Origin of the sequence: Exiguobacterium sp. s138 (genome assembly GCF_018618775.1) — a bacterium.
GTDB lineage: Bacteria > Bacillota > Bacilli > Exiguobacteriales > Exiguobacteriaceae > Exiguobacterium_A > Exiguobacterium_A artemiae.
The window spans coordinates 408,648-464,691 of sequence record NZ_JACSMW010000002.1 but is presented as its reverse complement, the minus strand read 5'-3'; the positions used below and the strand labels follow the sequence as shown (position 1 = coordinate 464,691).

General features: G+C 48.6%; 63 protein-coding genes and 1 pseudogene. 24 read left to right on the top strand and 40 right to left on the bottom strand.

Annotation, left to right across the window (positions count from 1 at the left end; genetic code table 11):
* Positions 1–65: 65 nt before the first annotated feature.
* Positions 66–215 carry a hypothetical protein gene (locus tag KNP91_RS06250; RefSeq protein ID WP_012370495.1) on the top strand — a complete coding sequence of 50 codons (150 nt, stop codon included), beginning with the start codon at positions 66–68 and terminating at the stop codon, positions 213–215.
* A gap of 51 nt (positions 216–266) precedes the next feature.
* Here the strand turns inward: KNP91_RS06250 and KNP91_RS06245 are convergent, their stop codons facing one another.
* The 4 genes from KNP91_RS06245 to KNP91_RS06230 all read right to left on the bottom strand — a co-directional run bounded on the left by KNP91_RS06245 (position 267) and on the right by KNP91_RS06230 (position 4,037).
* Complete coding sequence (locus KNP91_RS06245; RefSeq protein ID WP_214849189.1) at positions 267–1,052, bottom strand: PP2C family serine/threonine-protein phosphatase; 786 nt, start codon at positions 1,050–1,052, stop codon at positions 267–269.
* Between the two features lie 66 nt (positions 1,053–1,118).
* Complete coding sequence (locus tag KNP91_RS06240; protein ID WP_353048713.1) at positions 1,119–2,045, bottom strand: alpha/beta hydrolase; 927 nt, start codon at positions 2,043–2,045, stop codon at positions 1,119–1,121.
* Between the two features lie 37 nt (positions 2,046–2,082).
* On the bottom strand, positions 2,083–3,537 hold the full coding sequence (locus KNP91_RS06235) for a PH domain-containing protein (RefSeq protein WP_214849184.1): 1,455 nt from the start codon (positions 3,535–3,537) through the stop codon (positions 2,083–2,085).
* Positions 3,534–4,037 (bottom strand): PH domain-containing protein, encoded by a 504-nt coding sequence (locus KNP91_RS06230; protein WP_251135912.1) that lies wholly within the window; start codon positions 4,035–4,037, stop codon positions 3,534–3,536. The genes KNP91_RS06235 and KNP91_RS06230 overlap by 4 nt, the downstream gene beginning before the upstream one ends.
* 133 nt (positions 4,038–4,170) lie before the next feature.
* Here KNP91_RS06230 and KNP91_RS06225 point away from each other — a divergent pair, with 133 nt between their 5' ends.
* Positions 4,171–4,626, top strand: a complete 456-nt coding sequence (locus tag KNP91_RS06225; RefSeq protein WP_114595703.1) for a hypothetical protein — start codon at positions 4,171–4,173, stop codon at positions 4,624–4,626.
* A 22-nt stretch (positions 4,627–4,648) separates the two neighbouring features.
* Here KNP91_RS06225 and KNP91_RS06220 read toward each other — a convergent pair whose 3' ends face one another.
* Positions 4,649–5,083 carry a MarR family winged helix-turn-helix transcriptional regulator gene (locus KNP91_RS06220; RefSeq protein ID WP_214849180.1) on the bottom strand — a complete coding sequence of 145 codons (435 nt, stop codon included), beginning with the start codon at positions 5,081–5,083 and terminating at the stop codon, positions 4,649–4,651.
* A 106-nt stretch (positions 5,084–5,189) separates the two neighbouring features.
* On the opposite strand from KNP91_RS06220, the gene KNP91_RS06215 reads away from it, so the two are divergent.
* Positions 5,190–5,612, top strand: a complete 423-nt coding sequence (locus KNP91_RS06215) for an organic hydroperoxide resistance protein (protein WP_012370502.1) — start codon at positions 5,190–5,192, stop codon at positions 5,610–5,612.
* A 203-nt stretch (positions 5,613–5,815) separates the two neighbouring features.
* Here the strand turns inward: KNP91_RS06215 and KNP91_RS06210 are convergent, their stop codons facing one another.
* A complete protein-coding gene (locus KNP91_RS06210; RefSeq protein WP_214849178.1) occupies positions 5,816–6,955 on the bottom strand; it encodes a Six-bladed beta-propeller, TolB-like protein in 1,140 nt (379 codons plus the stop codon).
* A 136-nt stretch (positions 6,956–7,091) separates the two neighbouring features.
* On the opposite strand from KNP91_RS06210, the gene KNP91_RS06205 reads away from it, so the two are divergent.
* From KNP91_RS06205 to KNP91_RS06195, 3 genes are all read left to right on the top strand, one after another.
* On the top strand, positions 7,092–8,171 hold the full coding sequence (locus KNP91_RS06205; protein ID WP_353048712.1) for a GTP pyrophosphokinase: 1,080 nt from the start codon (positions 7,092–7,094) through the stop codon (positions 8,169–8,171).
* A gap of 63 nt (positions 8,172–8,234) precedes the next feature.
* Entirely contained in the window at positions 8,235–8,678 is a 444-nt protein-coding gene (locus tag KNP91_RS06200) for a MarR family winged helix-turn-helix transcriptional regulator (protein ID WP_012370505.1), read from the top strand.
* A gap of 68 nt (positions 8,679–8,746) precedes the next feature.
* Entirely contained in the window at positions 8,747–9,670 is a 924-nt protein-coding gene (locus KNP91_RS06195; RefSeq protein ID WP_214849176.1) for a tetratricopeptide repeat protein, read from the top strand.
* Positions 9,671–9,749: 79 nt separating this feature from the next.
* Here the strand turns inward: KNP91_RS06195 and KNP91_RS06190 are convergent, their stop codons facing one another.
* Genes KNP91_RS06190 through KNP91_RS06170 form a run of 5 tightly spaced genes read right to left on the bottom strand, consistent with a single transcriptional unit; the run spans position 9,750 to position 13,974 of the window.
* Positions 9,750–10,664 (bottom strand): phosphotransferase family protein, encoded by a 915-nt coding sequence (locus KNP91_RS06190; RefSeq protein WP_214849173.1) that lies wholly within the window; start codon positions 10,662–10,664, stop codon positions 9,750–9,752.
* A 55-nt stretch (positions 10,665–10,719) separates the two neighbouring features.
* Positions 10,720–11,289, bottom strand: a complete 570-nt coding sequence (locus KNP91_RS06185; protein WP_214849170.1) for a guanylate kinase — start codon at positions 11,287–11,289, stop codon at positions 10,720–10,722.
* Positions 11,279–11,755: a hypothetical protein gene (locus KNP91_RS06180; protein WP_114595697.1), complete on the bottom strand. Its 477-nt coding sequence runs from the start codon at positions 11,753–11,755 to the stop codon at positions 11,279–11,281. The genes KNP91_RS06185 and KNP91_RS06180 overlap by 11 nt, the downstream gene beginning before the upstream one ends.
* 12 nt (positions 11,756–11,767) lie before the next feature.
* Positions 11,768–12,499 carry a glycerophosphodiester phosphodiesterase gene (locus tag KNP91_RS06175; protein ID WP_214849167.1) on the bottom strand — a complete coding sequence of 244 codons (732 nt, stop codon included), beginning with the start codon at positions 12,497–12,499 and terminating at the stop codon, positions 11,768–11,770.
* Positions 12,496–13,974 (bottom strand): carboxypeptidase M32, encoded by a 1,479-nt coding sequence (locus tag KNP91_RS06170; RefSeq protein ID WP_214849165.1) that lies wholly within the window; start codon positions 13,972–13,974, stop codon positions 12,496–12,498. The genes KNP91_RS06175 and KNP91_RS06170 overlap by 4 nt, the downstream gene beginning before the upstream one ends.
* A gap of 144 nt (positions 13,975–14,118) precedes the next feature.
* Here KNP91_RS06170 and KNP91_RS06165 point away from each other — a divergent pair, with 144 nt between their 5' ends.
* Together KNP91_RS06165 and KNP91_RS06160 are read left to right on the top strand one after the other, a co-directional pair.
* The gene (locus KNP91_RS06165; protein WP_214849163.1) at positions 14,119–14,739 is read left to right on the top strand and encodes a protein kinase family protein; all 621 of its coding nucleotides are present in this window, start codon (positions 14,119–14,121) and stop codon (positions 14,737–14,739) included.
* Between the two features lie 85 nt (positions 14,740–14,824).
* Positions 14,825–15,142, top strand: a complete 318-nt coding sequence (locus tag KNP91_RS06160; protein WP_214849160.1) for a hypothetical protein — start codon at positions 14,825–14,827, stop codon at positions 15,140–15,142.
* Between the two features lie 226 nt (positions 15,143–15,368).
* Here KNP91_RS06160 and KNP91_RS06155 read toward each other — a convergent pair whose 3' ends face one another.
* Both KNP91_RS06155 and KNP91_RS06150 read right to left on the bottom strand, forming a co-directional pair.
* The gene (locus KNP91_RS06155; protein ID WP_214849157.1) at positions 15,369–15,737 is read right to left on the bottom strand and encodes a PH domain-containing protein; all 369 of its coding nucleotides are present in this window, start codon (positions 15,735–15,737) and stop codon (positions 15,369–15,371) included.
* Between the two features lie 92 nt (positions 15,738–15,829).
* On the bottom strand, positions 15,830–16,531 hold the full coding sequence (locus tag KNP91_RS06150) for a tubby C-terminal domain-like protein (RefSeq protein ID WP_214849153.1): 702 nt from the start codon (positions 16,529–16,531) through the stop codon (positions 15,830–15,832).
* 221 nt (positions 16,532–16,752) lie between these two features.
* Between KNP91_RS06150 and KNP91_RS06145 the strand changes: the two genes are divergently transcribed.
* From KNP91_RS06145 to KNP91_RS06135, 4 genes are read left to right on the top strand one after another with little or no spacing between them, the layout of a single operon-like run.
* The gene (locus KNP91_RS06145) at positions 16,753–17,106 is read left to right on the top strand and encodes a YciI family protein (RefSeq protein WP_214849151.1); all 354 of its coding nucleotides are present in this window, start codon (positions 16,753–16,755) and stop codon (positions 17,104–17,106) included.
* A gap of 14 nt (positions 17,107–17,120) precedes the next feature.
* Complete coding sequence (locus KNP91_RS06140; RefSeq protein WP_251135911.1) at positions 17,121–17,612, top strand: creatininase family protein; 492 nt, start codon at positions 17,121–17,123, stop codon at positions 17,610–17,612.
* Between the two features lie 10 nt (positions 17,613–17,622).
* The gene (locus KNP91_RS15690; protein WP_251135910.1) at positions 17,623–17,859 is read left to right on the top strand and encodes a hypothetical protein; all 237 of its coding nucleotides are present in this window, start codon (positions 17,623–17,625) and stop codon (positions 17,857–17,859) included.
* A gap of 2 nt (positions 17,860–17,861) precedes the next feature.
* Entirely contained in the window at positions 17,862–18,566 is a 705-nt protein-coding gene (locus KNP91_RS06135; protein WP_214849149.1) for a class I SAM-dependent methyltransferase, read from the top strand.
* 65 nt (positions 18,567–18,631) lie between these two features.
* Here the strand turns inward: KNP91_RS06135 and KNP91_RS06130 are convergent, their stop codons facing one another.
* The 3 genes from KNP91_RS06130 to KNP91_RS06125 all read right to left on the bottom strand — a co-directional run bounded on the left by KNP91_RS06130 (position 18,632) and on the right by KNP91_RS06125 (position 20,149).
* Complete coding sequence (locus KNP91_RS06130) at positions 18,632–19,294, bottom strand: HAD hydrolase-like protein (protein WP_214849147.1); 663 nt, start codon at positions 19,292–19,294, stop codon at positions 18,632–18,634.
* A gap of 322 nt (positions 19,295–19,616) precedes the next feature.
* Positions 19,617–19,829, bottom strand: coding sequence for a DUF402 domain-containing protein (locus KNP91_RS15685; protein ID WP_251135909.1), 213 nt, complete (start codon positions 19,827–19,829; stop codon positions 19,617–19,619).
* Positions 19,793–20,149, bottom strand: a complete 357-nt coding sequence (locus KNP91_RS06125) for a hypothetical protein (RefSeq protein WP_251135908.1) — start codon at positions 20,147–20,149, stop codon at positions 19,793–19,795. Before KNP91_RS06125 ends, KNP91_RS15685 begins: the two co-directional genes overlap by 37 nt.
* Positions 20,150–20,296: 147 nt before the next feature.
* Here KNP91_RS06125 and KNP91_RS06120 point away from each other — a divergent pair, with 147 nt between their 5' ends.
* Positions 20,297–21,046, top strand: coding sequence for an SDR family oxidoreductase (locus KNP91_RS06120; protein WP_214849145.1), 750 nt, complete (start codon positions 20,297–20,299; stop codon positions 21,044–21,046).
* 40 nt (positions 21,047–21,086) lie between these two features.
* Positions 21,087–21,557: an NUDIX hydrolase gene (locus tag KNP91_RS06115; RefSeq protein WP_214849143.1), complete on the top strand. Its 471-nt coding sequence runs from the start codon at positions 21,087–21,089 to the stop codon at positions 21,555–21,557.
* A gap of 75 nt (positions 21,558–21,632) precedes the next feature.
* Here KNP91_RS06115 and KNP91_RS06110 read toward each other — a convergent pair whose 3' ends face one another.
* The 4 genes from KNP91_RS06110 to KNP91_RS06095 form a co-directional block, all read right to left on the bottom strand.
* Positions 21,633–22,043 carry a cupin domain-containing protein gene (locus KNP91_RS06110; protein ID WP_214849141.1) on the bottom strand — a complete coding sequence of 137 codons (411 nt, stop codon included), beginning with the start codon at positions 22,041–22,043 and terminating at the stop codon, positions 21,633–21,635.
* Positions 22,043–22,396: a cyclophilin-like fold protein gene (locus tag KNP91_RS06105; RefSeq protein WP_251135907.1), complete on the bottom strand. Its 354-nt coding sequence runs from the start codon at positions 22,394–22,396 to the stop codon at positions 22,043–22,045. The genes KNP91_RS06110 and KNP91_RS06105 overlap by 1 nt, the downstream gene beginning before the upstream one ends.
* A 115-nt stretch (positions 22,397–22,511) precedes the next feature.
* Complete coding sequence (locus tag KNP91_RS06100) at positions 22,512–23,096, bottom strand: DapH/DapD/GlmU-related protein (protein WP_449403433.1); 585 nt, start codon at positions 23,094–23,096, stop codon at positions 22,512–22,514.
* A complete protein-coding gene (locus tag KNP91_RS06095) occupies positions 23,093–23,830 on the bottom strand; it encodes an SDR family oxidoreductase (protein ID WP_214849134.1) in 738 nt (245 codons plus the stop codon). The genes KNP91_RS06100 and KNP91_RS06095 overlap by 4 nt, the downstream gene beginning before the upstream one ends.
* A gap of 112 nt (positions 23,831–23,942) precedes the next feature.
* On the opposite strand from KNP91_RS06095, the gene KNP91_RS06090 reads away from it, so the two are divergent.
* A complete protein-coding gene (locus KNP91_RS06090; protein ID WP_214849132.1) occupies positions 23,943–24,827 on the top strand; it encodes a LysR family transcriptional regulator in 885 nt (294 codons plus the stop codon).
* Between the two features lie 69 nt (positions 24,828–24,896).
* Here the strand turns inward: KNP91_RS06090 and KNP91_RS06085 are convergent, their stop codons facing one another.
* The 5 genes from KNP91_RS06085 to KNP91_RS06065 form a co-directional block, all read right to left on the bottom strand.
* Positions 24,897–26,948, bottom strand: a complete 2,052-nt coding sequence (locus KNP91_RS06085) for a beta-galactosidase (RefSeq protein WP_214849130.1) — start codon at positions 26,946–26,948, stop codon at positions 24,897–24,899.
* Between the two features lie 46 nt (positions 26,949–26,994).
* Entirely contained in the window at positions 26,995–27,843 is an 849-nt protein-coding gene (gene ganQ, locus KNP91_RS06080) for a galactooligosaccharide ABC transporter permease GanQ (RefSeq protein ID WP_012370531.1), read from the bottom strand.
* A 5-nt stretch (positions 27,844–27,848) separates the two neighbouring features.
* A complete protein-coding gene (gene ganP / locus KNP91_RS06075) occupies positions 27,849–29,105 on the bottom strand; it encodes a carbohydrate ABC transporter permease (RefSeq protein WP_214849128.1) in 1,257 nt (418 codons plus the stop codon).
* A 57-nt stretch (positions 29,106–29,162) separates the two neighbouring features.
* Positions 29,163–30,437 carry a galactooligosaccharide ABC transporter substrate-binding protein GanS gene (gene ganS / locus KNP91_RS06070; RefSeq protein ID WP_214849126.1) on the bottom strand — a complete coding sequence of 425 codons (1,275 nt, stop codon included), beginning with the start codon at positions 30,435–30,437 and terminating at the stop codon, positions 29,163–29,165.
* A gap of 130 nt (positions 30,438–30,567) precedes the next feature.
* On the bottom strand, positions 30,568–31,560 hold the full coding sequence (locus tag KNP91_RS06065; RefSeq protein WP_214849416.1) for a LacI family DNA-binding transcriptional regulator: 993 nt from the start codon (positions 31,558–31,560) through the stop codon (positions 30,568–30,570).
* A gap of 181 nt (positions 31,561–31,741) precedes the next feature.
* Here KNP91_RS06065 and KNP91_RS06060 point away from each other — a divergent pair, with 181 nt between their 5' ends.
* Positions 31,742–32,629 (top strand): aldose epimerase family protein, encoded by an 888-nt coding sequence (locus tag KNP91_RS06060; RefSeq protein WP_214849124.1) that lies wholly within the window; start codon positions 31,742–31,744, stop codon positions 32,627–32,629.
* Between the two features lie 81 nt (positions 32,630–32,710).
* Here KNP91_RS06060 and KNP91_RS06055 read toward each other — a convergent pair whose 3' ends face one another.
* From KNP91_RS06055 to KNP91_RS06045, 3 genes are all read right to left on the bottom strand, one after another.
* Positions 32,711–33,106, bottom strand: a complete 396-nt coding sequence (locus KNP91_RS06055) for an RDD family protein (RefSeq protein WP_214849122.1) — start codon at positions 33,104–33,106, stop codon at positions 32,711–32,713.
* A 116-nt stretch (positions 33,107–33,222) separates the two neighbouring features.
* On the bottom strand, positions 33,223–33,420 hold the full coding sequence (locus KNP91_RS06050; protein ID WP_214849120.1) for a hypothetical protein: 198 nt from the start codon (positions 33,418–33,420) through the stop codon (positions 33,223–33,225).
* 318 nt (positions 33,421–33,738) lie between these two features.
* Positions 33,739–34,314 (bottom strand): hypothetical protein, encoded by a 576-nt coding sequence (locus KNP91_RS06045; protein ID WP_251135906.1) that lies wholly within the window; start codon positions 34,312–34,314, stop codon positions 33,739–33,741.
* Positions 34,315–34,874: 560 nt separating this feature from the next.
* Between KNP91_RS06045 and KNP91_RS06040 the strand changes: the two genes are divergently transcribed.
* The gene (locus KNP91_RS06040) at positions 34,875–35,468 is read left to right on the top strand and encodes an MDR/zinc-dependent alcohol dehydrogenase-like family protein (protein WP_214849118.1); all 594 of its coding nucleotides are present in this window, start codon (positions 34,875–34,877) and stop codon (positions 35,466–35,468) included.
* Here the strand turns inward: KNP91_RS06040 and KNP91_RS06035 are convergent.
* From KNP91_RS06035 to KNP91_RS06015, 5 genes are all read right to left on the bottom strand, one after another.
* The gene (locus KNP91_RS06035) at positions 35,433–36,077 is read right to left on the bottom strand and encodes a VOC family protein (RefSeq protein ID WP_214849117.1); all 645 of its coding nucleotides are present in this window, start codon (positions 36,075–36,077) and stop codon (positions 35,433–35,435) included. The genes KNP91_RS06040 and KNP91_RS06035 overlap by 36 nt on opposite strands.
* Before the next feature lie 16 nt (positions 36,078–36,093).
* Positions 36,094–36,822 carry a DUF5694 domain-containing protein gene (locus tag KNP91_RS06030; RefSeq protein ID WP_214849114.1) on the bottom strand — a complete coding sequence of 243 codons (729 nt, stop codon included), beginning with the start codon at positions 36,820–36,822 and terminating at the stop codon, positions 36,094–36,096.
* Between the two features lie 96 nt (positions 36,823–36,918).
* Entirely contained in the window at positions 36,919–38,265 is a 1,347-nt protein-coding gene (locus tag KNP91_RS06025; RefSeq protein ID WP_214766940.1) for a phenylacetate--CoA ligase family protein, read from the bottom strand.
* A gap of 230 nt (positions 38,266–38,495) precedes the next feature.
* A complete protein-coding gene (locus KNP91_RS06020) occupies positions 38,496–39,854 on the bottom strand; it encodes a phenylacetate--CoA ligase family protein (RefSeq protein ID WP_214766938.1) in 1,359 nt (452 codons plus the stop codon).
* Positions 39,855–40,122: 268 nt separating this feature from the next.
* On the bottom strand, positions 40,123–40,515 hold the full coding sequence (locus KNP91_RS06015; RefSeq protein ID WP_214766937.1) for a hypothetical protein: 393 nt from the start codon (positions 40,513–40,515) through the stop codon (positions 40,123–40,125).
* Between the two features lie 199 nt (positions 40,516–40,714).
* Between KNP91_RS06015 and KNP91_RS06010 the strand changes: the two genes are divergently transcribed.
* Positions 40,715–42,169 carry an NAD(P)H-binding protein gene (locus KNP91_RS06010; protein WP_012370544.1) on the top strand — a complete coding sequence of 485 codons (1,455 nt, stop codon included), beginning with the start codon at positions 40,715–40,717 and terminating at the stop codon, positions 42,167–42,169.
* Positions 42,170–42,430: 261 nt separating this feature from the next.
* Positions 42,431–46,018, top strand: coding sequence for a dynamin family protein (locus tag KNP91_RS06005; RefSeq protein WP_214849112.1), 3,588 nt, complete (start codon positions 42,431–42,433; stop codon positions 46,016–46,018).
* 45 nt (positions 46,019–46,063) lie between these two features.
* Here KNP91_RS06005 and KNP91_RS06000 read toward each other — a convergent pair whose 3' ends face one another.
* From KNP91_RS06000 to KNP91_RS05990, 3 genes are all read right to left on the bottom strand, one after another.
* Complete coding sequence (locus KNP91_RS06000) at positions 46,064–47,017, bottom strand: LysR family transcriptional regulator (protein WP_214766932.1); 954 nt, start codon at positions 47,015–47,017, stop codon at positions 46,064–46,066.
* A gap of 14 nt (positions 47,018–47,031) precedes the next feature.
* A complete protein-coding gene (gene corA, locus KNP91_RS05995) occupies positions 47,032–47,988 on the bottom strand; it encodes a magnesium/cobalt transporter CorA (RefSeq protein ID WP_214766930.1) in 957 nt (318 codons plus the stop codon).
* Positions 47,989–48,099: 111 nt separating this feature from the next.
* Positions 48,100–48,648 carry a hypothetical protein gene (locus tag KNP91_RS05990; RefSeq protein WP_012370548.1) on the bottom strand — a complete coding sequence of 183 codons (549 nt, stop codon included), beginning with the start codon at positions 48,646–48,648 and terminating at the stop codon, positions 48,100–48,102.
* Between the two features lie 271 nt (positions 48,649–48,919).
* Here KNP91_RS05990 and KNP91_RS05985 point away from each other — a divergent pair, with 271 nt between their 5' ends.
* Positions 48,920–50,020: an NAD(P)/FAD-dependent oxidoreductase gene (locus tag KNP91_RS05985; protein WP_214849109.1), complete on the top strand. Its 1,101-nt coding sequence runs from the start codon at positions 48,920–48,922 to the stop codon at positions 50,018–50,020.
* A 100-nt stretch (positions 50,021–50,120) separates the two neighbouring features.
* Positions 50,121–50,459 carry a hypothetical protein gene (locus KNP91_RS05980; RefSeq protein WP_214849108.1) on the top strand — a complete coding sequence of 113 codons (339 nt, stop codon included), beginning with the start codon at positions 50,121–50,123 and terminating at the stop codon, positions 50,457–50,459.
* Positions 50,460–50,555: 96 nt separating this feature from the next.
* On the opposite strand, the gene egtD is transcribed toward KNP91_RS05980, so the two are convergent.
* The 4 genes from egtD to KNP91_RS05960 all read right to left on the bottom strand — a co-directional run bounded on the left by egtD (position 50,556) and on the right by KNP91_RS05960 (position 54,706).
* Positions 50,556–51,518, bottom strand: a complete 963-nt coding sequence (gene egtD / locus KNP91_RS05975) for an L-histidine N(alpha)-methyltransferase (RefSeq protein WP_214849105.1) — start codon at positions 51,516–51,518, stop codon at positions 50,556–50,558.
* A complete protein-coding gene (gene egtB, locus KNP91_RS05970; protein WP_214764722.1) occupies positions 51,519–52,790 on the bottom strand; it encodes an ergothioneine biosynthesis protein EgtB in 1,272 nt (423 codons plus the stop codon).
* Between the two features lie 135 nt (positions 52,791–52,925).
* Positions 52,926–53,909, bottom strand: a complete 984-nt coding sequence (guaC, locus tag KNP91_RS05965) for a GMP reductase (RefSeq protein WP_285801089.1) — start codon at positions 53,907–53,909, stop codon at positions 52,926–52,928.
* A gap of 254 nt (positions 53,910–54,163) precedes the next feature.
* Positions 54,164–54,706, bottom strand: coding sequence for a GNAT family N-acetyltransferase (locus KNP91_RS05960; protein WP_012370555.1), 543 nt, complete (start codon positions 54,704–54,706; stop codon positions 54,164–54,166).
* Between the two features lie 157 nt (positions 54,707–54,863).
* On the opposite strand from KNP91_RS05960, the gene KNP91_RS05955 reads away from it, so the two are divergent.
* From KNP91_RS05955 to cspC, 3 genes and pseudogenes are all read left to right on the top strand, one after another.
* Complete coding sequence (locus KNP91_RS05955) at positions 54,864–55,118, top strand: RNA polymerase sigma factor (protein ID WP_214849103.1); 255 nt, start codon at positions 54,864–54,866, stop codon at positions 55,116–55,118.
* A 284-nt stretch (positions 55,119–55,402) separates the two neighbouring features.
* Positions 55,403–55,603 carry a cold-shock protein gene (locus KNP91_RS05950; protein ID WP_012370557.1) on the top strand — a complete coding sequence of 67 codons (201 nt, stop codon included), beginning with the start codon at positions 55,403–55,405 and terminating at the stop codon, positions 55,601–55,603.
* 376 nt (positions 55,604–55,979) lie between these two features.
* Positions 55,980–56,044, top strand: a pseudogene (cspC, locus tag KNP91_RS05945) (cold shock protein CspC); the annotation flags it as partial.

The following is a 56,044-nucleotide window of genomic DNA, read 5'->3' as shown; positions in this document are numbered from 1 at the left end:
AATCGCGAATAAATATTCAGAATAGTTAAAAAGGTGACACAATTTCAGAAAAAGGAGAGAGACCGATGTACCAAACCTTAACGAACACGGCGCTGATCGCTTTACTGACGAGCGTCGGGATTGCCCTGCCGTTGGCGCATACCGAAAAAGAGGCACAGGAACCGATTCCGTTACAAACGAACCAGACGGATGCCGAATCGGCAACAACCGAATAAAAGCATGACCCCTTTCCCTGATCAACGGAAAAGACGGGTCATGCTTTTTTATTATGCATTTCCGGGCATCGTGACGCTTTCCTCGACCTCGACCGTCCAGGCCAAGATGGTCGTGCTGTCCCGGACACCAAGCTGCTCGATTGTCGTCAGTAATGTCTTAACCCCAACCGTTGAAGTGTTCAGAATCGTTTCGATCTGTTTTCCGTCCTGAAACGGGGCTCCCGGGCATTCAATCAATCCGTCCGTCGTCAACAACAGCTGATTGGTTCCCTGACGTAATTCACGAATTCCCCGGCTGTAGCACGGAACCGGTAAATCGAATGTATTGACCCGTCCGATCCATTCAAAAAATTGTCGCTCGTTTAATTTGTACTGTAGATGTTTACTTAACTCCGGATGGAATAGATAAGCGACGACATCGCCGACCGATAACCACCAGACATATTTTCCTTTTCGGACAAGAAACAGACAGGCGGTCTCGCCCTGTACGTCTTGACAGGCAGTCCGGAAGGCTTCGTTTTGCAACAAGGATACGACCTGCCGTTCCAGCTCGGAGAATAGTGTTTCCGGAGGTTCGTTCAGAATCCGTTCGATTTTTGCACGATGCACGGTAAAGTAGTTGGTTAGTAAAACGGCACTTTCCGCCGTATCATGCGCGTCGAGGAGCATCGTCCATTCCCAGTCCTCCCCGATCCAGACGACACAACCGTCCTCATTTTTAGTCTGTCCGGAACGGCTGCATCCTCCGAATCGTCCGACCGTGATCGGTCCGACCGATTCAATGGAGATGACATCGACGAACGGTGTTTCATTGCCTACCCAAACCAAATCCGTCATTTCTGTTGTGACCCCTTTCAATCTGTCTGTTCACCCCGCGTTCCTCCACCCTCATGACACGACCGGTTAAGGGGTCGTGACAAAAGGTTGAACGAACAAACGCAGACGTTTTTCGTAATTCCCGGCATTTTCGGAATAGGTCATGCCGTGACCCGCTCCGCGGACCGGATACAATTGTTTGATCCCGGGTTTTGCCTGATACAGCTCATAGACCATCCGTGCTGGAACAATCTTGTCCTCCGTTCCCTGGATGAACAACGTCGGCACCATGATCCGGCTCATCTGCCGCGTGACGGAAACATCCCCGTAAAAGAAGTCCTGTTCGACTTTATTCAAGATACTTGCCACAGCAAGCGACGGACCGGCCGGATACGACAGATTTGCTTTGGCAAGGGACTGGAGCCAATCATCCAGACGGGCATATGCGCCTTCGGCAATGACGACCTTGACTTGTTTGGGAACGGTCGGCTCTCCTGCTGCGAGCAGTGCCGTCGCCCCTCCGACACCCAGTCCGTGATAGATGATGTGACGGGTTCCGGTCTCCTCAATCAATTGATTGGTCCACTCGATCAAATCCAGCCGGTCAAGCCAACCATAGTTCAATGGTCCTTTACTGCCTCCCTGACCGCGGCGGTCCGGAACAAATACGTTGTATCCGAGCTGTTCCTGATAAAAGCGGATGAGTGGTTCCGTCTCGGAGGAACCGAGGCGCACATCATCAGCAAGGAGCACCACCGTCTTGTCGGACGCGGGAGAAGCGGTCAGGTAACGACCGACGCGCGCTTCTCCGGTCGTCTTTAATTGGATGGTTTTCACATCCTGCCGCTTCATCCATGCCTGATCCGTTGTGTCCGGATTGGTTTGCTTCGCAGGCAAGAGACGAGAGCGGTCGGACGCTTTTGTTAAAGTGTGCTGTAACCGGTAGCCGTCATATCCGATCAGACTTCCGATTCCGAATAGGATCAGCAAGAGTATCAAAATCCATTTGCGCACCACGTTCACTCCTTTTGTCATCTGTTTCTTTCAGAAGCTATTCGTCATCCGACAGCCGTGTCCCTGCCGGTGGAGCCGGTGGCTTGAGAAAAGTCTGTTGATACCAACGCAGTACGTCTTCAAACTCTGCCTGTGTAAAGTAACCGGCATGAAAGACACTTGAACCGCGTAATGTAAGCTGAAACTTCAGGATATCTTTGTGTTCGAGAAAACGGGACACGTGGCTCGAGAAGGCTTCAATCTTGAGGCGCGGCGCATAAATCGTTTCCCGGTTGACGAGTTCCTTGCGGAGGACAAACAAATCATCCTGATGCCCGTAACGGGTGTTTTGATAGCCCGACCGTGCGACCGCGTAATAAACAGGCAACAGCAGAAGAAACGGTAATCCGAAATATCGGAATGGTTCCGGTAACGTATAGAGCATCGCCCCGTTCAACAGAAGTAACCCCAGACTGTAGCCGAGCAACGGCCAGCGGACGATGTAAAAAAATCCCCGGTCGACGGCTCGTTTCTGCGGATTTTGCAATTGAAACCGCGGTAAAAACCGACTCAAAAAATCGTCGATCTCACTCGTGCGGATAAACGGGTGCAAGAGCAGCTTCTCTTCTTCACCGCTTGCCGAGATAATGTGTAATGAGAGATGCGCCCGTTTCAAACGCCGTTTGATCCAGCTTTCCTCGATGACCAGTGCCTGCACCTTATCTTGATGAAAGACGATTTCCGTCCGGTTCAAGAGGCCGTAGCCAATCGTCATCCGTTGTTTATCACGTGTCGCCCGGAAGGAACCGTACCGGAGGACGAAAACCAAAATCGAGCCAAGGTAAATCAAGAGTAAAAGCATTCCGCCGAGAATCAGCAAAATCATAAGTGATAAATGCAACAATTCGTCAAACGCCCGGCTGATGTAAGGCTCGATGAACCGGTTGGCGAACTGATAGACGGCTCCGAATCCGACGAGTGCCAGACCAAGCCGGCCGGATAATGCCCCTGCCGTCACTAAATCCTTTAAGCCGACCGTATAGGTGACGGCTGTCTCCGCATTTTCGGCGGGTGGCAAGACCGCTGTTCCGATCGTCGATTTCAATTGTTTGGCAAACTCGAGCCGGACCCCTTTTAATTCGACTTCCGGTTTGCCGCTGTCGGATGACGTTTCGACCGTCAGTGTCGCCAAACCGAGAATCCGCTCGAGCAGGTTTTGATTGATCCCGATCGACTCGATCCGCTGACGTTGCGTCGTCCGCTCACTTTTACGGAAAATCCCTTTATTGACCCGAATCGTTTGTTCATCAATCGTAAACGTATAAAAGTACCAGGAAATGATGCCGAACACGAGTAACAGGAAACTGATGACCACGACACCAATCATCGTATACATGCCGAATCCGTCATTTTTCAAATCATTAAACAGGATGACGGCAATTGGAATGACGAGTGACCGGAGCTGTGTCAATGTCGTCATTAAGATGAACAGGGGATGCACCCTCCGTGTCATAACGACTCCTCCTCCTGTTCCTCGAGTTTGGCGAATCGTTCAATCCGCTTCCGTAAGATGCCGGCTTGTGTCACCTCAAGTCCGGGTAACTCAATTTGTCCGGACGCCGTATGCACGCTCATATTCATCAGGTTCAAACGACGGAGCAACGGACCGGACGATGTATCGATGATTTGTACTTTGACGAGCGGCGTCACGACATGCCGTAAGATAAAAATCCCGAATTCAACGACTAAAAATTCATCATCCACCCGGTATTTAAAATACCGTTGTCGGATCTTCGGGACGTAGACGAACTGAAGTAAAAAGAATCCTGTCCACAGACCGGCCAGAATCCACATCCACCAGGGAGACAGATCAAGCCACTTGATCTGAACCACGGTTGCCGTTCCGATGAGCAACAGATAAATGGTATACTTAATACCGACGTATTGACGTTCGGCGGTCACCGAGGCACGTGGCAGACGTTGCCAGTCCCCGGTCGGTTGATTTGGTTGCATCCAATCCCCTGCCTTTCCTTTTTCCATACGGGAAGAGACTTGCTCAAGTTTCATTGTCATCAAACAGACGTTGACATTTCACTGCGAATCATCGCATATATAAGAGAGTAGAAATGTATTTCAAGGAGGAACCATGCTAACATTTGAAGAAAAATTAAACATCATCGAGACTTTCCCGCAACTTGTCCGGAAAGAAGTTTCGCTTAACCGTGTCAATTTCCACTTCCCGGAGAGTCAGTTCGAGAAAAAAATCGTCGTCTATCATCTTCACCCGAACGGCAACGGTTTTGTTTACGCTGCAGGATTACCGGGATATGAGACGGACCGGAAAGGTTTCGTCAACATCCGTGAATTCTCCGAGCCCGCTTTAATCCTTTTGTTACAAGATGCGATCAAAGCACTCGAGACGGTCGAAACAGTCGAAACGCTGGAAGAAACATGGGTCAACGACAACCAGTTCGAATTGACGTTATTAAACGAAGACCTCGACACGTGGTTGGTGTATGCGGGCGACTTGCTTGACGGAGCGTTCAATTCGTATAAAGAAGCAGCGAACTACCTTGAAGAAGAAGGATTCCGCCGCAAATAAACATTTAAAATGAACGGGGCTGTCAATCAGTCCCGTTCATTTTTATGGTCAGACGGTTTAATGTCTGTTTGACCAGTTCCAAATCTTCATCCGATACACCCAGTAATTCTTTTAAAGCGAGCGGAATTTGTTCGGCTTCCTTTCGAAGAGCCTGCCCGTCTGTCGTCAACGTGATTTGAATATGCCGTTCGTCTGCCGGATTTTTGACTCGTTCGACTAAGCCGGAAGCTTCTAATTTTTTTAATAAGGGTGTCAATGTTCCCGAATCGAGGTGCAATCGTTCTCCGACCGCTTTTAATGATTGTTGATCCTGCTCCCACAGGACAAGCATGACCAAATATTGCGGATAGGTTAACCCCAGCGGTTCAAGCAAGGGACGGTACCGTTTCGTAATTTCCCTAGAAATCGCATAAAACGGAAAACAAAGTTGTTCCTCCAGTAATAAAGGATTCGGCATATAAGTTCCTCCTTCAAGCATAATAGTTGCGTTCTTATATAGATTGTATACAATCTAATTGTAAGCTACTTAAATTAATCAGCCAACCCGAAAGGAAGTTATCATTATGAAACCAATGTTCACATCATCTGCTACAGCTGTCGGAGGCCGTGACGGTCGCGTCGTATCGGAAGACGGTATCTTAGACGTTGCACTCGCCATGCCTGTACCGGGATCTAAAAAACAAGCAACCAACCCGGAACAATTATTTGCTGCTGGATACTCGGCTTGTTTTGATTCCGCGTTAAACCTTGTCGCTCGGAAACAAGGCATCAAGCATGACGGCAGTGAAGTAACGGCACATGTCACACTTAATGAAGCTACAGACGGATTCACACTTTCAGTGGAACTTGATGTTCTTGTCCGTGGTGTTTCAGAAGAACAAGCTGCGGAGCTTGGTAAACTCGCCCACAGTGTTTGCCCTTACTCACGTGCGACAGCTGGAAATATTCAGGTCGACATCTTCACACGGACGACTGACTCAGAATAAGCATACCACTCCTCTTCTTGCTTGGCGTATTTCGCTGACAGAGAGGAGTTTTTTATTGTTTTTGACGGAATTAAGTTTATACTCTTCATTTTTTAGTTTGTTTTTATGTAATGATTACGGTATATGAAATAAATATATCTTCTGTTTAAAAATCACACTGTCTTCTTCACAGTGTGATTCCCTGGATTGTTCGGCTGTTTCGTTCATTTTAATTGATTGACGGAAAGGATGACGAGTTCTCCGGAAACAATCATATAATAAGCATCCTCGAACCGGTGACGCACCGCCTGCTCACCATCATACACCGTGACCATCGGTTCAGCATCCGTCCCGATCGATTCATGCAGGTAAAACCGGTCGCGCAACACCCGCTCAAACGGGTCACGGTCCAGGTAGCGGGCACCCGTCCGCAGATTCATCACTTCATGGTGCTGATCCGACCGGTCATTGACGATGAAAATCGTCGACTCGACATCGTCATAGGTGAAGTCAAGCGGTTCAAAATCACTCCAGCGAATCCGTTCCCGCTCCGTAACGGCCGATTGTTCCTTGATTTCATAAAACACTTCTTCATTCAGGCGTTCCGTATAAGCACTAAACACGAGATGGCCGTCCTGTTCACCCAGGTACTGGACGGTATCGCCTTCCCCATCCAGCCGCAACAACGTCCGGAAGGAGAGGTGTTCCACGCCTTGCTCGATTTCCGTGACGATCGTCGACAACGGAGCAATCAACAGACTTTCCGAGTGGTCGATTGGATCTTCCGGTGAGATGACTCCGCTTTCCAGCGCATCATAAAAGGAGAACTCATCAAGCCGGGCATTGCAGACGATATAATCGGCATCCGCTAGAGTGACGAGGAAAAAATATAGTTCACGGTAGTTTTCCGTGATGCCATACAACCGTTCATCTTTAATCGGATGCTGACGCGTCGTCTCGACGTCATACAAAAAGGCGGTCGTCCCCTCATCGACATGCAACAAGACCATATACCGCTCATTCAGGACCCAGTAGAGCGTCAAATCGCCTCCAAGACGCCACGACGCGAGATGCTCGCTTTTTCCTGAATGCAGGTCAATCGAAATCAATTGCGTCTCACCGCCCTCTTCCCGGTCTTTTTCATTCAGGCAATACACTTTTCCCTTTTTGACGAACGGCCGGGTTGGTCCGTGGTCCTGCAACACTTCCGGCGTCAGATCGACCTGTTCTTGATCTTCTAAATCAAACCGGCTGATATGAAATTGACTGTCGTTGAGTCGGCGGCGGAAATAAACCGATGATGGTGTGACATGTAAGATATCAGAATGATCAGCTGGCAACGCCCGCGCGTCCAAAATTTCCATTCTAGCACCCCTCCCAGATGTTCTACTCTGTCTTTCCCACGAAGCGTCCTCCTTGAAACAGGGTCCTTCCGTGCGTCCGGTGAAAACGAGTGCTACAATAATGTCAGAAGAAGACATGACAAGGAAGGTGAATTCCGTGCAATCACAGGACTTAAATACGATGATGCTTGAATATGTCAATGACAAGGAAGACTATGACGCCTTTGCCGATAAATTAAAAGTCTTATTATCGGAATTGCTCGATGCAGCCGGCATCAAATACCATTCGATCGTCGCCCGGACGAAAGAGTCCGACAGCCTGTACCAAAAAGTATTACGGCAACCGAATAAATACCAATCGCTCCGGGATGTGCACGATTTGACGGGAATCCGGATAGTGACGTACTTTCACGATGATGTCCGGGAAGCGGCCCGGATCATCGAAAATGAATTTTCAATCGACCGGGATCAATCCGTCGACAAATCCACGTTGCTCGATACGACCGAGTTCGGTTATCTGTCGGTCCATTTCGTCGCCGCCTTAAATGAACAGCGGCTCGCGCTCAGTGAATACGGCCGTTTTAAGGATCATACAGCCGAAATTCAGATCCGGTCGATTCTCCAGCATGCCTGGGCGGAAATTGAGCACGATTTAGGGTACAAAAATCCGAACAGTGTGCCGGCCGAAGTTCGCCGCAGTTTCAGCCGGGTTGCCGGACTCCTTGAAATCGCCGATCAGGAATTCGTCAACATCAAAAAACAATTGAAGCAATTCGAAGACGAAACGGTCCAGCAAATCTTATCGGATCCGCAAAAGGTCCGGATCACTTCCGATAACTTAAACTATTTCATCGACCATTCCGCTGTCATCAACGATCTCGACAAACAACTGGTCACGTCCCAGATGATGCTCGATTCTGATCAGCAGTTGATCAATGAACTGATCCGGATGTTCCATTATGTCGATATCCGGAATTATGGAGAATTGATTGAAGCCGTCGCCGTCCACAGCCCGCTCGCCTTGAAGTGTGCCCAGGTCATGCCGAACCCGTTCCTTCCCCGTCAAGGAATCGGCATCGCCTACATCTGTATGGCCGTGACAATCGCCGGGAACGATCCACACCGGATTGACTATTTCTTCCGCCGGTTCTATCCGGAGCTCCGGAACGTCGAGGACATCATCAAGCAGGTCCAACCGTTAAGTAAACAGATGATTCAAGAGAAAAATATTGATTAAACTAAAATTTTTCACTATACTAAATCACGGAAGAAGAAACTACGGTATGGAAAGAGTGAAACTATGGCAACTACATTAGAAGTAGCAAATCGCGATCAGTTGATCGTGGATACAGAAAAAGGGTTACGGATGAACTACCGCGCCATCAAAAAAGATGTCCGCAGCATGTTCACGACTTACTTGACGCGAAACGAATTCTTTATCCTGAAGTCGCTTTGCACAAGTAGTCCCCAAATCGCATCGGCTTTATCCAACGAATTTCAGTTTTCAGCGAGTATGATCACGGCACTGGCCGATGAATTGACGAAAAAAGGGCTGATTTCACGCGAACGCAGTGAACTCGACCGTCGTGTCGTCGAACTCCGGGCAACGAAAGACGGGATTGAATTGTACGGGAAGCTTGAAGCGATGAAGATGGAATACCTGTCGGACGTCTTCGCTGACTTCTCGGATGCCGAACTCGATACGTTCCGGACACTGTTAACGAAACTCGAACAGCAAAATTAACATTCAACCCTTCAGCCTGACCGGTTGAAGGGTTTTTGTATGATATCCAACGCGAGGAGTGCCTTGACATGACAGATGCCATCACGATTCAAACTGCGCGCTTACAAATTCGACCGTTGCCTTTCCGACACGAACCGGTCCGGTCTGCAACAGACACGTCCACGTTTGGTCTGTTTCGTTCAAACGATGAAACGAAGGTCGGGACAATCCGAATCTCGCCAATCCGTCAGGCGGAAGTCCGCTCGGCCAAAATCGACTGCGAGATCGATCCGCTGTTTGGACGACAAGGATATGCCACGGAAGCATTTCCTGCCATGCTGACGCTCAGTTTCAAGACACTCGATTATCAACAGGTGGTGGCCACGATGGACCCGGACAATGAACCGGCACTCGTTGTCGCCTCCAGGGCCGGTCTGCCGTTTCGCTCCAGCGTTTCATACGGACCATCGAGTCAGCAGCTGACCTTCGTCTACCGTCCGTCAGATGATCTCTCCCCTGCGGTCGGGTTTGACCGGACAGCCGTCTCGCGTCTTCGTCAAGCGAAACAGTATCACGCCGCAAAAGCCGTCGTCGCCTCTTACCTGAATCAGGCTCCGGACGATCCACAAATTCATTATCAGATGGCCTGGTGTCATGATAATCTCGGAGAGGAAGCCGCTGCCGTTCCGCATTACGTCGCTGCCATCGAACAGGGTCTGGCTGCGCCCGATTTACAGGAGGCGTACGTCGGACTCGGCAGTACGTACCGTGCCCTCGGACGGTACGATGATGCCTACCGGACGCTGACGGAAGGACTCGTCCATTTTCCGCAGCATGCCGTTTTGCAGACATTTTTAGCACTGACGTTACATAATCTCGACCGATCGGCCGAAGCAATCGAACGGTTGATCGGAACGCTTGTCGATACGACGGGAAATCCGGAAATCCATGCTTATGCCCGCGCCCTGCGCTTTTATGCCTCCCGTGTCGACGAGACCTGGGACGGAAACTGAACCAAAAAAGCCGTGCCCTGACCGAATCAATCGGTGAAGGCACGGCTTTTCCGGTCGAACGAAAAGTCTACTCAGACGATCACGTCCGGTCAAACGTTGCATACCAAATCGGGACGGCACACTCAAACCGCCGGTGATCGGACAACACACGTTCGAGCCGCCGGCGCATTTGGTCCGTTTCCTCCGGTGCATGCCGGCTTGTCCAGACGATCGATGAAATACAAGCCATCGCCAGATAGACGCTGTAGACACGCCAAAATAGCTCCGGAACATCCCCTGCAAAATAACCGTCGACTTGACCGACGGCAAACGGAATACTGTCGTCTACCTGAAACAGTCCCATTTTGACGAAGTCATGCCACGGGTCACCGACATCGTGATTCGAGAAATCAATCAGTCCGACGAGGTGTTCCCCGTCCGTAATCAGATTTCCGAGGTGAACATCATCGTGTTGCAGCCGATTCGGCCGTCCCGCGATCAAATGGATGTTTCGTTCAATGAAGGACAGGATGATTGAATCGTCGGTCAACGGTCTTTCTGCTTGGTACAGCGCAACATACCGCTTGTGTTTTTCGAGGCAGCGGATCGCCCACTCGGTCGCCCGGGGCATCTCATGCTGATGGATCCGTTGTAACAAGCGGCCCGTCTCCTGACCGAGTCGGTACGCCTTGTCCCGACTGAGCGGTAAACATGCCTGGATCGTCTTCCCTTCGAGAAAACGATAGCGGCTGTAACAGACAGCCGCTGCCGGAATCTGCTTTAAATCAAGTGGTTTCGGGACCGGCAACCCCTCGTGTCGTAACTGCTGCAAAAGCTCAAACTCCCGCTTTTTCCGCGCCAATGATGCCAGCGGAGCGGTATGAATAATGGACACTCCGCTGGCGTCGTGCGCCGTGTATTTCGGTGAATCGGTATAGCGCGTCGCAAGACGGTCCCAGCCGGTCAAGGACCGGAGCTCCGGTTCCGCCTGCAAAAGCCGTAGCCAGACATCCATCCACGTTCCCCCTCTCCTTAACGATACTAAAAACAGCAGGGATGGTTCCCTGCTGTTACGATTCGGACGGTTGTCCGGGAATATAGGCGGAAATGATACTCAACAGATCCGCATAGGCCTGTTCAAAGTCGATGTTTTCAATCATATAATCGTAATGATCGCGCTCTTTCCACGCATCTTCGTAGTCGACGAGCCGTGCCTCGAACTCCGGCGTATCCCCCCGCATCAGCAACCGTTCCTTCATCAAATCCGGCGGAACGGAGACGAAAATCGTGATGACGTGATCGGCAAACAACGTCTTGAACGCTGCCGCCCCTTTCGGATCAATATCCTTGATGACGATTCCGTCCGTCGCTAAAATTTCTTCATATGCCTTTCGTGGCGTACCGTACCATGCCCGATGTACGTGGGCATACTCAATGAATCCGTTCTCCTGGATCAATTGTTGGAACGTCTTGACGTCAACGAAATGATAACTTTCCCCGTCATGTTCCGTCGGACGTTTCGGACGTGTCGTCACAGACGGAATAAAGCGGACCCGTTCATATTCCTGGCGTAAGCGTTTGATCAAGGAAGATTTCCCGCTGCCCGATCCACCAATCAACAGAATGATTTTACCTGACATCGTCATCCTCCTTTTGTTGTTGTACTGTCATGAAATAGCTCGAAAAGCGAAGCGCAAATTGTTCCAGTTCACTGTCTTCGATCACCCCGTAAATCGGGCGGATGACGACGAGGTACCGGTCATACGTTAAAATCCGGGACACGTCATTTCGGGTCATCTGAACATTTTTTTCAGGATAACTCGCAACGTAATACCAATCGACGGCGATACGCGTCGGTGTCGGACTGGAATAAATCCAGGTTTGGCTCGAACGAGTGTGCTCGAGCGTGCTGGTACGGGCAAACCGTTGTACCATCTTTAATTCGGTTTTGGCGTCGCGGAGTCCTGCCTGAAAATCATCCGGTCGCGTCACCGATTCCTCGACCTGTTTCGGTTTTGGTGCCGGCAGACTGGCAAAACCAATCTGCAGACCGATGACGAGTGCGACCAATGACGCTAAAATGATGAACAGATGCTCCTTCCGCATGACGCTACCTCCTTATGGGATGGATAGACTTTTCTGAAATGCTTGTGGATCATTGACGATGACGGCGTCAATCCCGATCTCCATCATCCGTCTGACATCAGCAGCCGTTTTCGGCGTATAGACCCGGACTGCAATCCCGGCCTGATGGGCAAGGATGACATCTTCTCGTGTCACGCGGCGGTAATCCGGATGAATCGCCTTTGCCCCGAGCAGGATGGCTTGCTGCTCCGGGTGGTACAACGGATACGGATAGAGAATCGCTGTCTCGATCGTCGGATCAAGTTCCCGGACGGTCGCGACCGAATAATGATTAAACGAACTAAAAATCAGGCGGTCATTCGCAATACCGTGGGCACGACACCGTTCGAGTGTGTACGCTTCGATCCCGGGATACCGGATCGTATCTGTCTTCAGCTCGATATTGAGTAAAAGATCGGTCGGCGCAAGTAATTCGAGGACTTCGTCAAGCGTCGGAATCGTCGTCTGGATCGGTCCGCCGTTCCCTTTGAACCGCGCTCCCGCATTCAGCCGCTTCAATTCAGCCAGCGTCAAATCAACGACCCGCCCCGTTCCGTCCGTCGTCCGGTTCACCGTCTCGTCATGAATGATGACGCCGACACCGTCGCGCGAAAAATGAACATCAAATTCAATGCCGTCGACATACGGAATCGCCGCTTCAATCGCTTCGAGCGTATTTTCCGGAAACCGATCACTCGCTCCGCGATGAGCGAACCACTTCATCATAATGCTTCGACGACCCGCGTATATTTCGCCGTCAGGTAGTCGATCAACGGTTGAACGGAAATCGATTGTCCGGTCGCCGCTTGAATCAATTCCGCCGGGGTCTTCGCTTTTCCGTGCTGATGGATGTTGACGTTCAGCCATTCCTTGATTGGTGCCAATGTCCCGTCGGCAATCAGTTGATCGACATCCGCAACGTCACGGCGCAACGCTTCGTTCAGCTGAGCACTGTAGACGAGTCCGAGCGCATAACTTGGGAAATAACCGAACGATCCGCCGGACCAGTGGACATCCTGCAGAACACCTTTTGCGTTCGTCGGAACATCGACCCCGAGGTATTCCTTGTAGAGACGGTTCCATTCCGTCGGCAGGTCTTTGACTTCGAGTTCGCCCGTAATCAGACGTTTTTCCAGCTCGTAACGGATGATGATATGCAGGGCATACGTCAGTTCGTCCGCTTCGATCCGGATCAGCGACGGTTTGACTTCGTTGACAGCCGCATAAAACGTCTCAAACGGGACATCCGTCAATGAAGGTATCGCCCGTTGCAGACCGGCATAACGGGCGGACAGGAACCCTTGGTTGCGGCCGATGAAGTTTTCAAAGAACAGCGATTGTGATTCGTGAATCCCCATCGAAGCCCCTTCACCGAGTCCGAGTGTATCAAGATTCGGATCAATGCCTTGTTCATACGTCGCATGTCCCGCTTCATGCATCGTTCCGAAAACGGAATTACGGTAGTCGGATTCGTCATATTTCGTCGTCACCCGGGCATCCTTCCGGTTGATCGTCGTCTGGAACGGATGAACCGTCTCATCGAGTCGTCCTGCCGTAAAGTCATAGCCGATATCCTGCAGCCATTCATGATTCAATCGGATCTGAGTCTCGCGGTCGGCCGACCAATCAAGCGTCGGGAACGTTTTCCCGTCGAGCTGTTCCAGGAGCATGATGATCGCCTGGCGCAGTTCAGCGAATAACGGATCGAGTTCCGCAACGGTCATGCCCGGTTCATAGTCATGCAGCAATGCATCGTACGGATGAGTGTCGTACCCCCAGTATTCGACGAACTTCCGTTCCATGGCGACGATTTTTTCCAGGTAAGGTGCAAACAAGTCCCAGTCATCCGCGTCTTTCGCCTTTTCCCAGACACTTTCCGCTTCTGAAATTAACGTGATGAACTGTTGGTATTCCGCTTCCGGAATCTTCGAGTCCCGGTCGTACGCTTGTTTCGCTTTTGCGTATGAGACCGCTTCGACGCCTGTCAACGTCTCTTGGCCCATCGCTTCGAGCAACGTTTGATACGCTGTCCCCGTCCGGCGGCGGAAACTTTCCGTCGACAGGAATCCGATCGATTTTGAACGGTTGTCGGCCGATTGTTCCGGCATGTATGTCCGCATGTCCCAGTAAAGTAACGCGACAGCTTCATCGTATGCACGAAGCGCTTCAAAATGGTCACGCCATTGTTGTAAAGTAGTCATCAAAATGCCCCCTTGAGCTAAGTAGTTGCCTTACGATTTCAGCATATCACAAAATGTTCAAAACTTTCACACAGGAGCCGTTTTATGAAACCATCCGCAGGAAACCGTCGTATAATATAAAAGAAGAGAAAGGAAGTGGCATGTGTGAAGACAGATTCCGAACTGGCTTGTGCCATCCGGCTGACGGAGACTCCGGAAGGATATACAGTAACGTCCCATCCGGACGAACTGGAGTGGATTGGAACAGGCCGCAGCGCCTTTGTATTTCGCATCACCGGAACCGACCGGGTCATCAAAAAGTTTTTCCCGTCGCACCGGCATCTTGCATCCGTTGAAGGATCGATTTACGAACAATTGAACCCTTTTCCGACATTCGCCAAACAGTATGCCTATGGTCCGGATTACCTCATCATTGAATACATCGAAGGACAAACATTGTTCGAATGTTTGATCAGCGGTACGGTCATTACGGACGACGTCATCGAGACCGTTGACCGGGCGCTTACGGAAGCCCGCTCGGTCGGATTGAATCCGTCCGATATCCACCTGCGCAACATTCTGTTGACGCCGACCGGGACGCGGATCATCGATGTTGCCCGGTTCCGGCAGACAGATCCGTGTACGCAGTGGGATGACTTAAAACGGGCGTACCAGTACTTTTATGCAAAATCGTATTTCCCTAAACGGTTCTCGGAAACGTTTTTGAACACGGTCGCCGACGTGTATAAAGGACGATTGTTCGAGTCGATGCGGAAAACCGGCTGATTTAAAATAACCGTCAATCCCTGGGATTGGCGGTTATTATTGTGCATATAAGGTAATATTCTAAGCGAAATGGAGCGATGTTTCCATGAAACGATTCACTAAAATCGGACTGTGGTCCGGTCTGCTGATTCTTCTCCTGCTGATCCTCTTGCCGCCGTTGTCGCCGGTCGTCTTTTCGAATGAGACCGAGAGCGGTGCCATCCGGCATTATCTGTATGAAGCAGGTCATCCGTACCAAAGTTACACCGCCATCCTCGACAAACGAATGGCCGATCCGGAATACGGCCGGATGTATGATGTCGTGTGGTACGACTACGACAGTGAAACCGGGATGACCCCGACGATCTGTTACAGCAAAAAAACAGCACAACAATATAGCGTCAGTTGCGGAACGGGTCCTTGAAGGATCCGTTTTTTTGAACATATTTCTTTTTTTACCTGTTATGACATTTGACGGTTCAGAAGGAGTAGAATCGTTCGTATGGTTATAAAATCATTTTATGCATAATATACGGGAATTGAAATAAAATTAACGGACTCGTTTCGCCCGGCAAAGGCTTGCAAGTAACGTCACGACAACCAGTACCGCCGTTTTTGAAATTCCTCGTTTCATCGTCCAGCCCCCCTTTTTAAAGAATCGCGTTCGCAATCAGCAAGTCAATTTTACGGACATCAACCTTTTTGTTGAGATTGATTTTGATGGTTCCGGCCCGCGTAAACAGTTGGACTTCCGAATTGATGTCAAACATGCCGCCGGCGTTTTCCGTTGAATACATATTGATGGATTTGTAGGGAATCGAATAGACTTCGACCTTCTTGCCCGTCAATCCTTGCGCGTCGCGAATGATCAGCCGGTGTGTCGTAAAAATCGCGACATCGCGGATCGTTTTATAGGCGGACAACGCGTTTTCCCCTTGAATCAATAATCCTGTTACGTCTTGCGGGATGTCACACTCGGAGACAAACGTCCATGCGAGTTGGCTCAGTGGATTACTCATCAAACATCGCCTGCTTTCTGTTTTTGATTGGGTTACCTGTCTAGGATAGCTGATTTTCCTGCCTGTACCAAGTCAGGCGGAACGGTCCGGTTTCACTCGCGAAAATGCAGCCGAAACAAAATCATGCCGGCGAGCAGGACAGCTTGTGTCTCAAAATCCGGGACATCAAACGTCAGCAGGTGCCGTTTCCGGTGACTTGTCGCAATCGTTTTCTTGTCACGTCTCACCTCAATCCGTCGGGATAACCGGGGCGACCGGATCTGATACGTCTCGCCACGGTACGTCATCCTTAGTACTTCAGTGAATTCGACAGCATGCCGGACCGTATTTTCAGTTCGAATGTCACCGACGGTTTCGCCGCTCTCTTCGATTGTCCACTCCGTCTGATTGCTCCACAACCGTTGCCCCGCTTTTTCCTCGAACCGGAGTTCACGTTGCGATAGATTAAAATCGAGATTCAGAAAAAAATTCTCGACTTTCGGAAAAGCGACAAACCAGCGATGCCAGACTTGTTTAAACGTCCGGCGGTAGGAACCGACGACCGTCTCCGCCCGGTAGATCTGTTTGATTCCCGTCGATTGCCGGTCACTGAGTCGCGACGTGTAACCGGCTCCGTTTCCGGCAAACGCTGTATCTTGTTTTTGCTGCCGCCGCTCAATCGAAAAGAGCAACAGGGCAGCCGGGAGAAATGCGAATACACTCCCCCACTCCGTCCAGCGAAATATCTCAAAATACAGTCCCCGCGCCGTCAGGGCAACCACACCGACCGCAAACATGCCGATAAAATAGACCATTTCCGAGCTCCTTTCCTGAGAAAACTTGATCTTCTGTCTTCTGACTTTATACTAATCGAAGTAGATCTGACGCGGTAACTTTTTTTCCTTTCTTCTTCCATCAAAATAATTTTAACATCCATTTTTTAGTTAAAAAAACAGGGATTACAACCGATTTGTCGAATAACATACAGTAGACGTTTTTCATCCCCACCGGTCACATTTTGCAAGGAGGTTGATCCATGTTATTCCTATTGCTAGTTAAAGCGTCAAGCCGTTCAGAAGCCGGTCTTTTTCCCGATCCATCCCTCCAAGAAGCGATGGCCGCCTTTAACCGGGACCTGGTCGAAGCGGGTGTCCGGATTATGGCGAAAGGACTGCATCCGACACGGGAAGCTCTCCGGATTTCGTTTCGCCGTCCCGACGAGGAGCCGGACGTCACATCCGGACCGTTTGAACCTCCGGCGGATCAATTAGCAGGATTCATCTTGATCGAGGTGGCGTCAAAAGAGGAAGCAGTGGCCTGGGCCAGACGTATGCCGGATCCGCAAGGTCACGGCGAAGGACAAATCGAATTACGCCAAGTATTTGAATGAAGGGAAATGAATTCATGCTCAGCTACAAAAACAGTACGAAGGTCATTCAAGACAGTCAGACTGTCACCGCGATTCTCTCGGTCGGGGCAACCGAACAGTTCGGACCGTATCTACCGATGCATCTTGATACATTGATTGCCGAGCACCAGGCCGCTGTCTTCGGTGAACGGTTAAACGCCTATGTCTTACCGACGCTGCCGTTTAACACCTCCGAAGAACATGCCAATCGAATCGGGACCGTCACCGTCAGTCCGACGGCGATCGCGCTGATGCTCGAAGAAATCATCGTCAATCTGCACCGCCAAGGATTTACTCGATTCGTTCTCTGCAACGGACACGGCGGTGCCTACTGGGAGTCGGCGTTCGTCAAACAGATTAACTTTAAATATCCGGAGCTCGTCGTCATCACGACGCACCGCTACCGGGCCTTCGAGGAAGCTTTGAGTGCTGCGGGACTCGCCGGATTAAACGAACGGCACGGCGGTCTGTTGTCCGGAGCTCGTTGACCTGCAACCGATGGGCGGCGACGTTCCGCTGTCCCATTATCCGGTTGCTGATTATGTCTTTTGGGATCAGCTGACAACGGATGGTTGTTGGGGAAGCTTTGAACCCGGTGTCTATTCGCCGGACGAACTCGCAACGATCGGTGAGACGTTTTGGACGACCTTTACGGAAAAACGGGCAAAACACTTAAAAGAAACACTCATGACGGCGGTCCGCCTGCGGAACCTGCCTGGAAGAAACGAGGACTGATGATGAACGAAACGATTCGGACACACGACGACCTGTTGCAGATGCTTGACGCTTTACTCCGGGAACCGACCGCTTTTTGGGACGGCTTTTATGCCGACCGAACGAAACGGATCCCCTTTTTCGTCGACAAACCGGACGAGAACCTGGTCCGCTACGTCGAACAGCTGGAGATCCCGGTGAACCGGGTGCTCGAACTAGGAAGCGGTCCCGGACGAAATGCTTTGTATCTCGCGGAACACGGCAGTCAGGTCGACGCGGTCGATCTCGCGAAAACCTCGGTTGACTGGGCCAATGAACGGGCACGGGAGCGGCAACTCAACGTTTCGTTCCGCCAAGGAAACTTGTTTGAACTGCCGTTCGAACAGGGTTCCTATGATTTTGTCTATGATTCCGGCTGCTTTCATCATATCGCCCCGCACCGCCGACACGACTATATCCGCGTCGTCTCGGATGCCCTCCGGCCGGGCGGCTGTTTTGCTTTGACCTGCTTCGTCGAAGGCGGACAGTACGGCGGATCCGACATGACGGACTGGGATGTCTACCGCGAACGGAGCCTAAACGGCGGTCTCGGCTTCACGGAAGAGAAACTCCGCTCTATTTTCGACACGTTTGAGGTACTTGACATCCGCTTGATGCAGGAGGCCGCTCCGACCGATTCCGTCTTCGGACTGTCCGGCCTGTGGACGGCCCTGTTCCGAAAAAAATGACCAGATAAGCAAAAACCGGTGTCCCCTTCAGCATTTGGAGGAGGTACCGGTTTTGATCTGTTTTGTCACTTCGTTACAGCTTTTAAATCGATTTGAACGAGCTCCCGTAAATCGTCAATGATCACATCTGCCTGTTCCAGTTCTGCTTCGTTCGAAAAATCGAACCGGCAACCGACGGCGGGTAATCCGTTAACCTTGGCCGCGGTAAAGTCGGAAATTCGGTCTCCGACGACAACCGCTTCCGTTAACTGGTGCCCAGACAGGATGTAGGCGACAAGATCACTTTTTTGCGACGAGGCGACGTCTTCAATGCTGTAGACGCCATCGAGCCAGCGATCCAGCCCATACTTTCGGACGATGGCCGTTAAATAGACTTTCCAGCCATTGCTTGCGATATAGAGCGGATGCCCTGTTTCTTTTAAAACCTGAAGTGTCGCTTCCGCTCCGGAATACAAGGCACCTTGCCCTTGTTCGATGTGACGGATCAATGCGTCTTGAAATATCCGGTCAACGAGTGCCCGTTCCTCGTCCGAATGCCCCGGCAGTAAGGTTTGCCAAACTTCCGGTAACGACATCCCCATGATCGTCTGATACTCAGCCAGCGGTGTTTCCCCGGTCCAGCGACCATTCATGCGTAAGAAGTCGAATGCATCTTCTAACGCATAACCAAGAATCCGGTTCGTTTGAAATAACGTGCCGTCCATATCAAAGATATACGCCTGTTTCATATTGTTGTCCTCCTTGACGATTAAGAGACGACTTCTTATCAGTTGTCTCCATTTGGTAACAGATTTCTTCAGACAACTTACTCATTTTGCTGATTTTCGGGTAAAGATAACTAACGGAATTTATCGTGTTGCAGTAGAAAAAAGGAGATGAACCATCATGATGGTGCTCATCGTGGTCGCCTTAGCCGTCATTAGTATTGTTCTGTTTGTCCTCTATAATAACCGTAACAAAATCGTTTAGACGTATCTTGCGAGACTGCGATCACTTCGAATCCCCCATCCTGTTGACGATCTATCTAATTAACGGGATGGGGTTCTTTAGTCACGCTTCATTCAGTAAATCATGGTGCACACGGGCTAGGGCTAGCGGTTGGAACAACAGCTCTTTCGTCCTGATTTGATGTTGCAACATCTCGACTTCCATCCACGCTGCCGCGTACTGGTTCTGCTTGACCAATCCTGTTTCCCGTGCCGTCTCCAACTCATCCGCATCAAGAATCAGGCACTCGCCGGACGGCAACAAAACCAGATCCAAAAATAAATCGTCCCAAAAAATCCCGGTCGTATCCCGTGACAAATATCGATGTACGATTGAACAATCTGTCCGTGTGCATTAAACACCGTCGTGCCGACGTGCTTCTGCCCTGCCGGAAACTGCTGGAACCAGGAATAACCGTCGCCAGCAATCTGAATCTCCTGCTCTGAATAACGAACCAATAACGGATGCTTTACTTCGATAAGATAAAGCCGGGTCACGTATCCCGTAAACGACGTCGTCTCAAGATACCGTTCCCGGTAATGCCGTTTTACGATCCGCTTCCACGATGATCTGGCGGCATATTTACGTTCTGCCATGTTCGACCACCATATATTCCATCATATCACTTGAAAATCAAGACCTCTTGTCTTTTTTGTAAAAAAATCCCTCTTTTTTCTGGACGTTGTTCCTTCGGGAGCGGTAAGATGAACAAGCATATACTTAGTTGAACTGGAGGCGCTGTTATGTCACATACTCCCCGGATCGCCCTCGTCACCGGTGCAAGCCACCCGCGTGATATCGGCACAGCCATTTGCCGGAAGCTCGCAGCCGAAGGGATGACGATTTGTTTTACATATTGGAAGGCGGATCTCGAATGGATCAAGACGTTTCAAGCAGAACTGGCGGTAAACGGTGTACGAAGCGAGGCGCTCGAAATCGACTTGTCGGCGCCGGATGCGGCAGAACGCGTACTTACGCATACGCGCTCGACGATCGGAACGCCGTCGATACTAGTCAACAATGCGGCGCATTCGACACAAACGGATCTCGCTACGCTTGATGTCTCGTCGCTCGATGCCCATTACGCCGTCAATGTCCGGAGTACGCTTTTATTATCGACCTTGTTTGCCCGGGCTTTCGCAGAAGCCGGTTTGCAGGACGGTCGGATCGTCAATTTGACGTCTGGACAGGATCTTGGCGCGATGCCCGAAGAACTGGCCTATGCGGCAACAAAAGGAGCCGTCTCATCGTTCACGACTTCCTTTGCGGCAGCCGTCGCACCACTCGGCATCACGGTCAATGCACTTAATCCCGGACCAACCGACTCGACCTGGATGACGGAAGAAATCCGGACGCATTTAACGCCCCAGTTTCCGTTCGGCCGGATCGGGACACCGGACGATGCCGCACGGACGATTGCATTTCTCGTCAGTGAAGACGCGGCCTGGGTCACCGGACAGGTCATCCATGCCGAAGGTGGCTTTAGCCGGTAAATAAACAGAGTTTCAAAACATAAAGGAGCTGTTCAGTCAGATGGGATATATCTCAGAATTACGCAAAACAATCGGCAGTCGTCCGATCATCAGTGTCGGTGCGACGATTCTCGTAACAAATGACCAGCAGGAAGTCTTGTTCCAACACCGGTCTGATACACTTGACTGGGGACTGCCGGGCGGGTCGATGGAGCTTGGCGAGACACTCGAAGAAGTCGCTATTCGCGAGCTACACGAAGAAACCGGATTACAGACAAACGAACTGGAACTGATCGGCGTCTTTTCCGGTCCCCGCTTTTACTACCAGTATCCGAACGGCGATGAAGTGCACGGCGTCATTCATCTCTATCATGCGAAAAACGTTACGGGGACACTCGTGATGCTGGACGGGGAAAGTCTCGATCTCGCCTATTTCAATCAAGCGACGTTGCCGGAACACATTGAAAGCCGGGCCAACGAATTGATGCAGCAACTTGGTGATTCCTTCTGGACACTCGAAAGTTCGTTTTGATTTTTTCACTCCAAACAACAATGAGATCTACTCTTTGGTCCAGATGATGGACTAAGGGTAGATCTCATTGTTGTTTCATTCCTTCAGCAAGTCATATTCCCGTTCCGAAACCGGCTCCAGCCAGTCCGGTGTCCCGGCCGTGATCGTCAGATGCGAAAACCAGCTGTCTGACGTCGCTCCGTGCCAATGTTTGACGCCGTCGTGTGTGACGACCGTATCGCCGCTTCGTAACAGACGGGCCGGTTTTCCCATCTCCTGATACCACCCTTCCCCATCTGTCACGAGTAGGATTTGATATCCGTTCCGGTGGATATGCCAATGGTTGCGACAGCCCGGTTCGAATGTCACCTGACCGACCGAAATGTCGAGCGTTGGATCATTGACTAACGGTTTCAGGTAACTTTGTCCCGTGAAATACGCCGCAAACGCCTCATTTTTTTCTCCCCGTTGAAAAGGATGTTCTACAGCTGTCTTCGATTTTGTCATCATTCTCCTCCCTCTCCTTCATACCACTGAACGGAAACGGACGCGTTACCGAACGACTTCCGGATGTCCTGAAAATCAATGATTTTTCCAATCCGCATATATGAAGCCACCGGTTTGGCGGATTCATAAAAAATCACCAGACAGTTATTTTGATACAGCAGTACGTCTCCGGCTTCAATCGTCTGAATCGGTTGGGGCTGCGCCGGAAACGACTTGTCGAAATAATGGTATTTTTCATTACGATGTAAATCATCCATTTGAATCGTAAACGGGGCTTCCGCCACTAAAGCTTTTGTTGTCGCATTTTCTTCCAGTTGAATCGAAGCGACCTGACCGTTGACGTTGATGTTCATGGTATCTCTCTCCTCAACCTCTTGTTTTACTTCTGTCGAAATCGGAACCGACGGGCCGCAACCTGAAAGTCCAAACGAAAGAAGAATGATGACAGTTCCGATTCGACGCTTCATATCAGTTCTCCGATTCATCGATATAACGGATGATTCGCGCCGGCGTGCCGGCGACAATCGCCAAGTCCGGTACATCTGTCGTCACGGTCGCGTTTGCTGCGACAATCGCATGTTTACCGACGGTCACGCCTGGCAGAATTGTTGCCCCTGCTCCGATCCAGGCATTTTGTTTCAGGTGAATCGGTTTCACCGACAGCCCTCGCCGTTTCGACGGACTGACCGGATGATTGACGGTCAACAACTTGGCAAACGGACCGATCAGCACATGATCGTCAATTTGAATCGAACCGAGATCCGTCAACATCACCCCTCGGTTGATGAAGATGTTTTTCCCAAGTGAGATATGGCGTCCGAAATCCGTATAGAGCGGAGGTAAAACGACTACACTCTCATCCACCGGCTGACCGATCAGCTCGCCCAGCGTCTCGCGAAACTCGGCCGGAGACAATAGGTGCTGATTCAACCGGTGGAGCAATCGTTCCCCGTCCTGTTGGATGGCATGAATTTGCTCGAATACGGCATCGTGTGACTCGACCAGCCGATTTTCGATTTGATGGTAGATCGATGAATGCTCCATGCGCATCACACTTGTTGTTGCGTCGGACGGATGATTAAGTTGCTGATTGAGACACGGTCCGGCGTATCAATCGCATACAGAACGGCCTCGGCGACATCTTCGCTCGTCAACCCCCACTCTTGTTGCGCTTGACGGAGCGACTCGCCTGTTGCCTGATCTCTGATCGTCGTATACAATTCCGTCTGAACGGCTCCCGGTGAAATGATTGTCGATTTGATATTATTTTCGCGTTGCTCCTGGCGTAATCCTTCCATAATTGCCCGGACGGCAAACTTCGTCCCGCAATAGACGGCGGATTCCGGATAGACGACATGTCCCGCGACCGAATCTGTTGTAATGATATGACCGGACTGTTGCTGTTCCATAATCGGCAAGGTCGCGGCGATTCCGTTTAAGACGCCCATCACATTGATATCGAGCATATTTTTCCAGTCCTCCCGGTGTCCGGCTGCAAGCGGAGCGGTCGGCATGATGCCGGCATTGTTGAAGAGAACATCAATCCGTCCGTAGACGGCTTTTGCTTCCTCGACGACGGCTTCGACTTGATCGAACTCAGTGACGTCCGCCTGTTTGATTTGAATATCCGCCTCAGGATACGCTTTCCGAATGCCTTCTAACCGCTCGAGCCGCCGGGCGGCAAGCATTAATTTGGCTCCACGTGACGCGAGCAGTCGTGCGGTCGCTTCGCCGATTCCGCTTGACGCGCCCATGATGACAATGACTTTATCTAGTGGTGTGTTCATGTGTATTCCTCCTCTTAGTTGTTGCTTGTCTACAAGGTTACGAGTATTCATCCTTCATGTCTAATGCTAATATAAAATCATATACCATAACCAAAACGCATAGGAGGACCCCATGGAAATTCAACAATTAAGATACTTTTTAGCAGTCGTCGAGGAAAAAAACATTACTCGGGCAGCACGGATTCTTCGGATTTCACAGCCTGCTCTGTCCCGTCAAATCCAACGGTTAGAAGACGAATTGGCCAGTCCGTTGTTCGACCGGACTCCGTGGGGCATCATCCTGACGGAAAGCGGGTACTATTTGGCGGAACGGGCGCGTGAACTTGTGACGCTGGCCGATAAAATCGTCACCAATCTCTTGACCGAGGAAACGTTGCGTGGCGAACTTTATATCGGCGGCGGTGAAACGGAAAGTCTATTGCCCGTCATCCGGTCATTCAAACAAATGCAATCACAGCACCCGGACGTCACGATTCGGATTCACAGCGGGAACGGTCAGGATATTCTGGATAAGCTCGATAAAGGAATTCTGGATTTCGGACTGGTCATTGAACCGTTTGACGTCAATGCCTATCATTATCTGAAACTGAATCAGCCTGATCAATGGGGTATCTTGACACAGCGCGATCATCCGCTCAGTCAAAAGGCGACGGTAACGGCAGACGTCTTGCGGGATCTTCCGTTAATCGTTTCGGAACAACTCCAAGGAAACCGGACGTTTGCCGAACGGACCGGTTTTGACTGGGACACGGTCCATATCGTCGGAACCTACAACCTGCTGTTTAATGCTTCGCTCCTCGTCAAGGAAGGAATCGGTCATGCTGTGTGTCTCGACCGCATCATCAACACAAGCGGAAGTGAACTCATTTTCGTTCCGCTTGCGCCGGCGCTCACTGCCAACACCTACTTGATTTGGAAAAAACAAGCAATCCTGTCACGTCCGGCTAAAACACTACTCGAATGGATGAGCCGTCCGCAAGAGGACACAGCCTTTTAACAGACACATCCAAAAAACGGCTTTTCGGACAGAACATACCTCTGTCTGAAAAGCCGTTTTGAATTGCGTTCATGTTTTCTTCCGTTCAACGATCTTGACTTCATACGGTTTAAGTATCAGCTGACCGCCGATTTCCGTTTGTGTTGCAGACTCAAGCAACGGCTCGAACAGTTCGATGGATTGCTCGGCTTCGGAAAAATTCATGATGAATCCGTAATCCGTCTCCTGACCGCGACGTACTTGTACGGATACTTCCATGCTGTGCGATGTCGCGAGCGGCGCCTCGATCCGTAAACGATCCGTCAGCAAGGTATACAGGTCATGCTGGAAGGCGGCTTCCAGTCGTCCGCCGATATACCAGGCTTCGCCTTGTCCCAGCTGATGTTTCGTCACGGCCGGCGTCTGTCGATAGAAGTCGTCCGTATAGCGGCCGACGATTTCCGCGTGCTCAACCTCGATAACCGTCGCATAATCCTGCAGTTCATACTGTTTCCCGTTAAACATCACGTGATTTCGATCGCTTGGGTACAGCGTATCTGTTTCCGCCGGTCTCAGACCAAAGATTGTCTGCAGTTCTTCCGGCCATCCGGCATACGCCAAATCATGTTCATCGACCAGACCCGTCATGTACGTCGCAACTACCGTACCGCCCTGTTCGGCGAATTGTTGCAACCGCCGCAGCGTCGTCCGACTGACCAAATACAGCATCGGCACGATCAACAGTTTGTAAGCATCAAATGGCTGTTCTTTCGTGATGACATCGACCGGAATATCCTGTTCGTAAAAGAAACGATAATGTTCCTGCAGCGTTTGCGGATACTGTTTCGTGTCGTTTGCGAACCCTTGCGTATCATTTAATGCCCAGTTATTTTCCCAGTCGTAAAGAATCCCGACCTCTGCGGGACGCGTCGTACCGACGACGGCGTCGAGTTGCTCAAGCGTCTGTCCGACGTGGGCGACTTCTTGAAAGACCCGATTCTCTTCAGACCGGTCATGGTCGACGACCGCCCCGTGAAACTTTTCTGACGAGCCGCGGGATTTCCGCCACTGGAAGTACAGCACGCTGTCGGAACCGTGGGCAATCATTTGCAACGAGGACAACAGGTGCATTCCCGGACGTTTCGCTTTGTTGACGGGATGCCAGTTGACAGCACTCGGCGTCGATTCCATCAGGAGGAACGGTTGCTGCTTCAAACTCCGGAACAAGTCATTGATGAATCCGACCTTCATCGCTAAATTAGCTGTTGTTTCCCAGTCATTGTGCCAGGTCGGATAAGCATCCCAACTGACGACATCGACATTCTTCGCGAATCGACTGTAGTCAAGGGCCTGGAACGGGATCAGGTCTTCGGTATCCGCCATGAAATTGGTCGTAATCGGAAGTGCCGGCGTCAATTCGCGTAAGGGGACACTTTCCTGCTCAAAAAAGGAAATCGTTTGATCCGTCACAAAGCGTTTCCAGTCGAGATTCAGACCATGGACCATGCTTTCGCCGATCGGTGACGGCGACTCGATTTGCGACCAATCGTCAAACGTATGACTCCAAAAGGCACTCCACCAGGAGGCATTCAGTGCATCGAGCGTCTCATACTTCACTTTCAGCCAATCACGAAAGGCTGCCTGACAGAGCGGACAATGGCACTCGCCGCCGTACTCGTTTGAAACATGCCACATCAACAGCGCCGGATGATTCCCGTACCGCTCGGCCAATAAACGATTAATCCGTTGTGTTTTTTCACGGTAGACCGGTGATGTCAGACAGTGGTTATGACGCCCGCCGTGAAGCTGTCTGACACGGCGCTCGTCGACACGCAACACTTCCGGATATGTTTGCGATAACCAGGCCGGACGTGCCCCGCTTGGTGTCGCCAGGATGACCTGTCCGCCATTCGCATGAATATCGTCAATGATCCGGTCGAGCCACTCGAACGTGAACTGATTTTCGGTCGGTTCGAGCGCACTCCAGGCAAAGATACCGATGGAATACGTATTCGTATGCGCAAGACGCATTAACCGTAAATCTTCCTGTAAGACGTCCGGTACGTCGAGCCATTGATCCGGATTGTAGTCCCCGCCGTGCAACAGATGTCTCGCTTTTGTCGTATAAATCGTTTGCCCCATTTTTTAAGCCTCTCCCTTAATCCTTTATTTCGTTTCTCTTTCTCTCTTACCCTTTTGTTCCCCCGGCAGTTAGCCCGGACACAAAATGTTTTTGCAGCAGGACAAACAGAACCGCGACCGGGATGCTGATCAAAATCGCTCCGGCCGCAAACGTCGTATAGCTTGCGCCCATCGCTTCATTGACGAGGTTAAACAGACCAATCGGCAACGTATACGCTTCCTGCGTCCGTAAAATCGTCGAAGCGAGCACGAAATCCCCGAGTGGTCCCGTAAATCCATTCATCGCGACCACGGCAAGCATCGGCCGACAGAGCGGTAAAATAATTTGGATGAAAATCCGTGTATGACCCGCTCCGTCGAGTTTGGCACTTTCATCGAGATCAACCGGAATTGAATCCATATATCCTTTCATCAAGTAGGTGTTCATGGGAATCTGACCGCCGATATACAACAGAATCAGCAGCCAGTGACTGTTCATCATGCCAAGCATCTGGGCCAGAACGAACAGGGCAATCAAGGCGGAAAACTGCGGAATCATCTGTAACAGCAAAAACAACGTTAAGGCCTGCTGACGTCCTTTAAAACGGAAGCGCGAAAAGGCATAGGCCGTAAAGGAAACGCTGACGATCGTCCCGAGCATCGTAAAGAGACTGATTTTTAACGAATTCATATACCAGTGACTGTATTGCAAACTTTCTTTTCCGGCAAACAATTCCCGGTAATGATCCAGTGTCGGATTTTTCGGGATGATTGATGTGCTGACTAAACTGTTGCCCGGATTAAAACTCGCCCCAATCGTCCACAGGAGCGGATAGATGATACAAGTCGCAACGAACAGCAGAATCAAATAGGTCAGCGTCAGGCGAACCGTCCGCGTTTTGTTCCGTGTCACCATCTTGATCACGCTCCTTCCTTAAATGCATTTGTTCGTCTGAACTGCCATAAGGCAATCCCGATGACAAAAATCGACAGTAAGATTGTCAACGCGGCCGCTAACGCATATTGACCGGACTGCATCGTCAATTTATAAATCCAGGAGACGAGGATGTCCGTTCCGCCGGCATTTGAACCCGGCACGGACGGTCCGCCGCCGTTAAAGAGATAAATGATATTAAAGTTATTGAAGTTAAAGGTGAACTGGGTGATGATGATCGGCGACATCGCAATCAGCACCATCGGCATCGTGATGTGCCGGAACTTTGCAAACATCGAGGCACCGTCAATCGTTGCCGCTTCATATAAATCTTCCGGAATCGATTGCAACACACCCGTCGTCACTAAAAAGACATACGGGAATCCAAGCCATCCCTGCATGAAGACGAGCGCGACCCGTGTCCATTTTTCATCGGTCAGCCACGGAACCGGATCGATTCCGAAAAGAGACAGCAGATCCATGTTGACGGCCCCAAAACTGTCATTAAAGAGACCGGCAAAAACAAGAATCGTCACAAATCCCGGAACCGCCCACGGCAGGACAAAAATCGTCCGAATGACCCGTTTGAACCGGACCTCTTTTTGGTTGACGAGGACTGCCATCATGATACCGAGCGACACTTGTAACGTCGAGGCGACCAAGGTCCAGATTACAGTCCAAGACAAGACATCAAAGAACGTCGATCGCCAAATATCAACTGTGAAAATTTGAGCAAAGGTAGAAAATCCGACCCAATCCGCCAGTTTCGCAGGCGGGGAATGATATAAATCATAATTTGTGAATGCCAAGGCGAAGCTGAATAAGATCGGAAAAATTACGGCAAAAATCAACAGAAACAGGGACGGACCACTGACCAGATAGGGATATCCCTGATTGATCAAATTCCGATAATCCGATAACAGCGAATCCGGCCGCATCCCTTGATCCCGCTTTTGTCCATTGCGGTAGGCATCGCGTAAATTAAACACATAGACTCCTGTCCCAAACAACAAGACGATGATGGCAATGATGCCTTGCGCCAACAGAAAAATCGAGTTGTCGCGCGGGACTTCCGTTCCTAGCGTCACGATTCCCCATAATCCCATATTGAGCAAGTCGGCGAACGTAATCCAAAAAGCAATGCTGACTATAAGCAGGAGTCCGCCTTTCATCCATTGCCGGTGATACAATTGGCCAAGTCCTGGAATGATCGATAACATCAATCCAATTTTCCGGTGTTGCACGTCCTTCACCTCTTTACTAGAATCTCTGACTGTCTGGTCGTATCATATGAAGCGTTCTTACTTCGCTCCGTGTTTCGCTTCGATTTGCCCGTCGATCGTTTTGACGGCCTGCTTCATCGCGGCTGCCGGTTCAGCTTTTCCGGTCGCAATCGTTTGAAGGGCGGCATCGACCGGCTTCCAGACTTCATTCATTTCAGGGATGTTCGGTGTCAACTCGGAAAATTTCGATTGTTCGGCGACTGCCTGTGCGGCTGGACTTTTTGTGACGGCAGGATCTTCTGCCAACGCACTGACGGCCGGGACTTCTTTTGTGATTTCAAAACGCTTTTTCGAGTTTTCCGCATTCGTCAGGTAAAGCGCTAGCTTGTTCGCCATTTCCGACTGTTTGGAGTAAGCGCTGACATTATAACTTTTGACACCGATGAAGGAACTCATGTTTTTTCCGTTTTCCAGTTCCGGCAGTTTCGTAATGCCGAAATCAATGCCTGCTTTCGTAAAGGGTTCGACATTCCAGGGACCGGAGATGATGGCGGCTGCCTTCCCTTCCGTAAACAAGGATTCCAAAACGTTGATGCCCTGCTCCCCGATGATACCTGCCGGGAATAATTTTTCCTGATAGAACTTTTGAATATAGGACGCACCTTCGATGGCTCCGGTATTCGCAAGGCCGACTTCTTTTGTCTGGTATTTTCCTTGATTATCTTGTTTGAAAATATAACCGCCATATCCACTTAAGACACTTTGGGCATAATAGATTTGATCAAATAAAGCGAGGAATCCGAACGATTGCCCGGTTGTCGTTTTTTTCGATAAGGCGTACCACTCTTCCAGTGTTTTCGGTAGCTTGTCTTCTGAGACCAGTTTTTTGTTGTAGTATAAAACCGTCGTTTCCACCGCTTTCGGGACACCGTAGAGTTTTCCGTTCACTTTTTGCGAATCAAGGGCGACATCGGTATAAATCGACTGGACCTCTTCCGGGACATTCATCTCTTTGATGATTCCTTCCGTTACCGCTGTGCCAATCTGATCCCCCGGCATCGTCAACAAATCAGGACCTGTGCCAGCCGGACCATCTAATCGTAAATCCTCGATTTGCTTAGCGTACGGTTTTTCGATGACCTGTACGTCGACATCGTTGTCCTGTTCGAATTTTGAAACGATGTCTTTGATTCCTTCGCCTTTTTCAATGTCTTCCCAGACGATTAGCTTCGCTTCTTTATTTGATGATTGTTCCTTGTTTCCCTGCGCTTCTTCCCCGGGACCACACGCCGCGAGCGAGGCTGTCAATGCCAGACTACTCAGGACAGTCATATATGTAATGGTTTTTTTCATCTTCTTTTTCCTCCTGTGGATCATATTATGAAAAGATTAAAACACTTTTTGAAAGCGCTTTAATAATCAAAATATAGCACCACAAGAAAACTTTGTAAATAAATTTAGTAAAAAATTTTACTAAATTTATTTACAAAGTACTTTTACGAGTGATTAATTCTGCACCGATATAGACCGTTTTGACGATATTTCGTTTCTGTAATACACGTTCCAGTAAAAGTTGAATCGCATTTTGACAAATCTCTTCGAGGTCAATATGGAACGTCGTCAGCGGCGGCGACACGTATTTCGAAATACTTGTATCATTGACACTGATCAGACTGACCCGTTTCGGAATCTCGATCTGTTGCTCGTTCAAGACTTGCAAACAACCGACTGCAATCGGATCCGCCGCTACATAAAACGCTGTCGGCAACTCTTCCCCGAGTTGTTCGACCGCCTGATTCATTAAGTAATACCCATTGTCGACCGAAAATCCCCGCCGGCAAAAGATGAAGTCTTCCCGTAACAAGTCACGTTCCTCCATCGTTTGCCGAAACGCCCGCTCCCGTCCATCCATCTCTTCCGCATCCGTATCAAGATTATGGTACGTGCCGCCGATAAACCCAATCTTTTCATGACCTTGCTCCACTAGCACTTCAACTGCCTGACGGGTGATTTGTGCAAGATCCGGACGAACCGAATCGTAATGTGCGGGATCAGGTGTCGAGTCGATGAATACGCCATGTGGTGTCAATTCTCTCAAATACTCCAACTCACGGTTCATGAATGAACCGACAGCAATGAATCCATCAATATCCAGCGGGATTTTTTCAATCCCGCCTTCGAGTTTGTAGGTCGTCAATTCGATGTTATTTTCCCGTGCTTTTTTTTCGATTTCCACCCGCATCGTTTGAAAATAGACGTCTTCGAGCTCTTCGTTATCGGTCAGCCAATATAAAAACGCGATGTTCTTCACGAGTGTTTTTAATGTTTTTTTCCGGTATCCGATTTCTTCCGCCACTTCAAAAATCCGGGATCTTGTCTCGTCACCCACTGATAACGTCGGGTCGTTATTCAATACGCGGGATACCGTCGAAATCGAACAGCCCACTTCTTTTGCAATATCTTTGATCGTCGCCATCATACATCCGCCTCTTTTTTGAATTATTTTAAGTAAAACAATTTAGTAAATTTTAATTTTTTTAATTTTAACATATGGTAAAATGAGAGGAAATAATTTTACTCATTGAATGGTTAATAGTTGTATTTGTATTATACCGTTAAAAAGCGTTTTATTTCATACGAAAAGAGGAGGAAAGAAATTGCAGGTCCGGATGAATCTACAACAAGACCGGTCGACACGATATTGTGTGAAAAATGATCGGGGAATGGAAGTCGAGATTTCAAGCAAAGGAGGAAGCATTGAACGTTTGATCGTGCCTGACCGGAATGGGCATCCGGAAGATATTATGTTTGACTGTTCTTTGGTAACGGTTCCTACGATTCCTCGCGGTTTATCCGGCCGGTTGTATGATACGTCATCCGGTTCCGTTCACGAAATCGATCTGTCATTACATCAGCTTTCATTCACAGCTGAACCGTTTTCGACAACACAAGAATCCGGACTTCGTCTGTCGGCGGAAATCGCTGTCAATGGACAGGTGATCGCAATCGACATGCTTTATGTGCTGACTAACAACAATCAATTGATTCTCCGTTATGCAGCGACGACCAACCAGCCTCTTCGCCTCTCTTTGGCGCTTCCGATTTTCTTTAACCTAAGCGGTAATTTAAAAGCTAGTATTACACAACATGATTTAAAGTTTGCCAGTTCTTGTTTCATCCACCCCGTACCGGCGTTGTCGATGAATCCGTGCTTGCAACAGACGAAAGGGACCCCCTTTGATTTTCGGTTAGGGCGTCGTCTGCACCATTTCTTTTTAGACAAGATGATTTCAAGGCCTCCTGCCGATACCTATTTTTTATTTCATGAACAACCGGTCATCTCTGTTCATGAAGCCGTAAGCGGGCGCTGGATGACAATCGAAACTTCCCAATCCGGCTTTGTGTTGTCTGCAGCAGCGCATCATACCGACACGTCCTTCTCCGGTATTTGTTTTGATTCAACCGATTTCCTTCTGTCATCTCTCATCAACGGTCCAATTCCCTACTTTCACGAGACGACTTATTCGTTTAGCACGACGTATTGATTTCACAGCAAGAGGAGGACAGCAGACTGTGCATCTGTCATCCTCCTCCGTTTGATTTGTTTTACGGGTCCACCCGCAAACCTAGTTGATTTTCCGGATGACCCGGGTTCCGGCAAATTCATCCTCCGGCAGGATCGATCCGTCTCGCAGATATACTTTCCGATTTTTCCAGGCTTTAACCGGAGCAATCGTTTCCCGGTACACAATCCGTTTCGCAATCTGTTTTACGGCAAGCGGTTGTCCGTTCTCGCTGACGACTTGAATCCGAAACAGGCGTTGTCCGACGGTTTGCCCGCTCCCCGTCGACAACTGGACCGTCTCGATGAAACAGTTAACGGCCGGTTCCGTAATCAGGGCATGTACCGCCTTGTTCTTAATACGCTTTAACACGGTTTGTTCCAGCACACCGGAAACGATTCCCTGGACCAGTACGTCGACGACGCCCGCTTTGATTCGGCGTTTTAATAAGTCATCCATCTTCCCTTCCTCCTTTTTTCACTTTAATTGGCAGATCTGTTTATACATCCTTTCGTGCCGCAACTAAAAAAAACCTTCTTTGAGACGGATGACTCCGATCAAAAAAGGTTCATGCGTCACGTATACAACAGGACGATACTGCCCAAACCGAACAGACAGCCCGTATACAGAACAGCTGCTATTCGTTTACTGGATCCCGGAATATCCCGACGGACGAACAGCCGTCCGTACTTCACGGTTAAAACAAGGCCGATGACAAGTGCTGCAAGCGCGAGGCTCGGCATGTCAAGCAAAGTCAAATACAGATTCAGCATATCTCTCCATCCTTTCCGGTTAACGTTTTTATATGTAGGTTCCCTGTCAGCCCAGCCACGCGGTACTCCCAGAGGCAACAAACAAGCCCTCTCTTATCCCGTTTAATCGTGGATTTGATCACTCTTTGCTCGTTGATGGTTTAGCTTTCATGCTCTGAGCGTTCACCTTTGTTCGTTGTTCCTTGAGCTGTGAACATTGAACTTTCACTTCCGGTTCTCAGTGGAACCGATGTGAGGTGCCGAAGCACGGATTGTTTTGTTATCGCACAAAACAGGCGTGTTTGGTCGCAGGAATATCAGACTAACAGGGAATCGTCATTACGCAAAAATTTTCGTTACGGTATTGCTTTCCGACAATGTAAAGTCCACTTCCGTTTCAAAGGTATCAATCGTCTCATCCAGCTCAGCGATGACCTGGCGCAAGTTCGACGGATCAATCAACTTCGGCTCCAGGCGCTCGATGAACAGTCGACGTGATTTTTCCATCTCGTCCGCATTCCCTTTTTCCCGGGAACCGTACGTTGCCTCGATGTGGCTGTCTGCCCGCCGTAAGATATCTTGCCGCTCTGTCTCGATGGTCTGTTCGACTTGCAGGAGTTGCTCCCGTAATGTTTGTAACAGTTGTCGTTCATAGACAAGCCCGGCATCCCGCCGGTCAATCGCCTCCGCAACGGTCATCTCACGGCCGTTAATCCGGACGACCGTTACAGCATTTGACGCCGTGATGGCAGACTTGATCCGGTTCCGCCGCTCGATCAAATCGCGAATCGACTGCAGGTTGGCTTTCGCTTCTTCCGCAAACGTCACGACGGAAGGATATCCCGCCGGCGCCTGACTGCCGTTCTGCACACCGATAAACGCTTTCGCCTGTGCTTTTTGAATCCGTTTATCCAAATTTTTTAACTCCACTAATCCGCGATGAATTGACATTTCGATTCGTTCGATGGGGGTCACGTCCTTTTTCTGTTTCTGTCTTTTTTTCAGAATAACACAGACTTGTTCGTAAACTGACACTCTCCGAACAGTTTCCACCTTACAAAATTGTCATATTTTTATTTGGATAAGGGATTTTTTACCTTATACTATGGAAAGAAGATTTATGTTTATAGAAAAGAGGGGTTTTTATGCATCAAGAACGCTTACAGGTCACGGCAGCCCGGTCTGTCACCTGGACCAGACACCATCTTCCTCCGATATAGGCACACGAACTGCTTGTCCGGACGATTGCCGGAGCAATCAGCATCGGGGCTGAACTGCCGCAAGTACGGGGCGACGACCCGACCGATCCGGCTCCCGTCTATCCGAAAGAGACTGGCTACGAAAGCTACGCCACTGTCATTGCCGTCGGAAATCAGGTCACCCGGTTTCAAGTCGGCGACCGTCTGCTTGCCTTTTACGGTCATCAGGATATCGCACTCGTCGACGAAGCCAAAGCCATTCCTGTTCCGAACGGTGTGTCCGCCAAACTCGCCTTGCTGAACATCTTATCGTGCGACGCTGCGAAAGGCGTCCGGAAACTGGTCCCTAAACCGACGGACTCGGTTTTAGTGACCGGAATGGGTGTCATCGGACTGCTGACTGTTTTCTATCTGCGGCACTTCTATCATGTCGACCGGATCGTCGTCTTTGACCCTGATCCCGTCCGTTCATCGCTTGCACTGTCACTCGGGGCGCATGCTTCATACTCAGATTCGGATGAGACGTTTGCACACGCATTGGAGTGTTCTGCACGACAGGACGCTTTCGCCTTATTACAGGAAAAGCTTGTTCCCCACGGACAGCTCTGTATTCTTTCAGACGGGAATCATGAAACCTTATCGTTGACGCCGGCCTTTTACGAAAAAGAGTTGCGGCTGGTCGGTTCGAGTGACGGATGGGATTACCTGGAACATGCCGCCTGGTTTTTCAAGACGGCACCACATGTTCCACATCTCGAACAGTTGTTTGAAAAAACGGTCTCAGCCCGTGACTTAGTCAAATGTTTCGACCGTTTGCTGACAGACGCGCCGCCTTTAAAGGTGCTGGTCCTCTATCCGTCCGTCGATTAATGCAGGCGGACTCACCGTCCGGACCTCGAGACCGTTCGGATCTTGCACCGGCAGCGCAGGTATTCCGGAAAATACAACCTGTCTGGCAAACATCCGTTCCGATACAACCGACGTAATTTCCGGAACCGGTCGAGCCAGTAATTGAGACAGCAACGGCTCAAGACCCGGTGTCGGTGTCGCGATTCCAAGCTGCAGGAGCCGGTCCCCTGTTTCTGACTCGACGGCATCCGGATGGGTCTGCAATTCAATACGGAAACCAAACGGCGTTCCGATGAACGTCCGGCGTTCGTTCGCCTGAATCGTCAGCCCCAGACCTTCCGCCCGGCCGAGTACCTGCAGTCGGTCGGCTTCCGTTACGAGGAAGCCGATATGGTCAAATATCACCTTTTTTCCGTAACCAAACGTAAGATTGATGGCTCTCCGTTTCATCTCGATGATCCGAAACAAAATCTGTTGCTCGCGGAAATCGTCCCAATCAAGCGGAGGATCAAATGAAGTGAACTCCCCCGCGTATTTCCCAATCCGTTGTGTCACCTGAAAACCAAGCTGTTGATAAAACCGTTCTGTTTCCTCCACGAACGGTGTCCAAAGATGATAATGAAATAACATATGTATGTCTCCTTTATTACATGATATCGTCGAGTGTTAAAAGTGTAACCTCATCACAATCCGTCAGAAATTGTCGGAGCAAGTGAACGTGTGCAAGACCATAGATGACCATAACCCGTTCATCTGGTTCTGTAACACCCGCAAGGATGTTCTTAAAGATCATCAGATTGCGATAATACCAATATCGCGAGACCCACTCCATTCCGGACTCACCAAGACAAGCAAGTTTTAAATAAGTTTGGTGCATCTCCTGCACACGTCCGTCAGTATTGATTTTCTGTAAAAAGGAAAGCAACGGTAGTTCAGTAAACTCCTGTTCCATCTGTTGCATCCGTGTGGTCTCCCTTGCAATGATTTCGTCAAATTGTTCCGGTTTTTCCCTTCTCAGCTGGTCGAGCGATGGTATCCCGTCAATCAACTGGTTCCAATCAACTGCTTGAATATCATCGAGACCATTTTGAGAGGCGAGACGAAAACCAAGTTGATGCCGTTCGTCGGCGGTCAACGTCAATTTTCCGGCGCGATACGCCGCGTACTCACGCGTCAAGTCCTGTTGATGTTCAGAAGGGCTTTCAAGCATGATCTTCGTCGGACGAAAGTCGGACAAGACATTTAATGCGTCCTCAATTTGTTTTTGCCGGTCCGGCGTCAGCATCGACACGCCTCGCAAATGAAGTAAGTCTCCGTTATCCGGTCGGTCGAAGTGTATCGTTCCAAGCAGTAGTACCGCGGCACGTGACCTCATCGTCTTCCTCCTTTTTCGATGATCTTCTTTTATACTACAACAATTGTAAAAAAATCCATCAAAAAACACGGATCCTCAACTGGATCCGTGTTCCGTTTACATCAACTGTTTGACTAGAAGCGTCTTACCGCTGACTTCCCGCGGAATGTTATCGACAGCACGTAACGAGACGTTCATCTCGGAACCAAGTAAAGTCTTTAAAAACCGGTACAGTTGTTCTTCGTGCTCCGATAAAAACCGGGTCCGGTCCGGAATATATAAAAACGTGATGTCCCGTTCACTGTTTTGGATATATTGGACCCGTTCGACGCTGTTCGGCAACACTTTGACCAAGCTGGACAACTGACCTTCAAAAACCTTTTGTCCGTTTTGTTTGACGATATACCCCCGTCCCCGACCGTCAATTGAATCAATCACGGGACCCGGATGGCCGCAGGAACAGGTTTTGCCGCTGCTCGTCATGCGGTCCCCGACCCGGTAACGGACGAGCGGCGTCCCATGGGTATCAAAGCTCGTGACAAGAATTTGCCCGTCCGGTTCAATTTCAATGATGCCCATCTCGTAGTGCAGGTGTTTATTTCCGAAACGGCACTCGGAAACGATCGGTGCCCCTTCCGATGAGGCATACTGATCAAACACCGGCGCGTGAAAGACGTCTTCAATTAATTTCCGTTCCGTCGCGGTCATCATCTCTGCCGTCGGAAAGATAGCGCGCGGCCGGCACTGCAACTCCATTCCGATTCGTTTGGCATGGTAGGCCAACTCAATCATCGCTGACGGCAACCCGTCAATCGATTCTGGATCAAACCGGTCGATTGCCTGCAAATAAGCAGTCATCGTTTCAGGGCTGAGTTTCTTGACGGTGAACAGCAGTTGATTCAGCGCATGGTTCATCCGCCAGTAGACAGGTTTTTGTTGCCGTTCCGAAACGAGCGCCTGTGCTGTAAAACTGATCCGGCGCATTCCTTTTTTTACACCGTGAGTCGCCTTAAAAAAATCGAGATGCGCCATCCGCACCTGCATATCTTCTTTCGTATACCGGACTTGAATCGACTTCCCTGTCGTCCCGCCTGTTTTCCCGAGAATCGGTGCAGGGAGGTCCGTACGAATCGATTCGATTTGCTGCCGTAACATCTCCTTTTCAAGTGACGGAATCTGCCGAAGCTCCGTTAACGCTCGAAAAGGCAATTGCAGATTCAAGTCTTTAAACAGCGTGTGGTAATAGGGGCTATGTTGCCGGCAAAACAGCAAAAACGTATTGAGACGCGCCAATTGATCCCGTTCCACATCGATTGGTTTTTCTAATTTGTCTGCTAATTCCTGAAATCGTGTTTGGTACGCCGGTCCATAACGTTCCCGTTGAAGTCGATAGCCATACAAAGTGGTAAGAAGATTTTGCATGAACACCGGTGAATACAGATAGACTTGCTCTTTGATTCCCATCTGCGCACGTCCTTTCGAACAACGACTCGACGCCTTCACTGAACATATTCTTAATAGGTTCAGCTTACGTCGGCATTCTGACAATCACATGACAAAATCTACCGCACTACACTTTCACTTCGATTTTTTTCCTCCTTTAGCAAACTCCTTCTTTTTTTGAAAAGACATCAAAAAAGCAGACGACCTTTTTGAAAATAAAGGGAGTCTGCTCGCGTCGTATAGCGAATTCTTCAACTTTTTTCCGGCAATAGTTGTTTGATCAATAATGTTTTTCCGCTGATTTCTTTCGGAATTTCCGGCACTGCCCGTAACAACACTTCCATTTGTCCGCCGAACAAACGTTTTAAGACGAAGTACAGTTCTTTTTCATGTTCTTCTTTGAAACAACGTTCGTCCGGTACATACAACATAACGATTTCTTCTTTGTCGGATTGAATATACTGGACCCGTTCGATACAGTTCGGGAAGGCCCGTACGATCCCGGCCAGTTCTCCTTCAAAAATCCGATGACCGTCTTTCAGCTGAATGAAACTTCGTCCCCGTCCGTCAATGGATGCAATGACCGGACCGGCGTGTCCGCACTGACACGTAGCTTCACTTAACGTCATCCGGTCCCCGACACGGTACCGGACGAGCGGCGTGCCATGGGTATCAAAGCTCGTCACGAGAATCTGACCATCTTCCTCAACCTCGATGATGCCCATTTCATAGTGAAGGTGTTTTTTTCCGTAACGGCATTCCGCGACAATCGGTGCTCCTTCAGACGATGCGTATTGATCAAAAATCGGCGCATGGAACACTTCTTCGATCAATTGGCGTTCCGCCGCCGTCATCATTTCCGCTGTTGGGAAAATCGCCTTCGGTCGGAACGTACACGGAATATTGTACTTTTTGGCATGACGTGCCACTTCAATCATACCTGAAGGGAGGCCGTCAATCGATTCCGGATTAAATCGGTTCAATTGTTCGATGTACAAGGCTGCCGTTTGCGGATTAATGTTTTTGATCGTAAAAAGCATCTGATTGATGGCTTTATTCATCCGCCAGTAAACAGGTGCTTTCTGTGATTCTGCCGCCAGTGTCTGTCCCGTAAAGCTGGCGCGCCGCATGCCGCGTTCAATCCCGTGTGTCCACTTAAAGTAATCGAGGTGCGCCATCCGGATCTGCATGTCTTCCTTTGTGTAATGGACTTGAATCGACTTCCCCGTCGTTCCACCCGTTTTCCCGAGGATCGGCGCTCGGATCTTAGCATGCACGTCCGCATTACGTGTCCGGAGGATTTCCTTGCTTAAAATCGGAATCTGTTTTAGTTCGTCTAATGTTTCAAGCGGTAAAGTGATCCGGTGTTGCTCAAACAGCTCTTGATAGTAGGGGCTGTACGTCTGACAAAACAGCAGAAATTGATTCAGACGCGCCAACTGTTCTGCCTGTGCATTCGTCTGAAAACGTTCTTTTTCCTTCAACTCCTGTAACCGTTTCTGATAAACCGGACCATATCGTTCCTGATACAGCACGCGACCATAAATCGTCGTTAAGATATTTTGAAGAAAAATCGGTGAATGAAAGTAAATCGATTGCTTGAGTTGCATACGTCCACTCCTCTCACATCTCAGTCAGAAATTTCAGTTGAGCCGTTATCCATTTCCTGTTACTTACATCTTATTTCCAGTGATTCGGCGGTTCAATCAAATCTTAGTAAACAAGCTTAGCTTTTATTCGGATACCGTTTTATGATAGTAAACTTACATCACAAACATCTTTTAATAAAATTCTTATAATTATCTTTTCTTTACCGTTTCCGGTAAAAAACAAAAAAAGAGACTGCTTTCAGCCTCTTCTCCTTCGTTCGAATTCCGGTTACGTTTGACGCCGTTCCGCCTCTTCATCTGCTGTTCCAAACATCCGGACCTGAATGGCTCCGAGTGCCAACTTCAATTCCGTCGGACTCAACTGATCGATGATTTCGATCACAGTCACCGTCGTCCGCCCATTATACAACTGCACAAGGAGTTGACGCTCCACATCGATCATCCGGTCATCAATCGACTCCGCCAACATTTCCTGATAAAAAAACTCACCCGTTTCCGGGAAAAAATAGTCACTGAATAATTGCATCAATTGTAAATTTCCCGTCGCCAAAAACAAAATGGCTTGAAACGGCGGTTTCACACGATTCCGCGTACTCAAACGTTTTAATATCATCTGGTACCGCTTCTGGTGTTGCTCATCTAAGAAACAGACTGCGTTCATCTTCGCCCTCTCCTTAAAGTAGAAATTAAGTAATATGTACATGGAAGTTGGTGGAGGTCACCACTCCTATTCGGTCTCTTTTTTCTTTTCCCTGTTTTTTATGCCTCAAGCCTGTTATTTCCTGAAAACATCTGAAGGGATTACGAACCGATTGATTCGGGTAAATTCAACAAGTAACGTTAATCGAGGGGGAAAACTCATGACTCAAACACGCAAACGGTTGGCACTTGCAGGTGCAACCGGATATATCGGACATAATCTCTTAAACGAACTCAAGAAAAAATATGATGTCATCGCCTTATCGCGAAACGGTGATGACAAGGATGATGAAGACCATGTCGAGTGGCGCTCGTGTGATTTATTTTCGCTGAATGATACCATCGACGGGTTACAGGGGGCGGATATCGCCATCTATCTGGTCCATTCGATGATGCCGTCCGCTAAACTGACACAGGGCTCATTCGAAGATATGGATTTGATTTTAGCGGACAATTATGCCCGTGCCGCCAAAGAAAACGGCATTCAGCAAATCATCTACCTGAGCGGCATCATTCCGGAAGAAACGGAAGACTTGTCCCGCCATTTGAAAAGCCGTTTGGAAGTGGAACGTGTGCTTGGTGCTTACGGGACTCCCGTAACGACCATCCGGGCTGCGTTGATCGTCGGTCCAAAAGGATCTTCCTTCCCGATCTTATCGAAGCTCGTCAAACGGCTTCCCGTCATGTTGCTGCCGGAATGGACACGGAATCAGACGCATCCCGTTGCATTGCCAGATGTCATTCATGCCCTCGGAGCAAGCGTCGGACGGGAAGATTTGAAAGACCGCGCCATCGATATCGGCGGTCCGGAATCGATGACGTATAAAGAAATGATTTTGAAAACAGCCGAAGTCATGGGGAAAAACCAACCGACGTTCGATATTCCTTTAATGACAGTCAAACTGTCTCGCCTTTGGGTGACATTAGTTTCCGGAGAGCCGAAGGAGACGGTCTATCCGCTCGTCGAGAGCATGGTCCACGAAATGGTCGCAGATCCGGATAAAATGGTGGACGGCATCAGCGACGGGAAAGTCACATTCGAGGAATCCGTTCGGATGGCGTTAAAAGAAGAGCAGAAGGAAAAGGATCAGAAAAAACAATCGGGTCATTCGTCTAAAAAAGAAAAAGACGAAGTGCTCGATGTCCGGTCCGTTCAGCGTGTCCGTCTGCCGGAAGGACGCGATGCCAACTGGGCGGCAGATAACTATGTATCTTGGCTCTCCTCTTTCGCTAAGCCGTTCCTCACTTCTGTTGCGAACGAGACCGTCGTAAAGATTCAAGTGCCGTTTCTCGATGCACCGCTTCTCGAATTGACGAAAGAACCGTTTCAGGATGCCGAGCAAGCTACGTACCGGATTACCGGCGGAATGTTTGCGCAAGTTCAGGAAGGCAGCAAAGGGCGGATTGAATTCCGACAAATTCCCGGATCCCAGGAGTGCCTGATTGCCATTCATGAATATGTACCGGCCTTACCATGGATCATTTACAAATCGACGCAAGCCAATATTCATTTGCTCGTCATGTACCTGTTTAAGCTCCACCTTCTCCGTCTGATGCAGACAACGGAACACGCTCCTGACGAGTCGGATATGATTGTCCCGGAAACAAACGCTTGATTTTAAACAAACTCAGATTTCCTACCAGACTGAATTCCCCGAGAAGCGGGGATTCAGTCTTTTTTAATGACTTTTCACCAGCCGGGTTTTCGACGGACCGCTTGGTAATCAGTCTGTTATTATCATATAGCATTTTGCGGAATCCGTAAGTTTTAATGTCTTGCCTGTTGCTTGACTGCGGAACTTACCGATGAACAGATGACGGAACCAAAATAAGCGTGATACACTGAAGCTGAATTGTAAGAAAGGGGTTTCACACGCATGCGCTCATTTGAAGAACGGTTAACGAATCACATTGAAGCGACTGCGCTTCTCACGACATTGATTCAACCCTCGTCGGATCAACTCCGGCTCGACAAGTTAAATAAATTTTCCGAGAAATTATTAAAACGCGAATTTACGATTGCTTTTGCCGGACATTTTTCAGCCGGGAAATCAAGCATGATCAATGCATTGACCGGTGAGTCGATTTTACCGACCAGTCCGATTCCGACCAGTGCCAACATCGTCACATTACGCCGGGAAGAACACGATGCCGCAATCATCCATTTTCACGACCGCCCTGCCGTAAAGCTCGCAGCGGCCGACTTACCGCATCTCGAGACGTTAGGTCGTGACGGTACCGTTGAACGGATTGATATCACCCACGCCGGCTCAAACTTACCGCAAGGACTTGTTTTAATGGATACACCGGGTGTCGATTCCGTCGATGACGCCCACCGGATTTCCACCGAGTCCGCTTTACACCTGGCTGACTTGATTTTTTATGTCATGGACTACAATCATGTCCAGTCCGAGTTGAACTTCACCGTCACTCGTGAATTGTTGACTTCCGTACCTGAACTGTATTTAATCGTTAATCAAATCGATAAACACCAGTCCAGTGAATTATCCTTTGCCGCCTTCAAGCGTTCCGTCATCCAGTCGTTTGCCGCCCATGGCGTGGAACCAAAAGGAATCTTCTTTACGAGCTTGCGGGAAGCGGATCATCCGGAAAATGATTTCCGTTCCGTTAAAGAACTCGTCGATCACAGCATCCGGGACGTCCAACCGAAACTGTTGCAATCAGCGGCTACTACACTGGAATCCTTACATGCCGAACACGTGGCGTACCTCGAAACACGGATCGAAGAAGCCGCTGAATCGACAAATGAAGGATTGACACCGGCAGAACGGCGACAATCGGACGCATTGCTTGAACAGCTGCACCAGCTAGATTTACAACTCGAACTGATGGCTCCCGAACAATGGGTCAGCCGGTTTTCACAGCACCGGGAAAGCTTGTTGCGAAATGCCACTTTGATGCCGTTTGAACTTCGCGAGAAAATGCGGACCTTTTTAGAGACACGACAAGCGTCCTTTAAAGTCGGGTTCTTCAGAAGTGCGAAAAAGACACAGTCCACCCAGCAACAGGTAGCAGACGAACTCCTGCGGGCGTATCAATCCGTCACGACATCCGAAATTGCCTTGCATCTTCGGAAATTGATGAAACAATCGTTGGCGGAAGCCGGTATCTTAACGGATCAGCATACGATGCAGATCGACAACTATCCACTTGATCCACCGCTTCGTGTCATCGAGGATGCTGTCCAGGAAGGCATAACGATTACCGGTGAATCCGTCCTCCAGTTTACGAATCGTGTCGTCAGTCTGACGGCTGACTGGTATACGAAAGAGACGAACCGCTGGCGGGACGGAATTCGAGCGGAACTCGAACAAACAGACGGCAGCGTCAAACAAGAGGTGTTGACAGAACAAACCGATTTACGTCAAAAATGTGACTTATTGAAAGCCGAAGCCGACGCCCGGCAAGTCTTAAACACGTATCTCGAACAGGCTGACTCACCGACGGACAAGCAACTGCAAACCGCAAAACAACAGGTCGTGCTTTGGCAACAAGAACTGATGCAGGCCGAACAAGCGTTAATCCCGTTTCAACCGCAGGAAACGCTGGAGGAAGTCGCCGTCGCGGCAGAAGCGGTTCAGTCAACCGATGTCGAGGACACACGTTCCTATACGCCGGAAGAAATGCACCAGATTCAAACGATTTTGTCGTCCGTTCCCGGATTTGAAGAGACGGTCGCCTACTTGCAAGACAAACTGAAACGGGTCGCTTCGAGTACCTTTACGATTGCTTTGTTCGGTGCGTTCAGCGCCGGGAAGTCATCTTTTTGCAACGCGTTGCTCGGACAACCGGTCTTGCCTGTCTCGCCTAATCCGACGACGGCTTCGATTAACCGGATTAACCCCGTCAGTGCGGCACATCCGCACGGGACGGCGACCATCTGCTTTAAGACGGAGCAGGAACTCGTTGCTGAATTAAACGATCTCCTTCAGGCGTTCGACGAAGCAGTCACTTCTTTGAAAGAAGCGGCGGATTGGATCGAATCCCAGCCGGCACACACATTACGGGATGCTTCTTTCTTACGGGCCTTTGCAACCGGTTATCCGACTGTTGCACCGTTCGTCGGAACGACACAAACGGTCGATCAAACGATGTTCACCGATTATGTCGCAAAAGAGCACCTCAGTTGCTTCGTCGATGTCATCGATTTGTACTTCGACAGCCCGTTGACCCGTCTCGGGATTACATTGGTCGATACGCCGGGTGCCGATTCCATCAATGCCCGCCATACGGATGTCGCTTTTGACTACATCAAGGATGCGGATGCCATCTTATTCGTGACGTATTTCAATCACGCGTTCGCCCGTGCGGATCGGGAGTTTCTGATTCAGCTCGGCCGTGTCAAGGATGCTTTCGAACTGGACAAGATGTTTTTCATCGTCAATGCAATTGACCTTGCACAAAACGAGGGCGAAAAACAAGCAGTCCTTCAGTATGTCGAGACGGAACTACAACGGTTCGGCATTCGGACCCCTCGTCTGTTCGGCGTCTCGAGCCTCCAGGCGTTAGCAGAGAAGCAAACGGACCGTGCGCTTGACTCGGGTCTTCCGGTCTTCGAAGACGCCTTTCATCAGTTTTTGGAACGGGATCTGAAAGGACTGGCTGTCCAAGTATTGTCGGAAGAAACGGAGAAAACCGTGCACCGGTTACGTCAATTGATGGAGCAGACCGAATTCAACATCGCCCGTAAAGAAACACGTCTCGAAGAACTGGATGACTTGAAGCAGACGATTGAAGCACACTTTTCAGATTCAAGAACCGATTTACTTCGTCATGCGTTGTTCGCGGAAATTCATGAGCTGCTGCATCATGTCAACCAGCGGATCTATTACCGCTTCCCTGACTTCTTCAAGGAAGCGTATCATCCCGTCCGCTTTGCGAATGCCACAAAACAGCAGGCTTTGCAGGAAGCGCTTGTCGAGTTGCTCGGTTTTTTGAAATATGATTTTGAGCAAGAATTACGTGTGACACACTTCCGGATTGACGGCTGGATCAAAACTGCGCTCGTCCAACGATTCCAGGAAGAGGAACGGTATGCGGCGAAGTTGAACCCATCTTTCCAACTGCCCCCATTCGAAGCGCCGGCGATGACGTCCGTCCATTTCGAGGGCCCGTTCCAGGATGCGACGCCGTATCAGTCCGTAAAACAGTATTTCCGTAATCCAAAAGTCTTTTTTGAACGTAATGAAAAGGAACAATTGAAAGATGCTTTGATTCAGTTGACGAAACCGGATGCGACCTCTTATCTGGAAACGGAGGAACAGCGGTTGCGCGAACTCGCGCAGCAACATGTCGCCCGTCTGCTCGACGAGATGTATGCCCGGATTTCCGAAACGTTGTATAAACAAATCGAGATGGAACGAACCAGCTTGGCGACGACCGACCATCTGGAACAATTCAAACAAGCTTACGCCAGCATCAGCCGTCTGAATCAAACCGTTTAATTTTTCCCGTAAGCGGTACACAAAGAACCCGAATCAGCTGCTCTTCTACAGAAGAGGCGGCTGGTTCGGGTTCTTTTTAGCGTCTGCTGTGCGATCAGACGGAGGCGGCCAATACGATTTGAAATAATGCAGCACATAGTCTTCGACGTGGCGCACTAGCGGACGCTGCTCGACTCCCGCCAGACGGTTTAACGAAACGTCCCATAACATCGGCGGGTCAAACGGTAAGATACGGATATCATCGGCATGATGAAACCGGAGAATCGGTTCCGGCAAAATCGACACAACGTCAAGTTCTTGCACCATCCCGATCAATAAATCCCAGGCACCGGACGTAAAAAAGATCTGTGGTTCGACCTGTACATGGCGGAACTGGGATAAAATTTGATGATGCAACATAAAACTGTCATTGAGGATGACGAGCGGTTCCTCTGCCAAATCACGATAAGACACGCTTTCAGATTCGCTTAACGGATGGCTCGGTCTGACCGCGACGACGACTTCATCTTCAATCAACCGATGCCGTTCGATTCCGTATGTCTCCCCCGGTTCAATTAAAATCGCCAGATCCAATTCTTCAAGCAGCAGCCGGCGTTTCAATTCAAATGCCCCTTCTTCGATGATTTCCAACTCGATACCGGGATGTTCCGCCATCAATTTCGGAATCAGTTGCGAAAAGAGAACGGGCAGAATGACCGGCGGAATCCCGAGCCGGACTTTCCCGCGTAGGACACGCGACCGCTCGTGCAGGTGTTCCATCATTTGTTGATGTCCGTGCAGGACACTGAGGGCATCCTCATAAAATTGTTGTCCGGCGTCTGTCAGACCGGTCAGTCGTCCATGGTGCCGCAAAAACAATTCCACTTGTTCCAATTCTTCAAATTCTCGCACCAGTTGACTGAGCGCCGGTTGCGAAATATGCAGATGTTTGGATGCCCGCGTTAAATTATACGCATGGTCTACGATCGTCGTAAAAAACGTCAATTGCCGGATATCCACCGGACTCCCCCCTCTTACTCATCAAACCAATGATTTTTTCTAAAGTACACAATCATCCCCAACGCAATGACTGCCATCCCCCCGAGTGTAAAGAAATAACCAAAACGTGTCGTCAGTTCCGGCATATGTTCAAAGTTCATCCCATAGATGCCGGCAATGAACGTTAACGGCATGAAGATGGTTGTAAAAATCGTTAACGTTTTCATGATATTATTCATCCGGTACGAGTTGAGGGAAATGAAATTATCCCGGAATTCGGACGTCATTTCCCGGTTATACTCAATCATTTCGTTCAGTTTGAGCAGATGATCGTAAATATCCTGGAAAAATGCTTTTTTATTGGCATGAATCGCAAGCCGACGGGATTCAACGACCCGGTATAACAAATCCCGCATCGGTAAGAGCGTTCGGGCAACAACTAATAAATCGGACCGAATCTCAAATATCTCTTCCATGATCCGTTTATCATTCCCACGCTGTTCATACCGTCCTTCCAGTGCAAAAATCTTGTCTTCCAATGCATGAACAATCGGAAAATAACCATCGACGATTTTATCCATGATTTTATGTACAATTTCGATGGTCCAGTGCTCGGAATCAGTATGTAGACGCTGGAAAGCTTGGAACACCACGTCAATTTCACTTGACGGCTCCTCGTGGTAGGACACCACATAGTTCTCATTGACAAACAGGTTGATTTCTTTTCCTTTCAATGACTCCGTGTCCAGGGCATGGAGCACAAAAAAACTGTATCCTTCATAATATTCCAACTTTGGACGCTGTAAGTATTGAAAACAATCTTCGATGGCCAGCGGATGAAAATCAAAGGCGGAAATCAACTGTTGTTTTTCCTGCTCCGTCGGTTGATTGAAATCAACGAAATACCATTTGATATCAGGTGCGTGAATCCGACCCAAGCCATCATCCACTACAACTTGATGATCCGTCGTCACCAGAAGACAGCGTATCATGAACATTCACCTTCTTTTCGTTACGGTTTGTTTAATCAGTATCGCAAACAATCTGCTCGATTTCCATAAAAAAAAGACTGCAGGTTTTATCAAGCCCTACAGTCCCTTCCTTTATCCTCGTTCGAAGTAAAAGCCACTCCAGTAGACATGACGATACGTAAATTCTTTACCGCTTTTAGTCGTCACAAGCATTTCATCTTCCGAAACGACAGCAATCTTAACCGGTGTTTCCCCGTGATCCGTCAAGAAGTTTAGAATCTCTAGATGACGATTCAACCACAACCGGCGACGGAACCAGCGGAACCGACTAAACGCAGCTGTAAAGTGTAGGATCGATAACAGCATGATGATCATACCGAACGGTAACGGTATATCAAACAACGCGATTAAATAAAAGTCCGCAACGATTAAAAAGACGGATAATCCCATCTCGGTCATTTCCATAAAGGAAGCTTTATACGTGGCAAAGTACGTCATGACACGAAATAAAACAATGACCGTCAAATACGGTACAAAATAAAGCCGAAAAATGTTGTCCGACCCACTATTGACATACATGAGCAAGGGCAGGAAGAAGAGCAACTTCCAAATTAGGATGGCGGAATAAAACAAAGTGTGATCCGTGTAGCGTTTGCGTACGATGGCGCGACTAATGTTCATTGCCTTCCCCTCCTTCAGTGGTGACTACATGTTCGAGTCGATGATGTCGGGTTCTGATGCCTATAAGGGTATGTTTCCTGATTGAAGCGTTTCTAATCGTATATTTCGTGTGAAATATCGATTTATATTCAGTATACGAAATATTTTGATAAAAAGTTTTACTTTCCCATCATTCCCCATATTTATAATGTGCTGTCTTATCAAAATTTGTCGATTTTGATTTTTTTCTTTACACTTGATAAAGATCACTTTGGAAATGAGATGAAAAAACATGTACAGCCATATCATTATCGGTGCCGGAATCCTCGGAACATCGACCGCTTATCATTTAGCAAAACAAGGGGCAACTGTCCTGCTCGTTGACCGGAAAGAAGCCGGACGTGCCACACATGTCGCAGCCGGTATCATCTGTCCCTGGATGACACAGCGACGAAATAAAGCCTGGTACCGCCTCGCCAATAACGGAGCACATTACTACGATACGTTGATCCCGGAACTGGAAGCGCTCGGCGAAACAACGACAGGCTATCAGAAAGTCGGAACAATCGCCTTGCATGAAACATCGAAAATCGAAAAAATGCAGACGATTGCGGAAAATCGTTTCCCGGAAGCACCGGCCATTCAACGCATCGAACGATTGACGGCCGATCAGGTCCGGTCGATGTTTCCTTTGATTGAGTTCGTCGAAGATGCTCTGTTCGTCTCAGGAGGTGCTCGTGTCGACGGTCGTGCCTTGCGGGCTGCCATGGAACGCGGTGCGATTAAACACGCGGCTACCGTTCTTGAAGCAGACGCCTCGCTGGTCGTCGTCGACGGTCACGTTCAAGGGGTTCAAATCGGTCAGGACATCCACTATGCCGACCAGGTCATATTGACTGCAGGTGTCTGGGTCAACGAATTACTCGAACCGTTGCAGACAAAACTTGATATTCGTGCCGAAAAAGGACAGATACTTCATCTGGACATCTCGAGTGACCAGTCGAAAGAATGGCCCGTCATCATGGGACAGCGTGGTTTATATCTCGTCTCGATCGAGGACGGCAAACTCGCCCTCGGTTCGACACATGAAAAACAACTCGATTACAACCTTCAGCCGACCGTCAAAGGCATGTACGCCTTGTTAACTCGCGCCATTCCCGTTGCACCGGTACTCGAAGAAGCCAACATCAATGAGATGCGTGTTGGTCTCCGCCCGTACACAAGTAATTCCTTACCTGTCATCGGCAGACTGGCGACTCATCCGAATGTTTTAGTCGCTAACGGTCTCGGAGCCTCCGGCCTAACGATTGGTCCGTATCTCGGTCAAGAGTTGGCGAAACTGGCACTCGATCAAGAGTTAGAAATCGATTTGAACGATTATCTTTTACAATAACCTGTTCATGGTTTGCGTATTATCATCTGTATAGTAGATATACCCTTTTCAAAACAAGAACAAACGTTCTTTTATTTTGACGTATGAAGGAGTCCTGGATGTGCATCCGATAAAAGCTATGGTGACCCTTAAACAATTTGAAGCGTTGGACATTCGTGTCGGTACTATCCGTTCCCTCCGCGTTTCGGACATCCGACCAGACTTTTTAGTGCTGTCGGTTGTGTTTGAAGATTTTCAGCAATCCGTCTTTTTGGATTGGAAAGAAACACGGTTCGAGTATGAAGAAATCATCGGGAAACAAGCTTTGATCCTGCTCAATGTTCCGGGTATCGTCGCCGGTACGACCGGTCGTGTGTTGGAACTCGGGACACGGGATCATCTGATGCCGGTACTCGCCTGTCCGGAACATCCGATTCCTGACGGCAGTCGCCTGAGTTAACACTGCCTGAACCTGCGGACTGACTTCAAAAAAAGAAGGAATCGCCATCAAAGATGCGCAATTCCTTCTTTTTTCGTTTACGAACGGAAAGATAAGTCAGACCCGTGTTTTTTCCAAGTAGTGCACGCTGAAATGATGTTGCGGATCCGTGAAACATCTAATCGGTGTGAATCCGTTTTGCTTGGCCAACCATTGAAACTCTTCCTGACTGTACTTATAGGAATTTTCTGTATGAATTGTTTCGTCCTTTTTAAAGCTAAACCGCTGATCGGCAATCGTGACGATTTGATCGATTCGACTTTTCAGATGCATTTCAATCCGTCCCTGCCGTTTATTATAAAAAGCGACATGCTCGAATAGGTCGACGTCAAACGTCCCATTGAGCGATCCATTGATATGCCGTAGAATGTTTAAGTTAAACTGAGCCGTGATGCCTGCTTGATCGTTGTAAGCCGCATGAAGCACACTGGCTTCTTTTTTTGTATCAATTCCGATCAGGAAGCCGTCTCCCTTCTCCAGCAATTGACTGGACTGTTGTAAAAAGTCGGCTGCTTCCTGCGGTTGAAAGTTCCCGATGGTCGAACCAGGAAAGAAAATCACCTTTTTCTGTTTCTCCTCGACGGGTAGAAGTAAAGGCGCGGAATAGTCGCCGCAAACCGCTTTAATCCGGAGTGACGGATAATCTTTCGACAATTGATGCGCGGATTGAATTAAAAAATCTTTGGAAATATCAATCGGCATATATTGTTCCAACTGATGAAGGGAGCTGAGTAAACTTTTGATTTTACGACTGCTGCCGCTCCCGTACTCAATCAAGGTATGAACGGGTCCGATGCAATCTGCGATAGCGGATTGGTACTCGGATAAAATGTCGATTTCCGTCCGCGTCAAATAATATTCCGGCTGTTGTGTAATCTGTTCGAACAACTCGGAACCAGTTTGGTCGTAAAAATATTTTGCCTGCAACACCTTTTGAGGTTGTCCCAATCCGTACAATACTTCCTGCAGCATGTTCTGCTGATCCGTATACATATCAAAACTTTCGACCCGTTGCCGCATTTAAAGATCACCCGCCAATCGGAAGCCGCTGAACTGCCAACGTTTATCCGGCGGGAAAAAGTTCCGGTACGTCGCTCGGATATGGTCACCCGGGGTCACACATGCTCCGCCGCGAAGAACCATTTGGTTACACATGAACTTGGCATTGTATTCTCCGAGCGCGCCTTCGAGCGGGCGGCTCTTCGGATACGGGGCATAGGCACTCGCCGTCCACTCCCAGACGTCACCAAACATACCGTGTATCGCGTGGTCCGTATCCGAAACCGAACGCGGATGAAAGGATCCCTGTTCCATGAAGTTTCCTTGTTGAGCGACTTGCCGTCCGACATATTCCCATTCGGCTTCTGTCGGCAGACGTTTACCGCACCATCGGCTGTATGCATCTGCTTCATAAAAACTGACATGGCATACCGGTTCATCCCATTGCAACGGTTCAACACCGTTTAAGGTAAAGATCGACCAGTCTTCCTGTTGATCTTTCATCCAGTACAGAGGTGCCTTCCATTGTTGTTGCTTGACGACTTGGAAACCGTCCGACAGCCAATATTCGGACTGTTCATATCCTCCCGCCTCGATGAAGGCTAAAAACTCACGATTGGTGACGGGGCGTGTCCCCAATTCAAAGGGTTCGAGCCAGACTTTATGCACCGGACTTTCATTATCAAAAGCAAATCCGCGACCGTCATGACCAATTTCAACGAGTCCACCCTCAAATCGTGTAAACTCAAGTGACAGAGAATGATCAGTTTCAGTACGCTCGACTTGTCGCGTCTGATAAGCCGGTAACAACGGATTGGTAAAGAAATTATATTTTACATCCATCAGAATCAACTCTTGATGCTGCTGTTCATGTTGCAACCCCATTTCAATCAATTGCTCGATCTTCTGTTGAAGCGACGTGTCCCGTTCTTCCTGTAAAAATGTCAGGACAGCCTGATCGACGTGTTTACGATAAGCAATCACATCCTTAACTGTCGGACGGGACAACACACCCCGCTGATGACGGGGTTGATAAGGACCAATTGAATTATAGTATGAGTTAAATAAATAGTTATATGCGGGATGAAACACTTGATACGTATCAGCATATTCTTGAAGAATCATTCGTTCAAAGAACCAAGTCGTATGGGCAATATGCCATTTTGGCGGACTGACGTCAGAACTTGCCTGAATCACAAAATCCTCTTGCTCTAACGGTTCAATCAACGTAAGTGTCTGGTTCCTGACTGTATAAAATTTGTCTGCTAAGTAGGTTGTTGTTTCCTGACTCAACGCTTTCACTCCCTTTATTATGAAATATTCTGAAAATATACACTATTATCTTTACCCCTTATCAGTCAAAGTAAGCGCTCTCATAAATATAAAAAAATCGGAACAAGACCTGGGATAGGCCTTACTCCGATCTCTTTAGTAAACTTTATCACCATTAAAGATTGAATTTTTAACCACTACATAATCAACTGTTCGAATGGCTTGCAATTTATTACCGCCGGCATATGAAATCGCCGATTGTAAATCTTGTTCCATCTCAGTTAACGTATCAGATAAACTGCCTTTGAATTCAACGAACATTTTTTTACCTTCAACGTTTTTCTTTTCACCTTTTTGAAATTCCGAAGCCGAACCAAAATATTCCTTCACTTGAAGACCGTCAACTTCCTGCATTTCACCCGGTGACTCTTCGTGTCCGGCAAATAAGGAACCGATCATCACCATCGTTGCCCCGAACCGGACTGATTTGGCAATATCTCCATGTGTCCGGATTCCACCATCTGCGATGATTGGTTTGCTGGCGGCCTTCGCACACCATCTTAATGCGGCTAATTGCCAGCCGCCGGTACCGAAACCTGTTTTGATTTTCGTAATACAGACTTTCCCCGGTCCGATCCCGACTTTTGTAGCGTCTGCGCCGGCATGTTCCAGTTCGCGGACCGCTTCCGGAGTACCGACATTACCTGCGATGACAAAACTTTCCGGTAGTATTTGTTTGATATGTTGAATCATCCGGATGACTGCTTCTGAGTGTCCGTGGGCAATATCAATCGTGATATATTCCGGTGTCAATCCTTCTTGCGCCAACGTTTCGATGAACATATATTCTTCTGTTTTCACACCGACACTGATCGAAGCAATCAATCCCCGCTGTTGCATCTCGCGAACGAAGTTCAGTCGCGTTTCCGGCTCGAACCGGTGCATGATATAAAAATAGCCGTTTTCAGCCAGAAAAGTTGCGATTTTTTCATCGATGATTGTTTGCATATTGGCTGGAACGACAGGTAATTTAAAGCGTCGTCCTCCAAATTCAACCGTCGTATCACACTCTGAACGACTTCCGACGATCGATTTAGCTGGAATCAATTGAATATCTTCATAATCAAATACTACATCCATCATTAACACCCCAAATAACGAATATTTTTTATAAATAGTTTCTTAATGTTCGCACTATAATACTATAACGAACGATTAAAGGTTTGTCAAAAATATTTTGCTAAAAAGCATACTTTTTACCTTTAAATTTATTTAATGTTCGTCTTTTAAATCAAAAAAACCCCTCAGAGAACAATTTAAGAGGTGTTTTTCATAAAAATAGAATCTATTCCTTTTTTTCAACATGTTCAGAAAAAAACTTAACCGATATTGGTTCAATCGAATAGAAATTCTTCTTTCAACAATGCAAATAAAATAAAATCTTCCCATGCTCCGTTAATATACAAACTTTTTTTAGCAAGGCCTTCTCTTCTGAACCCTACTTTTTCCAACACACGGATGGAACCAATATTTTCCGGCATGACCTCTGCCCGCAACCGGTGAAACTGATGCGTCTCGAACAAAATTCTTGCGGCTTGCCGGACCGCTTCTGCCATGATCCCTTTCCCGTTATGTTCCCGGTCCAATTGGTATCCGATCATACAGGTCTCTGCCGGAAACCGTTCGACGAATACAGCAGATACATCACCGATCAGTTGATTGTTTTCCGTTAAAAACACTCCAAAGGCATACGAGCGGTCCGACAAGCTGTTTTCCATCATCTGTTCGATTCGTTCTTGTTGTTTTGTCAACGTGTAAGCATTTGCTTGCGGTTTCACCGGCATCCAGTATTCAAAATGTAATTGATTTTTTACGTTTAACTCGAGCAGCTGTTCTGCATCAGACAGCTGGTACGGGCGAAGAAAAATAGTTCCCATGATTAATTTCCTCCATTAAAAAATAGTATGAATTCATAATTCTTCAACTTTAGACAGTTAAAGCGTTTGACAATTCGTTTTTCGGGAAAAATATAAAAACCTGAAGAAGTAACAAAGTGTTTACAAAGGGGATGTAAACCATGAAAAGGAGGAGAGCATGAGTACAGATACAGAATTATTCAAACAAATCGAATTAAAAAATAAGCAAGCTCTCGAAGCGTTGTACGACCGTTACGAGAAATCCTTATACTTACTTCTTACACGTATGTTGAATGACGAAAACAGAGTCCAACTTACTTTAAGACAAATCTTTCAGGATGTCTGGACAAGTCCTAATCAATACCCATCCATTCACGGTTATTTGATCAAAGCCGTGAAACAAGCTCGATCGCAACGCGAACCGATTCATTAATTCTTCTTTTTACGATGTATTTCTTCTATAGAAGAAGATGATTGATGTTATAGATATTCGAAAAATTTAAATTAATCCCTTTATCTTTTAAAGATCAGTTTGATAATTTTAGGGAGAACTTCTACTTTTTTTGTTTATTACTTCCTTTTTCTATTTAGTTATGGTACATTATAATCAATTATTGTTGTTCGGTGGAGATGCAAAGTTTACACTTTCGACTCGATGAAATTGATCACAGTAGTAATAATTTAGTGTGACTTAGTCATACGCAGGAGGCAACACACATGGAACAAGGTAAAGTAAAATGGTTTAACGCAGAAAAAGGTTTTGGCTTCATCGAACGTGAAAGCGGCGACGACGTTTTCGTTCACTTCTCAGCTATCCAAACAGACGGTTTCAAATCACTTGACGAAGGTCAAGAAGTTTCGTTTGAAGTTGAAGAAGGCCAACGCGGACCGCAAGCAACTAACGTTACTAAACTTTAATTTTCTTAGAGGATTCGCTGATGCGGATCCTCTTTTTTTATCAAAATTAGACGAGAATACTCCCACTTTTTAACATTCAGGTCGAAGCCCTAGTGCGAGTGGGAGTATTCTCGTCTTCGGGCAAAGCGTGTCTTGCGACACATCAATTTTCGACCGCTCGGTTGGATAACTCAGGAATCTACTACCTCTTAATGAAGCGTAAGTAGAGTTAATTCAATCTTTTTTGCCTATCCCTATCTTTTTATATCTCGTCATGGTATATTATGAACAATTATTGTTGTTCGGTGGAGATATAAAGGTTACACTTTTGACTCGATGAAATTGATCACGGTAGTAATAATCAGTGTGACTTAGTCATACGCAGGAGGCAACACACATGGAACAAGGTACAGTAAAATGGTTTAACGCAGAAAAAGGTTTTGGCTTCATCGAACGTGAAAA

Excerpts from the sequence above, each read along its gene's own strand:
- KNP91_RS06145 (WP_214849151.1), top strand. The coding sequence starts at position 16,753 with ATGTTATTCCTATTGCTAGTTAAAGCGTCAAGCCGTTCAGAAGCCGGT.
- KNP91_RS06160 (WP_214849160.1), top strand. The coding sequence starts at position 14,825 with ATGAAACGATTCACTAAAATCGGACTGTGGTCCGGTCTGCTGATTCTT.
- KNP91_RS06050 (WP_214849120.1), bottom strand. The coding sequence starts at position 33,420 with ATGCTGAATCTGTATTTGACTTTGCTTGACATGCCGAGCCTCGCGCTT.
- KNP91_RS06250 (WP_012370495.1), top strand. The coding sequence starts at position 66 with ATGTACCAAACCTTAACGAACACGGCGCTGATCGCTTTACTGACGAGC.
- KNP91_RS06180 (WP_114595697.1), bottom strand. The coding sequence starts at position 11,755 with ATGCGGAAGGAGCATCTGTTCATCATTTTAGCGTCATTGGTCGCACTC.
- KNP91_RS06055 (WP_214849122.1), bottom strand. The coding sequence starts at position 33,106 with ATGGATGACTTATTAAAACGCCGAATCAAAGCGGGCGTCGTCGACGTA.
- KNP91_RS06140 (WP_251135911.1), top strand. The coding sequence starts at position 17,121 with ATGCTCAGCTACAAAAACAGTACGAAGGTCATTCAAGACAGTCAGACT.
- KNP91_RS06115 (WP_214849143.1), top strand. The coding sequence starts at position 21,087 with ATGGGATATATCTCAGAATTACGCAAAACAATCGGCAGTCGTCCGATC.
- KNP91_RS06225 (WP_114595703.1), top strand. The coding sequence starts at position 4,171 with ATGCTAACATTTGAAGAAAAATTAAACATCATCGAGACTTTCCCGCAA.
- KNP91_RS06135 (WP_214849149.1), top strand. The coding sequence starts at position 17,862 with ATGAACGAAACGATTCGGACACACGACGACCTGTTGCAGATGCTTGAC.
- KNP91_RS06065 (WP_214849416.1), bottom strand. The coding sequence starts at position 31,560 with ATGGCGACGATCAAAGATATTGCAAAAGAAGTGGGCTGTTCGATTTCG.
- KNP91_RS06170 (WP_214849165.1), bottom strand. The coding sequence starts at position 13,974 with ATGACTACTTTACAACAATGGCGTGACCATTTTGAAGCGCTTCGTGCA.
- KNP91_RS06010 (WP_012370544.1), top strand. The coding sequence starts at position 40,715 with ATGACTCAAACACGCAAACGGTTGGCACTTGCAGGTGCAACCGGATAT.
- KNP91_RS05985 (WP_214849109.1), top strand. The coding sequence starts at position 48,920 with ATGTACAGCCATATCATTATCGGTGCCGGAATCCTCGGAACATCGACC.
- KNP91_RS05950 (WP_012370557.1), top strand. The coding sequence starts at position 55,403 with ATGGAACAAGGTAAAGTAAAATGGTTTAACGCAGAAAAAGGTTTTGGC.
- KNP91_RS06015 (WP_214766937.1), bottom strand. The coding sequence starts at position 40,515 with ATGAACGCAGTCTGTTTCTTAGATGAGCAACACCAGAAGCGGTACCAG.
- KNP91_RS06025 (WP_214766940.1), bottom strand. The coding sequence starts at position 38,265 with ATGGGAATCAAAGAGCAAGTCTATCTGTATTCACCGGTGTTCATGCAA.
- KNP91_RS06020 (WP_214766938.1), bottom strand. The coding sequence starts at position 39,854 with ATGCAACTCAAGCAATCGATTTACTTTCATTCACCGATTTTTCTTCAA.
- KNP91_RS06035 (WP_214849117.1), bottom strand. The coding sequence starts at position 36,077 with ATGTTATTTCATTATCATCTTTGGACACCGTTCGTGGAGGAAACAGAA.
- KNP91_RS06195 (WP_214849176.1), top strand. The coding sequence starts at position 8,747 with ATGACAGATGCCATCACGATTCAAACTGCGCGCTTACAAATTCGACCG.
- KNP91_RS06030 (WP_214849114.1), bottom strand. The coding sequence starts at position 36,822 with ATGAGGTCACGTGCCGCGGTACTACTGCTTGGAACGATACACTTCGAC.
- guaC (WP_285801089.1), bottom strand. The coding sequence starts at position 53,909 with ATGGATGTAGTATTTGATTATGAAGATATTCAATTGATTCCAGCTAAA.
- egtD (WP_214849105.1), bottom strand. The coding sequence starts at position 51,518 with ATGCGGCAACGGGTCGAAAGTTTTGATATGTATACGGATCAGCAGAAC.
- KNP91_RS06210 (WP_214849178.1), bottom strand. The coding sequence starts at position 6,955 with ATGGAAATTTTGGACGCGCGGGCGTTGCCAGCTGATCATTCTGATATC.
- KNP91_RS06125 (WP_251135908.1), bottom strand. The coding sequence starts at position 20,149 with ATGGCAGAACGTAAATATGCCGCCAGATCATCGTGGAAGCGGATCGTA.
- KNP91_RS06085 (WP_214849130.1), bottom strand. The coding sequence starts at position 26,948 with ATGGGGCAAACGATTTATACGACAAAAGCGAGACATCTGTTGCACGGC.
- KNP91_RS06090 (WP_214849132.1), top strand. The coding sequence starts at position 23,943 with ATGGAAATTCAACAATTAAGATACTTTTTAGCAGTCGTCGAGGAAAAA.
- ganQ (WP_012370531.1), bottom strand. The coding sequence starts at position 27,843 with ATGGTGACACGGAACAAAACGCGGACGGTTCGCCTGACGCTGACCTAT.
- KNP91_RS06110 (WP_214849141.1), bottom strand. The coding sequence starts at position 22,043 with ATGACAAAATCGAAGACAGCTGTAGAACATCCTTTTCAACGGGGAGAA.
- KNP91_RS06120 (WP_214849145.1), top strand. The coding sequence starts at position 20,297 with ATGTCACATACTCCCCGGATCGCCCTCGTCACCGGTGCAAGCCACCCG.
- KNP91_RS06130 (WP_214849147.1), bottom strand. The coding sequence starts at position 19,294 with ATGAAACAGGCGTATATCTTTGATATGGACGGCACGTTATTTCAAACG.
- KNP91_RS06220 (WP_214849180.1), bottom strand. The coding sequence starts at position 5,083 with ATGCCGAATCCTTTATTACTGGAGGAACAACTTTGTTTTCCGTTTTAT.
- KNP91_RS06155 (WP_214849157.1), bottom strand. The coding sequence starts at position 15,737 with ATGAGTAATCCACTGAGCCAACTCGCATGGACGTTTGTCTCCGAGTGT.
- KNP91_RS06095 (WP_214849134.1), bottom strand. The coding sequence starts at position 23,830 with ATGAACACACCACTAGATAAAGTCATTGTCATCATGGGCGCGTCAAGC.
- KNP91_RS06150 (WP_214849153.1), bottom strand. The coding sequence starts at position 16,531 with ATGGTCTATTTTATCGGCATGTTTGCGGTCGGTGTGGTTGCCCTGACG.
- KNP91_RS06190 (WP_214849173.1), bottom strand. The coding sequence starts at position 10,664 with ATGGATGTCTGGCTACGGCTTTTGCAGGCGGAACCGGAGCTCCGGTCC.
- KNP91_RS06200 (WP_012370505.1), top strand. The coding sequence starts at position 8,235 with ATGGCAACTACATTAGAAGTAGCAAATCGCGATCAGTTGATCGTGGAT.
- KNP91_RS05960 (WP_012370555.1), bottom strand. The coding sequence starts at position 54,706 with ATGGGAACTATTTTTCTTCGCCCGTACCAGCTGTCTGATGCAGAACAG.
- KNP91_RS15690 (WP_251135910.1), top strand. The coding sequence starts at position 17,623 with ATGGGCGGCGACGTTCCGCTGTCCCATTATCCGGTTGCTGATTATGTC.
- KNP91_RS05990 (WP_012370548.1), bottom strand. The coding sequence starts at position 48,648 with ATGAACATTAGTCGCGCCATCGTACGCAAACGCTACACGGATCACACT.
- corA (WP_214766930.1), bottom strand. The coding sequence starts at position 47,988 with ATGATACGCTGTCTTCTGGTGACGACGGATCATCAAGTTGTAGTGGAT.
- KNP91_RS06105 (WP_251135907.1), bottom strand. The coding sequence starts at position 22,396 with ATGAACATCAACGTCAACGGTCAGGTCGCTTCGATTCAACTGGAAGAA.
- KNP91_RS06235 (WP_214849184.1), bottom strand. The coding sequence starts at position 3,537 with ATGACACGGAGGGTGCATCCCCTGTTCATCTTAATGACGACATTGACA.
- KNP91_RS06005 (WP_214849112.1), top strand. The coding sequence starts at position 42,431 with ATGCGCTCATTTGAAGAACGGTTAACGAATCACATTGAAGCGACTGCG.
- KNP91_RS06230 (WP_251135912.1), bottom strand. The coding sequence starts at position 4,037 with ATGCAACCAAATCAACCGACCGGGGACTGGCAACGTCTGCCACGTGCC.
- ganS (WP_214849126.1), bottom strand. The coding sequence starts at position 30,437 with ATGAAAAAAACCATTACATATATGACTGTCCTGAGTAGTCTGGCATTG.
- KNP91_RS06175 (WP_214849167.1), bottom strand. The coding sequence starts at position 12,499 with ATGATGAAGTGGTTCGCTCATCGCGGAGCGAGTGATCGGTTTCCGGAA.
- KNP91_RS06215 (WP_012370502.1), top strand. The coding sequence starts at position 5,190 with ATGAAACCAATGTTCACATCATCTGCTACAGCTGTCGGAGGCCGTGAC.
- KNP91_RS06185 (WP_214849170.1), bottom strand. The coding sequence starts at position 11,289 with ATGTCAGGTAAAATCATTCTGTTGATTGGTGGATCGGGCAGCGGGAAA.
- KNP91_RS05955 (WP_214849103.1), top strand. The coding sequence starts at position 54,864 with ATGAGTACAGATACAGAATTATTCAAACAAATCGAATTAAAAAATAAG.
- KNP91_RS06245 (WP_214849189.1), bottom strand. The coding sequence starts at position 1,052 with ATGACGGATTTGGTTTGGGTAGGCAATGAAACACCGTTCGTCGATGTC.